At 68.3% G+C, this 53,114-nt stretch carries 57 protein-coding genes (2 of these 57 only partly in view); 26 read left to right on the forward strand and 31 right to left on the reverse strand.

The genetic code is table 11. From position 1 onward, the window contains the following. Window positions 1–629, forward strand: the end of a protein-coding gene (locus tag O5M90_RS22010; RefSeq protein ID WP_269838050.1) for a tetratricopeptide repeat protein. Its footprint begins 652 nt before the window's first position; 629 of the gene's 1,281 nt are visible here — the last part of the coding sequence; its start codon lies off the left edge, out of view; the stop codon is at window positions 627–629. A gap of 42 nt (window positions 630–671) precedes the next feature. Here the strand turns inward: O5M90_RS22010 and O5M90_RS22015 are convergent, their stop codons facing one another. From O5M90_RS22015 to O5M90_RS22025, 3 genes are read right to left on the reverse strand one after another with little or no spacing between them, the layout of a single operon-like run. Continuing rightward, window positions 672–1,298, reverse strand: coding sequence for a flavin reductase family protein (locus O5M90_RS22015; protein ID WP_269838049.1), 627 nt, complete (start codon window positions 1,296–1,298; stop codon window positions 672–674). A gap of 17 nt (window positions 1,299–1,315) precedes the next feature. Then, on the reverse strand, window positions 1,316–2,017 hold the full coding sequence (locus O5M90_RS22020; protein WP_269838048.1) for a GntR family transcriptional regulator: 702 nt from the start codon (window positions 2,015–2,017) through the stop codon (window positions 1,316–1,318). A 37-nt stretch (window positions 2,018–2,054) separates the two neighbouring features. After that, the gene (locus O5M90_RS22025; RefSeq protein ID WP_440402334.1) at window positions 2,055–2,954 is read right to left on the reverse strand and encodes a polysaccharide deacetylase family protein; all 900 of its coding nucleotides are present in this window, start codon (window positions 2,952–2,954) and stop codon (window positions 2,055–2,057) included. Window positions 2,955–3,129: 175 nt separating this feature from the next. On the opposite strand from O5M90_RS22025, the gene O5M90_RS22030 reads away from it, so the two are divergent. The 12 genes from O5M90_RS22030 to O5M90_RS22085 all read left to right on the forward strand — a co-directional run bounded on the left by O5M90_RS22030 (window position 3,130) and on the right by O5M90_RS22085 (window position 15,727). Continuing rightward, window positions 3,130–4,308 (forward strand): ABC transporter substrate-binding protein, encoded by a 1,179-nt coding sequence (locus O5M90_RS22030; protein WP_262971372.1) that lies wholly within the window; start codon window positions 3,130–3,132, stop codon window positions 4,306–4,308. 105 nt (window positions 4,309–4,413) lie between these two features. After that, window positions 4,414–5,292: a branched-chain amino acid ABC transporter permease gene (locus O5M90_RS22035; protein WP_269838047.1), complete on the forward strand. Its 879-nt coding sequence runs from the start codon at window positions 4,414–4,416 to the stop codon at window positions 5,290–5,292. Beyond that, on the forward strand, window positions 5,289–7,787 hold the full coding sequence (locus tag O5M90_RS22040) for a branched-chain amino acid ABC transporter ATP-binding protein/permease (RefSeq protein WP_269838046.1): 2,499 nt from the start codon (window positions 5,289–5,291) through the stop codon (window positions 7,785–7,787). The genes O5M90_RS22035 and O5M90_RS22040 overlap by 4 nt, the downstream gene beginning before the upstream one ends. A 72-nt stretch (window positions 7,788–7,859) precedes the next feature. Then, window positions 7,860–8,672 (forward strand): class I SAM-dependent methyltransferase, encoded by an 813-nt coding sequence (locus O5M90_RS22045; protein WP_137941413.1) that lies wholly within the window; start codon window positions 7,860–7,862, stop codon window positions 8,670–8,672. A 202-nt stretch (window positions 8,673–8,874) separates the two neighbouring features. Next, window positions 8,875–9,387, forward strand: coding sequence for a hypothetical protein (locus O5M90_RS22050; protein ID WP_269838045.1), 513 nt, complete (start codon window positions 8,875–8,877; stop codon window positions 9,385–9,387). Between the two features lie 67 nt (window positions 9,388–9,454). Continuing rightward, window positions 9,455–10,585, forward strand: coding sequence for a cytochrome c oxidase subunit II (locus O5M90_RS22055; RefSeq protein ID WP_137941415.1), 1,131 nt, complete (start codon window positions 9,455–9,457; stop codon window positions 10,583–10,585). Between the two features lie 11 nt (window positions 10,586–10,596). Next, on the forward strand, window positions 10,597–12,372 hold the full coding sequence (gene ctaD, locus O5M90_RS22060; protein WP_269838044.1) for a cytochrome c oxidase subunit I: 1,776 nt from the start codon (window positions 10,597–10,599) through the stop codon (window positions 12,370–12,372). Next, window positions 12,369–12,935 (forward strand): bb3-type cytochrome oxidase subunit III, encoded by a 567-nt coding sequence (locus O5M90_RS22065; RefSeq protein WP_137941417.1) that lies wholly within the window; start codon window positions 12,369–12,371, stop codon window positions 12,933–12,935. Before ctaD ends, O5M90_RS22065 begins: the two co-directional genes overlap by 4 nt. 16 nt (window positions 12,936–12,951) lie before the next feature. Next, the gene (locus tag O5M90_RS22070) at window positions 12,952–13,629 is read left to right on the forward strand and encodes a heme-copper oxidase subunit III family protein (RefSeq protein ID WP_137941418.1); all 678 of its coding nucleotides are present in this window, start codon (window positions 12,952–12,954) and stop codon (window positions 13,627–13,629) included. Window positions 13,630–13,642: 13 nt separating this feature from the next. Further along, window positions 13,643–13,948: a cytochrome C oxidase subunit IV family protein gene (locus O5M90_RS22075; protein WP_137941419.1), complete on the forward strand. Its 306-nt coding sequence runs from the start codon at window positions 13,643–13,645 to the stop codon at window positions 13,946–13,948. A 1-nt stretch (window position 13,949) separates the two neighbouring features. Next, window positions 13,950–14,858 carry a heme o synthase gene (gene cyoE / locus O5M90_RS22080; RefSeq protein WP_262971366.1) on the forward strand — a complete coding sequence of 303 codons (909 nt, stop codon included), beginning with the start codon at window positions 13,950–13,952 and terminating at the stop codon, window positions 14,856–14,858. 32 nt (window positions 14,859–14,890) lie between these two features. Continuing rightward, complete coding sequence (locus tag O5M90_RS22085; protein ID WP_269838043.1) at window positions 14,891–15,727, forward strand: DUF2520 domain-containing protein; 837 nt, start codon at window positions 14,891–14,893, stop codon at window positions 15,725–15,727. Window positions 15,728–15,739: 12 nt separating this feature from the next. Here O5M90_RS22085 and O5M90_RS22090 read toward each other — a convergent pair whose 3' ends face one another. The 3 genes from O5M90_RS22090 to O5M90_RS22100 all read right to left on the reverse strand — a co-directional run bounded on the left by O5M90_RS22090 (window position 15,740) and on the right by O5M90_RS22100 (window position 19,052). Beyond that, window positions 15,740–17,698 carry a C1 family peptidase gene (locus O5M90_RS22090; RefSeq protein WP_269838042.1) on the reverse strand — a complete coding sequence of 653 codons (1,959 nt, stop codon included), beginning with the start codon at window positions 17,696–17,698 and terminating at the stop codon, window positions 15,740–15,742. 65 nt (window positions 17,699–17,763) lie between these two features. Beyond that, the gene (locus O5M90_RS22095) at window positions 17,764–18,798 is read right to left on the reverse strand and encodes a patatin-like phospholipase family protein (RefSeq protein WP_269838041.1); all 1,035 of its coding nucleotides are present in this window, start codon (window positions 18,796–18,798) and stop codon (window positions 17,764–17,766) included. A 17-nt stretch (window positions 18,799–18,815) separates the two neighbouring features. Continuing rightward, on the reverse strand, window positions 18,816–19,052 hold the full coding sequence (locus tag O5M90_RS22100) for a hypothetical protein (protein ID WP_272644487.1): 237 nt from the start codon (window positions 19,050–19,052) through the stop codon (window positions 18,816–18,818). Between the two features lie 59 nt (window positions 19,053–19,111). Here O5M90_RS22100 and O5M90_RS22105 point away from each other — a divergent pair, with 59 nt between their 5' ends. Continuing rightward, on the forward strand, window positions 19,112–19,795 hold the full coding sequence (locus O5M90_RS22105; RefSeq protein WP_269838039.1) for a CBS domain-containing protein: 684 nt from the start codon (window positions 19,112–19,114) through the stop codon (window positions 19,793–19,795). Window positions 19,796–19,969: 174 nt separating this feature from the next. Beyond that, window positions 19,970–20,230: a translation initiation factor IF-1 gene (gene infA / locus O5M90_RS22110; protein ID WP_137941425.1), complete on the forward strand. Its 261-nt coding sequence runs from the start codon at window positions 19,970–19,972 to the stop codon at window positions 20,228–20,230. Window positions 20,231–20,285: 55 nt separating this feature from the next. Here the strand turns inward: infA and O5M90_RS22115 are convergent, their stop codons facing one another. Both O5M90_RS22115 and O5M90_RS22120 read right to left on the reverse strand, forming a co-directional pair. Beyond that, a complete protein-coding gene (locus O5M90_RS22115; protein WP_137941426.1) occupies window positions 20,286–20,843 on the reverse strand; it encodes a protein phosphatase CheZ in 558 nt (185 codons plus the stop codon). A 100-nt stretch (window positions 20,844–20,943) separates the two neighbouring features. Further along, window positions 20,944–21,795 (reverse strand): zinc-dependent peptidase, encoded by an 852-nt coding sequence (locus O5M90_RS22120; protein WP_262971359.1) that lies wholly within the window; start codon window positions 21,793–21,795, stop codon window positions 20,944–20,946. Between the two features lie 113 nt (window positions 21,796–21,908). On the opposite strand from O5M90_RS22120, the gene O5M90_RS22125 reads away from it, so the two are divergent. Then, complete coding sequence (locus tag O5M90_RS22125) at window positions 21,909–23,075, forward strand: YbfB/YjiJ family MFS transporter (RefSeq protein ID WP_269838038.1); 1,167 nt, start codon at window positions 21,909–21,911, stop codon at window positions 23,073–23,075. Window positions 23,076–23,084: 9 nt separating this feature from the next. On the opposite strand, the gene O5M90_RS22130 is transcribed toward O5M90_RS22125, so the two are convergent. After that, window positions 23,085–23,504 (reverse strand): hypothetical protein, encoded by a 420-nt coding sequence (locus O5M90_RS22130; protein WP_269838037.1) that lies wholly within the window; start codon window positions 23,502–23,504, stop codon window positions 23,085–23,087. Window positions 23,505–23,705: 201 nt separating this feature from the next. On the opposite strand from O5M90_RS22130, the gene O5M90_RS22135 reads away from it, so the two are divergent. Together O5M90_RS22135 and O5M90_RS22140 are read left to right on the forward strand one after the other, a co-directional pair. Further along, the gene (locus O5M90_RS22135; protein ID WP_269838036.1) at window positions 23,706–24,500 is read left to right on the forward strand and encodes a lectin; all 795 of its coding nucleotides are present in this window, start codon (window positions 23,706–23,708) and stop codon (window positions 24,498–24,500) included. A gap of 14 nt (window positions 24,501–24,514) precedes the next feature. Then, on the forward strand, window positions 24,515–24,889 hold the full coding sequence (locus tag O5M90_RS22140; RefSeq protein ID WP_269838035.1) for an EF-hand domain-containing protein: 375 nt from the start codon (window positions 24,515–24,517) through the stop codon (window positions 24,887–24,889). On the opposite strand, the gene O5M90_RS22145 is transcribed toward O5M90_RS22140, so the two are convergent. From O5M90_RS22145 to ylqF, 5 genes are all read right to left on the reverse strand, one after another. Next, the gene (locus O5M90_RS22145; protein WP_269838034.1) at window positions 24,886–27,030 is read right to left on the reverse strand and encodes a 3-hydroxyacyl-CoA dehydrogenase NAD-binding domain-containing protein; all 2,145 of its coding nucleotides are present in this window, start codon (window positions 27,028–27,030) and stop codon (window positions 24,886–24,888) included. The two genes, O5M90_RS22140 and O5M90_RS22145, sit on opposite strands and share 4 nt — an antisense overlap. A 1-nt stretch (window position 27,031) precedes the next feature. Next, a complete protein-coding gene (locus O5M90_RS22150; RefSeq protein WP_269838033.1) occupies window positions 27,032–28,237 on the reverse strand; it encodes an acetyl-CoA C-acetyltransferase in 1,206 nt (401 codons plus the stop codon). 10 nt (window positions 28,238–28,247) lie between these two features. Beyond that, on the reverse strand, window positions 28,248–29,429 hold the full coding sequence (locus tag O5M90_RS22155) for an acyl-CoA dehydrogenase family protein (protein ID WP_269838032.1): 1,182 nt from the start codon (window positions 29,427–29,429) through the stop codon (window positions 28,248–28,250). Between the two features lie 2 nt (window positions 29,430–29,431). Next, a complete protein-coding gene (locus tag O5M90_RS22160; RefSeq protein WP_137941434.1) occupies window positions 29,432–29,902 on the reverse strand; it encodes a MerR family transcriptional regulator in 471 nt (156 codons plus the stop codon). Between the two features lie 104 nt (window positions 29,903–30,006). Beyond that, window positions 30,007–30,939: a ribosome biogenesis GTPase YlqF gene (ylqF, locus tag O5M90_RS22165; protein ID WP_269838031.1), complete on the reverse strand. Its 933-nt coding sequence runs from the start codon at window positions 30,937–30,939 to the stop codon at window positions 30,007–30,009. Window positions 30,940–31,130: 191 nt separating this feature from the next. Here ylqF and O5M90_RS22170 point away from each other — a divergent pair, with 191 nt between their 5' ends. Further along, entirely contained in the window at window positions 31,131–31,433 is a 303-nt protein-coding gene (locus O5M90_RS22170; RefSeq protein WP_137941436.1) for a flagellar basal body rod protein, read from the forward strand. A 79-nt stretch (window positions 31,434–31,512) separates the two neighbouring features. Continuing rightward, on the forward strand, window positions 31,513–32,286 hold the full coding sequence (locus O5M90_RS22175) for a ferredoxin--NADP reductase (protein WP_269838030.1): 774 nt from the start codon (window positions 31,513–31,515) through the stop codon (window positions 32,284–32,286). A gap of 101 nt (window positions 32,287–32,387) precedes the next feature. Here the strand turns inward: O5M90_RS22175 and O5M90_RS22180 are convergent, their stop codons facing one another. The 9 genes from O5M90_RS22180 to O5M90_RS22220 all read right to left on the reverse strand — a co-directional run bounded on the left by O5M90_RS22180 (window position 32,388) and on the right by O5M90_RS22220 (window position 40,254). Continuing rightward, complete coding sequence (locus O5M90_RS22180; protein ID WP_269838029.1) at window positions 32,388–33,626, reverse strand: HD-GYP domain-containing protein; 1,239 nt, start codon at window positions 33,624–33,626, stop codon at window positions 32,388–32,390. A 93-nt stretch (window positions 33,627–33,719) separates the two neighbouring features. Beyond that, window positions 33,720–34,052 carry a copper-binding protein gene (locus O5M90_RS22185; protein WP_262971349.1) on the reverse strand — a complete coding sequence of 111 codons (333 nt, stop codon included), beginning with the start codon at window positions 34,050–34,052 and terminating at the stop codon, window positions 33,720–33,722. A gap of 14 nt (window positions 34,053–34,066) precedes the next feature. Next, entirely contained in the window at window positions 34,067–34,534 is a 468-nt protein-coding gene (locus tag O5M90_RS22190; protein ID WP_137941439.1) for a DUF411 domain-containing protein, read from the reverse strand. Then, window positions 34,531–35,040, reverse strand: a complete 510-nt coding sequence (locus O5M90_RS22195) for a cupredoxin domain-containing protein (RefSeq protein WP_269838028.1) — start codon at window positions 35,038–35,040, stop codon at window positions 34,531–34,533. The genes O5M90_RS22190 and O5M90_RS22195 overlap by 4 nt, the downstream gene beginning before the upstream one ends. 13 nt (window positions 35,041–35,053) lie before the next feature. Beyond that, window positions 35,054–36,433: a multicopper oxidase family protein gene (locus tag O5M90_RS22200; RefSeq protein WP_262971347.1), complete on the reverse strand. Its 1,380-nt coding sequence runs from the start codon at window positions 36,431–36,433 to the stop codon at window positions 35,054–35,056. Between the two features lie 13 nt (window positions 36,434–36,446). Beyond that, window positions 36,447–37,853: a TolC family protein gene (locus O5M90_RS22205; protein WP_440402339.1), complete on the reverse strand. Its 1,407-nt coding sequence runs from the start codon at window positions 37,851–37,853 to the stop codon at window positions 36,447–36,449. Window positions 37,854–37,863: 10 nt separating this feature from the next. After that, window positions 37,864–38,127 carry a hypothetical protein gene (locus O5M90_RS22210; protein ID WP_137941442.1) on the reverse strand — a complete coding sequence of 88 codons (264 nt, stop codon included), beginning with the start codon at window positions 38,125–38,127 and terminating at the stop codon, window positions 37,864–37,866. 70 nt (window positions 38,128–38,197) lie between these two features. After that, window positions 38,198–38,596 carry a hypothetical protein gene (locus O5M90_RS22215; RefSeq protein WP_269838026.1) on the reverse strand — a complete coding sequence of 133 codons (399 nt, stop codon included), beginning with the start codon at window positions 38,594–38,596 and terminating at the stop codon, window positions 38,198–38,200. Window positions 38,597–38,634: 38 nt separating this feature from the next. Further along, the gene (locus tag O5M90_RS22220; RefSeq protein WP_269838025.1) at window positions 38,635–40,254 is read right to left on the reverse strand and encodes a methyl-accepting chemotaxis protein; all 1,620 of its coding nucleotides are present in this window, start codon (window positions 40,252–40,254) and stop codon (window positions 38,635–38,637) included. 197 nt (window positions 40,255–40,451) lie between these two features. On the opposite strand from O5M90_RS22220, the gene O5M90_RS22225 reads away from it, so the two are divergent. Further along, the gene (locus O5M90_RS22225; RefSeq protein ID WP_269838024.1) at window positions 40,452–41,972 is read left to right on the forward strand and encodes a BCCT family transporter; all 1,521 of its coding nucleotides are present in this window, start codon (window positions 40,452–40,454) and stop codon (window positions 41,970–41,972) included. A gap of 30 nt (window positions 41,973–42,002) precedes the next feature. Here O5M90_RS22225 and O5M90_RS22230 read toward each other — a convergent pair whose 3' ends face one another. The 5 genes from O5M90_RS22230 to O5M90_RS22250 form a co-directional block, all read right to left on the reverse strand. After that, a complete protein-coding gene (locus O5M90_RS22230) occupies window positions 42,003–42,332 on the reverse strand; it encodes a TonB family protein (protein WP_137941446.1) in 330 nt (109 codons plus the stop codon). Between the two features lie 43 nt (window positions 42,333–42,375). Beyond that, window positions 42,376–43,932, reverse strand: a complete 1,557-nt coding sequence (locus O5M90_RS22235) for a methyl-accepting chemotaxis protein (RefSeq protein ID WP_137941447.1) — start codon at window positions 43,930–43,932, stop codon at window positions 42,376–42,378. Window positions 43,933–44,110: 178 nt separating this feature from the next. Continuing rightward, complete coding sequence (locus O5M90_RS22240; RefSeq protein WP_269838023.1) at window positions 44,111–45,370, reverse strand: cytochrome c; 1,260 nt, start codon at window positions 45,368–45,370, stop codon at window positions 44,111–44,113. Further along, on the reverse strand, window positions 45,367–46,059 hold the full coding sequence (locus tag O5M90_RS22245; RefSeq protein WP_440402341.1) for a c-type cytochrome: 693 nt from the start codon (window positions 46,057–46,059) through the stop codon (window positions 45,367–45,369). Before O5M90_RS22245 ends, O5M90_RS22240 begins: the two co-directional genes overlap by 4 nt. 63 nt (window positions 46,060–46,122) lie before the next feature. Continuing rightward, a complete protein-coding gene (locus tag O5M90_RS22250) occupies window positions 46,123–46,821 on the reverse strand; it encodes a YggS family pyridoxal phosphate-dependent enzyme (protein WP_269838022.1) in 699 nt (232 codons plus the stop codon). Between the two features lie 26 nt (window positions 46,822–46,847). Here O5M90_RS22250 and O5M90_RS22255 point away from each other — a divergent pair, with 26 nt between their 5' ends. From O5M90_RS22255 to O5M90_RS22265, 3 genes are read left to right on the forward strand one after another with little or no spacing between them, the layout of a single operon-like run. Beyond that, window positions 46,848–47,891, forward strand: coding sequence for a type IV pilus twitching motility protein PilT (locus O5M90_RS22255; RefSeq protein ID WP_137941451.1), 1,044 nt, complete (start codon window positions 46,848–46,850; stop codon window positions 47,889–47,891). 15 nt (window positions 47,892–47,906) lie between these two features. Then, window positions 47,907–49,043, forward strand: a complete 1,137-nt coding sequence (locus O5M90_RS22260) for a PilT/PilU family type 4a pilus ATPase (RefSeq protein ID WP_137941452.1) — start codon at window positions 47,907–47,909, stop codon at window positions 49,041–49,043. 22 nt (window positions 49,044–49,065) lie between these two features. Beyond that, window positions 49,066–49,965, forward strand: a complete 900-nt coding sequence (locus tag O5M90_RS22265; protein ID WP_269838021.1) for an NAD(P)-dependent oxidoreductase — start codon at window positions 49,066–49,068, stop codon at window positions 49,963–49,965. Window positions 49,966–49,979: 14 nt separating this feature from the next. Here the strand turns inward: O5M90_RS22265 and O5M90_RS22270 are convergent, their stop codons facing one another. From O5M90_RS22270 to O5M90_RS22280, 3 genes are read right to left on the reverse strand one after another with little or no spacing between them, the layout of a single operon-like run. Beyond that, window positions 49,980–50,627 carry a BON domain-containing protein gene (locus tag O5M90_RS22270; RefSeq protein ID WP_269838020.1) on the reverse strand — a complete coding sequence of 216 codons (648 nt, stop codon included), beginning with the start codon at window positions 50,625–50,627 and terminating at the stop codon, window positions 49,980–49,982. Between the two features lie 31 nt (window positions 50,628–50,658). Beyond that, window positions 50,659–51,231 carry an SIS domain-containing protein gene (locus O5M90_RS22275; RefSeq protein WP_137941454.1) on the reverse strand — a complete coding sequence of 191 codons (573 nt, stop codon included), beginning with the start codon at window positions 51,229–51,231 and terminating at the stop codon, window positions 50,659–50,661. Window positions 51,232–51,271: 40 nt separating this feature from the next. Beyond that, complete coding sequence (locus tag O5M90_RS22280; protein ID WP_137941455.1) at window positions 51,272–51,652, reverse strand: YraN family protein; 381 nt, start codon at window positions 51,650–51,652, stop codon at window positions 51,272–51,274. Between O5M90_RS22280 and rsmI the strand changes: the two genes are divergently transcribed. Beyond that, a complete protein-coding gene (gene rsmI, locus O5M90_RS22285) occupies window positions 51,642–52,562 on the forward strand; it encodes a 16S rRNA (cytidine(1402)-2'-O)-methyltransferase (RefSeq protein ID WP_269838019.1) in 921 nt (306 codons plus the stop codon). The genes O5M90_RS22280 and rsmI overlap by 11 nt on opposite strands. 21 nt (window positions 52,563–52,583) lie before the next feature. Further along, window positions 52,584–53,114 carry the 5' end (the start) of a TAXI family TRAP transporter solute-binding subunit gene (locus tag O5M90_RS22290; RefSeq protein ID WP_269838372.1) on the forward strand. The gene runs 837 nt beyond the window's last position, so 531 of the gene's 1,368 nt are visible here — the first part of the coding sequence; the start codon lies at window positions 52,584–52,586; its stop codon lies off the right edge, out of view.

Below are 53,114 nucleotides of genomic sequence, written 5' to 3' on the forward strand. Positions count from 1 at the left end.
ACGCCGGCTGGCAGCAGGGCAGCTTTCTGGGCGTGCACAACTGGTGGCATCTGGCCCTGTACCACCTGGCCGAGGGCGAGCATGAGGAGGTGCTGGCGCTGTACGACGGCCCGATCAACGGTCCGCACAGCACCATCGTGCTCGAGCTGGTCGATGCCAGCGCCTTGCTCTGGCGGCTGCAGCTGGCGGGAGTCGATGTCGGCGCGCGCTGGGCGACGCTGGCCGAGCGCTGGGCACCCCATGCGGCCAGCGCCAACTATGCGTTCAACGACATGCATGCGGCGATGGCATTCGCCTGCGCCGGCCGCGAGGATCTGGTGCGCGAGCTGCGCGCTGCGCAAGCCCTGGCCTTGCGCAGCGCGGACGACAACGCCGCTTTCCTGCGCGAGGTCGGCCAGCCCGCGACCGAGGCCGTGCTGGCTTTTACCGCCGGCCAGTACCGCCGCGCCGGCGAGCTGCTGCGGCCGCTGCGCAGCCATGCCCACCGTTTCGGTGGCAGCCATGCACAGCGCGATCTGCTGGACCAGACCCTGATCCGGGCGGCCGACGCGGGCGGAGACGCCGCGCTGGCCCGGGCGCTGCTGAGCGAACGCCGCGCGCTGGCCGAGCAACGCGCGGTCCAGCACTGAGCCGAGCTGCCCGCTGCCGCACCGGGATGCCAGGCCGCCAGCTCAGATCTCGTCGATCACGGTCTGCTTGGCCTGCCCGCTCTCCAGCGAGAAGCGGTCGCGCGTGCGCACATAGAAGCTGGCGCCGAAGCGGCCCACCGGGTGATAGTCCTGCAGGCGCACGCGCCAGGTCTCGGTATCGATCAGGCCCTCGCGGGCATGCAGCCAGCGCACCTGGCCGATGAAGATCTGGCGGCTGGCGGTTTCCAGCGTCTCCCACAGGGTGCATTCGAAGGCCACCGGCGCCTCGGCGATGCGCGCCGGCTTGACGAGCCGGCAGGGCGCCGCGTGCAGGCCCACATGGGCCAGCTCGCTGACATCCGGCGGCAGGCGCTCGCCGCAGCGGTGCATGGCCTCGGCCATGGCCTCGTCCGGCAGGTGCACGACGAACTCGCCGCTGCGCTGGATGTTGGCGGCGGTGTCCTTCAGCGCGCCGTCCTTGAGCCGGTTGACGCTGATCATCACGATCGGCGGCTCCTCGCCCAGCATATTGAACATGCTGAAGGGGGCGGCATTGACGACGCCGGCCTCGTTGACCGTCGTGACCAGCGCGATCGGCCGCGGCACGATCAGGCTGGCCATCAGCTTGTAGCGCTGGTACTCGGTGAGGGCGGCGAAGTCGATGTCCATGCGATGTCCGTGAGGTGCTAACTGAGGCCCAGCTTCTGGGCCAGGCTGGGTTCGGGTTGGGCGCTGTGCAGCACGATGCGCTGCTCCAGTTCGCGCAGATGCGCTTCCATCAGCTTCAGCGCGCCCTTGGCATTGCCGTTGGCGATGCAGTCGACGATGCGTTCGTGTTCCTCGTGCTCGCAGGCCGCATTGCCGGGCGGCTCGTACAGCGCGACGATCAGCGAGCAGCGCGAGATCAGCTCGGTCAGATAGCGCAGCAGCACCGGGTTGCGGCCCAGGGCCGCAACCTGCAGATGGAAGCTGCTGGCCAGCCGCGCCCAGGCCGGCTGGTCGAAGCGATGCATGGCCTCGTGCTCCTGGGCCAGCTGCTTGCGCAGCGCGGCGATGTCGGCCTTGCTGGCGTGCGCGACGGCCAGCTCCAGCAGCGCGCCCTCCAGCGCGCGGCGCGCCTCGAAGATCTGGCGCGTTTCCTCCGGCGTCGGCGCGGCGACCACGGCACCGCGGTTCAGGCGCAGCTCGACGATGTGGTCGTGGGCCAGGCGCTGCAACACCTTGCGCACCGTCGCGCGCTTGACGTCGAACAGCTCGCACAGCGCCGCCTCCGGCAGCTTGGTGCCGGGGGTCAGGCGTTGCTCCATCACGCCCTCGAACACCGAGCGGTAGATGCGCTCCTCGACGTCGACTGGGGCTTCGGGCTTGGCTATGCGGTGGGTGCTCATGGCTTTGTTGGTCAATGCAATGCCAGGATTGTCGCCATTAAATGTCGACAATCTGCAGCGCCTCCATGTGCGCGGCGACCTGCCCGGGCGTGCACAGCCAGATCTCGTCGCGCCGCTGAACGATGTGCGCCAGCGCCCGACGCAGATGGCGCAGCCGGTAGGGCTGGCCGACCAGATAGGGGTGCAGCGCGATCCCCATCACCAGGGCCTGGCCATGGCGTTCGGACTGCGCCAGCATCTCGTCGAAGTTGTCGGCGATCATCTGCGCGAAGTCCTTGGCATCCATCTGCCGCGCCACCAGCATCGGGATGTCGTTGAGCTCCTGCGGGTAGGGGATCGACCAGAGCGGGCGGCCGCTGCGGGTGCGCATCCGGGTCGGCTGGTCGTCGTGGCACCAGTTCAAGGTGTATCGGTAGCCGGTCTCGGCCAGCAGGTCGGGCGTCAGCCGGCTCTCCGAGATCCAGGGCGACAGCCAACCCCCGGGTAACTGGCCCGAGCGGGCCTGGATTTCGTCACGGCAGGCGGTCAGCAGTGCGGCCTCGCGGGCCTCATCCCAGCCGCCCTGGCGCTCGGCGTTCGTGTGGCCGTGGCCGATCAGCTCGTCGCCGCGCGCCAGCAGGGCCGCCACCAGCTCGGGGCAGTGCTGGTACAGCGCGGTGTTGATCAGCGCGCCGGTGGGCAGTTGCAGGTCGTCGAACAGCTCCAGGCAGCGCCAGGCGCCGACCCGGTTGCCGTACTCGCGCCAGCTGTGGTTCAGCACATCGGGCTCGGGACTGACGGGTCCCAGCGCCGCGCCCAGACCCTCGCCGAAGGCGAAGTGCTCGACATTGAAACCGAGGTAGACCGCCAGGCGCCGGCCCTCGGGCCAGGTCCAGCGCGGGCGCCGCGTGATGGGCCGGTAGTCGAAGCGGCCGTGCGTGGGCAGAGGGTTCAGCATGGTGCGGCGATGCACCGACTTGGCGCGAGGGGTTTGCGGGTTTGGGGCATCTGGGGTGATTATTTGATTGTCGACAATTTAATGATTTTATTGTTCGCAATAAACAGGCCATATGTTGACATGGCATGGAGTTTGCGAGTTGTCGCCGGTCATCCCTCAACCCCTGGAGCCTCCGATGTCCCTCAAGCTATCCCGCCGACCCTTGTTGATCTGCGCCGCTGCGCTTGCGGCCCTGGGCCTGAGCCCGGCGCAGGCCCAGGAGCCCATCAAGATCGGCCTGGTGACCGCCCTGTCCGGCCAGTCGGCGCGTGCCGGCGAGGCGATCACCCGCGGGCTGGTGGTTGCCATCGACGAGATCAATGCCAAGGGCGGCCTGCTGGGCGGCCGCAAGCTGGAACTGGTGCGGCGGGACGACGAGGGCGCGCCGGCCAAGGGTGTGGTGGCCGCGCGGGAGCTGATCTTCAAGGAGAAAGTTGCGGTGCTGTTCGGCGGCCTGGACACGCCGGTGTCGATGGCCCTGGTGCCGCTGGCCAATCAGGAGAAGGTGCCTTTCATGGGCCCCTGGGCGGCCGGCACGCCGATCACCAAGAACGGTGCCAACCCGAACTTCGCCTTCCGCGTCTCGGCCGTCGACGAGATCGTCAACAAGGCGATGCTGCAGTACGCGCAGGCCACCTTCAAGGCCAGCAAGCCCGGCATGATCCTGGTCAACAACCCCTGGGGCGAGAGCAACGAGAAGGGCCTGGTCGCAGCGCTGGCGGCCAAGGGCCTGAAGGCGGTGGGCGTCGAGAAGTTCGAGGCCAATGATGTGGACGTGGTGCCGCAGTTGAGCCGCCTGAAGGCCGCCGGCGCCGACAGCCTGTTCATGGTCGGCAACGTCGGCCCCTCGGCCCAGGTCGTCAAGTCGCTGGACCGCATGGGCTGGAAGGTGCCTATCGTCTCGCACTGGGGTCCCGCCGGCGGCCGTTTCACCGAGCTGGCCGGCCCGAACGCGAAGAGCGTGCATTTCGTGCAGACCTACAGCTTCTTCGGCAAGCAGACCCCGGTCGGCGAGAAGGTCATGAAGGCGCTGATGGCCAAGTATTCCGACATCAAGGGCCCGGACGACGTGACGCCGGCGGTCGGCGTGGCCAATGCCTATGACGCGATGCAACTGGCGGCGCTGGCCATCACGGCGGCCGGCTCCACTGACGGCGACGCAGTACGCCAGGGTTTCTACAAGATCGGCCGCTACGAAGGCCTGATCAAAACCTATGACAAGCCCTTCACGGCCCAGGTGCATGACGCCGTGACCGAGAACGACTATGTCTGGGCCCAGTTCATCGACAACCGCATCCTGCCGGTCGCGAACTGACCCACCCCCTACCGGCTTCGCCGGCCCCCTCAAGGGGGCGAGCCCGTACGCCCGGCAAAGCCGGATCGTCGGGCTCCACTGGGTAAATCCCGCAACGAGGACGAGATGCTTTATTTATCCGCGCTGATCAGCGGCCTGGGCCTGGGCAGCATGTATGGCTTGATGGCCCTGGGCTTTCACGTCACCCATGCGGTCTCGGGCACGGTCAACTTTGCCCAGGGCAGCTCGATGATGCTGGGGGCCGTGCTCTGCTATGCGCTGGCCCAGGGCGCCGGCTGGCCTCTGCCGCTGGCGGCGCTGCTGGCGCTGGCAGGCTGCGCGGCCTACGGCCTGCTGGTCGAACGGCTGGCGGTGCGGCCCTTCGCGAGCCGCGGTTCGAACGCCTGGCTGATGTCCACCGTGGCTTTGGGCATCGTGTTGGATAACCTAGTGATGTTCGCCTTCGGCAAGGAGCCGCGCAGCCTGCCCTCGCCGCTGGCGACGACGCTGATTGAGCTGGGCGCGGTAGGCCTGGGCGTCTATCCGCTGCAGCTGCTGATCCCGCTGGTGGGCCTGGCGCTGGCCGGCGCGCTGCATGGGGTGGCGCGGCACACGCGCTGGGGTGTCGCGATGCTGGCCGTGGTGCAGAACCCTGCCGCTGCGCGGTTGATGGGCATCCCGATCCAGCGCGTGATCGCGGTGGCCTTCGCGCTGTCGACGCTGTTCGCCGGCGTGGCTGGCGTGCTGATCGCGCCGCTGTTCAATGTGCATGCCGATATGGGCACGCTGTTCGGGCTGAAGGCCTTCGCGGTGGCGATGTTGGGCGGCATAGCCAGCGCCTGGGGCGTGATGGCGGCGGGCCTGCTGTTCGGTATCAGCGAGGCGCTGATCACCAGCACCCTGGGCTCCAGCTACACGCAGATCATCAGCTTTTCCCTCGTCATCCTGGTGCTGGCGTGCAAACCCAATGGCCTTTTCGGCCGCATGGAAGTGAAGAAGGTATGACGGGAGGCAAGACCTGGCCCTGGATTGCAGGCCTTGCGGTGCTGGGCGCCGGACTGGTGCTGGCGACAACACTGAACGGCTATTACGTCTTCGTGCTGGCCCAGGTGGCCCTGCTGGCCCTGGTGGGCATAGGCCTGAACGTGCTGATCGGCCTGTCCGGCCAGGTGTCCTTCGGGCATGTCGGCTTTTACGCGATCGGTGCCTATGCGGTGGCCATTCTGACCGGCGCGGCCGGCTGGAGCTTCTGGGCCGCCTGGCCGGTGGCCCTGCTGGTCGCGGCGGCCGCCGGCGCGCTGCTGGCTTTGCCGGCGCTGCGCGTCAAGGGGCCTTACCTGGCGATGATCACCATCGCCTTCGGCTTCATCGTCGAGCATGGGGCCGCCGAATGGCGCGGCCTGACAGGCGGGCAGAACGGGCTGATGGGCTATGGCGGCCCCAGCCTGGGCGGGCTGGCCTCGGGCGAGCGCGCGGTCGCGATGCTGGCGCTGATCGCGGCGGCCCTGGCCTTTGTCGGCTACTGCCTGCTGGCGCGCGGCCGCTGGGGCGCGGGCCTGCGCGCGGTGCGCGACAGCGAGACTGCGGCCGAGGCTATCGGCCTGAAGCCGCTGCCGATCAAGGTCGTGGCCTTCGCGGTTTCGGCCGGCCTGGCCGGCCTGGCCGGTGGCCTGTTCGCGCCGCTGGCGGGCATGGTGACGCCGGGCAGCTTTGCCTTCGTGCAGTCCATCCTCTTCGTGCTGGTGGTCGTGCTGGGCGGCGCCGGTTCGGCCATCGGCCCGCTGATCGGCGCGCTGATCGTGGGCCTGTTGCCCGAGGTCCTGAGCGGCATGGAGGAGTACCGGCTGCTGTTCTTCGGCGCCTTGCTGCTGGTCGTGCTGTGGGTGGCGCCGGATGGCGTGGCCGGTTTGCTGCAGCGCCTGTCTCAACACCTATGGCAACGACGGGAGACGCCGCTGATGGCCGGCGGCGTGAGCTTGCCGCTCGTCTCGCGGGTGCGCCAAGGCCTGAGCGCAGAAGGTCTGGGCCGGATGTTTGGCGGCGTGCGTGCGGTGCATGAGCTGAGCTTTGTGGCCCAGCCCGGCGCGGTGACGGCCTTGATCGGCCCGAACGGCGCCGGCAAGACCACGGCGCTGAATCTGCTGAGCGGCTTCTACACGCCCAGCAGCGGCGGCTTCGCCCTGGGCGACAAGGCGCTGGCGGGCCAGCCGGCCCATGCGGTGGCGCGCGCCGGCCTGGCGCGCAGCTACCAGACCTCCCAGCTGTTCGGCTCGCTGAGCGTGCTGGATAACGTCGCCTTGGCCTGTCTGCGGGGCCGGCTCGGCGGGCTGTTCGGCGCGGCCGGCCTGCGCTCGGCGGCGGTGCAGGCGCGCAGCCTGGCCTTGCTGGGCGCCTGCGGCTACGTCGGCGACGCGAACCTGCCGGCCGCCGATCTGCCCCATGTGGACCGGCGCGTCGTCGAGATCGCGCGCGCGCTGGCCACCGATCCCGACATGCTGCTGCTCGACGAGCCGGCCGCCGGCCTCTCGGCCGAGGACAAGCAGCGTCTGGCTGTGCTGCTGCGCCGCATCGCCGACGAGGCCGGTGTCGGCGTGCTGCTGGTCGAGCACGATATGGGCCTGGTGATGGGCGTGTCAGACCATATCGTTGTGCTGGATGCCGGCCAGCGCCTGGCGATGGGCACGCCGGCCGAGATCCAGGCCGATCCGCTGGTGCGTCGCGCCTATCTTGGCGATGACATGGACGAGGACAGCAGGCTGGAAGCGCCGGTCGCCGCGCATCAACGCCAGCTCGGCGCCGAGCTGCTGCATGTCGGCGCGCTGCACACCGGCTATGGTGCCGCGCCGGTGCTCAAGGGCATCGAGCTGCAGCTGCGCGAGGGCGAGCTGCTGGCCGTGCTGGGCGCCAACGGGGCCGGCAAGTCGACGCTGATGCGCGCGCTGGCCGGGCTGCAGCGGCCGGTGCAGGGCGGCATCCATCTGGCCGGCGAGGACCTGACCGATCTGGGCGCCGAGGCCATCGCTCGTCGCGGCCTGGTGCTCGTGCCCGAGGGCCGCCAGGTCTTCCCCGAGCTGAGCGTGCGGGACAATCTGCGCCTGGGCGGCTTCCTGCATCCCGAGGGGCTGGAGGCGCGCGCCGAAGCGATGCTGGAACGCTTCCCGCGCTTGAGAGAGCGCCTGCATCAGCGCGCCGGCCTGCTGTCGGGCGGCGAGCAGCAGATGCTGGCGGTGGCGCGCGGCCTGATGGCCAAGCCGCGCGTGCTGCTGCTGGACGAGCCCTCGCTGGGCCTGGCGCCCAAGGTCATCGCCGACCTGTTCGCGGTGCTGGCGCGCTTGCGCGAGGAAGGGCTGACCATCGTGCTGGTCGACCAGATGGCGGCGCTGGCGTTGTCACTGGCCGACCGGGCCTGCGTGATCGAGGACGGCCAGGTGGTGCTGGCCGGCACGGCGGCCGAGGTGGCGGCCGATCCGGCGCTGCGAAAAGCCTATCTGGGCGCCTGAGGTGTCTTCCGGCAGCTGGGGCTGGGCCGGTCATACTGGCCATCCGCTTGACTGTTGCACAGGACAATACCGATGAAGACTTGGATCTCGATAGGGCTTGCCGCCGCCGCGCTGATCAGCACCGTGCCGGCGCAGGCCGATGACGTGCTGAAGGCCGCCATTGCCGGTGCGCAGCGCACGCCGGCCTTTGTGGCGCGCGATGTCTGGCGCCACCCGTATGAAACGCTGAGCTTCTTCGGCCTGCGAGCGAGCGACACCGTGGTCGAGCTGAGCCCCGGCGGCGGCTGGTACACCGAAATCCTGGCCCCCTATCTGCGCGAGCGCGGCCGGCTGATCCTGGCCGGCGACGATCCGGCGTCGCCGCAGGCCTATTACCAGCGCAGCGCGGCGCGGCTGAAGCAGAAGTTGGAGGCGCAGCCGGCGGTCTATGACAAGGTGCAGCTGACCGTGTTCGACGCCGGTGCCGGCAAGCTGGCTTATGCGCCGGCGGGCGCGGCCGATCTGGTGCTGACCTTCCGCAATGTGCACAACTGGATGAGCCATGGCGAGGCCAGGACGCAGGCGGTGTTCCAGAGCGCGTTCGACAGCCTGAAGCCCGGCGGCGTGTTCGGCGTGGTCGAGCATCGCTTGCCGGCCGACCGGGTACAGGACGAGAAGGCCGCCAGCGGCTATGTGCAGCAGGCCTATGTCGTGCGGATGGCCGAGCGCGTCGGCTTCAAGCTGGCGGCCAGCAGCGAGATCAACGCCAACCCCAGGGACACGGCCGACCACGAGGGCGGGGTCTGGTCGCTGCCGCCGAGCTATGGGCTCAAGGACAAGGACCGGGCGCGCTACGAGGCGATCGGTGAGAGCGACCGCATGACGCTCAAGTTCGTCAAGCCCTGAGCCGCCGGCCGCCCTGGGGCCGGGTGTTGCCTGCGGGCTGGTTTGTCCCCGCTTGCGAGGCCGCACGCACAGGTATATAAACGAAAGCAATCCGGCATGGCGCCTACGCAGCAAACCCCGCAGTGATGCGGCTGTGATAGCAACACCTGGCCCCCAAAGATCTGAAGGCAATTCGTTTCTGTCACTCCTTGAGGAGGCGGTCATGGAACTTGAAGCGCAGTCGCATCGATGGGAGAGCCGCATGCCGGACTGGCCGGCGGCCGTGGTCGCGGGTCTGGTCGCGGGCGCGGTGGCGATGGTGATGGACCTGCTCTGGACCACGCTGATGCAGGGCGGCAATCCCTGGCACACCTCTCACCAGGTGGCCGCGATGCTGTTGGGCCCGGAGCTTCTGCAAGGCCCCACCCAGGCCTTCAGTCTTGGTGTGGTCGCGACGGCGATGGCGATCCACTACGGCCTTGGCATCGTGTTCGGCTGCATCGTCGCCTTCATCGTCACCGGCTTTCATTACGAAGGCAGCCTGCCGATGCTGGAGATCGTCGGCGGCCTGTTCGGCATCGCGCTGTACTTCATCAATTTCTACGGCATGGTGCGGCTCTTCCCCTGGGTCGCCGAGATGCGCAGCGGTGCCTATCTGGTCGAGCATCTGGTGTTCGGCATGGTGGCCGCCAGCGTCTACTGGAAGCTGTCGCGGCGCGGCTCGGCCGCAGACTGACCCGGCTGGCGGCGGCGCTTTCGGGCGCCGCTTCCACGTATGAAGACAAGAACAGGAGGAGGCTGGCATGCTCATCGCCATCACCCTGGCCGTCATCGTCCTGGCGTCGCTGCTGTTTCACTACATCAATCCCTGGCACCCGCCGGCGCTGGCTTCCAACTGGAAGCAGATGGACGACACGCTGACGATCACCTTCGTGATCACCGGCATCTTCTTCGTGATCCTGAATCTGTTCCTGGTCTATGTGATCTGGCGCTTCAGGCGGCGCGGCAGCAAGGCCACCGAGACCGTCGCCTATCAGCCGGTCAATCACAAGCTGGAGCGCTGGCTGACGGTGATCACGACGGTGGGCATCGTCGCGCTGCTGGCGCCCGGACTGAAGGTCTATGCCGACTATGTGACGCCGCCCAAGGATGCGCTGGAGGTCGAGGTGCTGGGCTCGCAATGGCAATGGCGCTACCGCTTTCCGGGCGCCGACGGCCAGCTCGGCGCCACCGATGCGCGCTTTGTCACGGCCAGCAATCCCTTCGGTCTTGACCCCGACGATGCCAAGGGTCAGGACGATGCGCTGGTCGACGCCAGCGAGTTGCATCTGCCGCTGAACCAGCCGGTCAAGATCCTGCTGCGCGCCCACGATGTGCTGCATGACTTCTATGTGCCGCCGTTTCGCGCGCGCATGAATATGGTGCCGGGTCTGGTCACGACCTTCTGGTTCACGCCGACCCAGGCTGGCCGCTTCGAGGCCATGTGCGCCCAGCTCTGCGGGGTCGGCCATGCCGCGATGCGCGGCCTGGTGGTGGTCGAGGAGGCGCCGGCCTTCCAGGCCTGGCTGGCGGGCAAGCCCAGCTTTGCCGCCGCCTCCAAGCCGGCCCCGGTCGCGACGGCCGATGGCGGTAGCAGCGATCCGCTGGCCATGGGCCTGGCCGTGGCGAAGGCCAAGGCCTGTGTGGCCTGCCATTCGGCGGATGGCAGTGCCGGTGTGGGGCCGAGCTGGAAGGGCCTGTATGGCAAGACCGAGGCCTTTGCCGACGGCTCCAAGGAGAAGATCGACGACGCGGTGCTGGCACGCGAGATCCGCGAGCCGGCGGCCAAGGTGGTGCAGGGCTTTGCGCCCATCATGCCCAAGTCGGAACTCAGCGAGGCGGAGGTGACGGCCCTGGTGGCTTACATCCGCTCGCTGGATCCGGTCAAGAACTGAGGGAGGCGCCCATGCACGACGAACAGCACGACGAGCACGAACAGCATCACGAGCCGCAGAGCTTCTTCACCAAATACGTCTGGAGCCAGGACCACAAGGTCATCGCGATCCAGTACGGCGGCACCGCCGTCATCGTCGGTCTGGTGGGCCTGCTGCTGTCGAACCTGATGCGCCTGCAGATCGGCTTCCCCGGCTACTTCGACTTCATCAATGCCGAGCGCTATTACCAGTTCGTCACGATGCACGGCATGATCATGGTGGTCTATCTGCTGACCGCGCTGTTCCTCGGCGGCTTCGGCAACTACCTGATCCCGCTGATGGTGGGCGCGCGGGACATGGTGTTCCCCTATCTGAACATGCTCAGCTTCTGGGTCTATCTGCTGTCGGTCATCGTGCTGATGGCCAGCTTCTTCGTGCCCGGCGGTCCGACCGGCGCCGGCTGGACCCTCTACCCGCCGCAGGCCATCCTGCCCGGCACGCCGGGCCATGACTGGGGCATCATCCTGATGCTGGTTTCGCTGGTGATCTTCATCGTCGCCGCGACCATGGGCGGTCTCAACTATGTGAGCACGGTGCTGCAGGCGCGCTGCCGTGGCATGACGCTCCTGCGCATGCCGTTGACCGTCTGGGGCATCTTCACCGCGACGATTCTGGCCCTGCTGGCTTTTCCGGCCCTGTTCGTCAGCGGCCTGATGATGCTGCTGGACAAGACCATAGGCACGAGCTTCTTCATGCCGGCCCTGGTCTCGCTGGGCCAGGTCAGCGACTACAAGGGCGGCACGCCGCTGCTGTTCCAGCATCTGTTCTGGTTCTTCGGCCACCCGGAGGTCTATATCGTCGCGCTGCCAGCCTTCGGCATCGTCTCCGACCTGATCAGCGTGCATGCGCGCAAATGCATCTTCGGCTACCGGACCATGGTCTGGGCCATCCTGGCGATCGCCGTGCTCAGCTTCATCGTCTGGGCCCACCATATGTTCGTCAGCGGCATGAATCCCTACTTCGGCTTCTTCTTCGCCACCAGCACGCTGATCATCGCGGTGCCCACCGCGATCAAGGTCTACAACTGGCTGCTGACGCTGTGGCGTGGCGATATACATCTGTCGGTGCCTATGCTGTTCGCGCTGGCCTTCATCTCGACCTTCATCGTCGGCGGGCTGACCGGCCTGTTCCTGGGCAATGTCTCGGTCGACATCCCGCTGTCGGGCAGCTACTTCGTCGTCGCTCACTTCCATATGGTGATGGGTGTGGCCCCGCTGCTGGTGGTGTTCGGCGCGATCTACCACTGGTATCCGAAGATCACCGGCCGCATGCTGGACGACCGCCTGGGCCACTTCCATTTCTGGGTCACCTTCATCGGCACCTATCTGATCTATTTCCCTATGCACTATCTGGGGCTGCTGGGCATGCCGCGGCGCTACTACGACTACAAGCCCTATGACTCCTTTCCCGAGTCGGCCCACCAGCTCAATGTCTTCATCACCGTGGTAGCCATCATCGTCGGCGTGGTGCAGCTGGTCTATGTCTGGAACCTGATCTGGAGCGCCTTCAAGGGCCGCAAGGCCGAGCCCAACCCCTGGCGTGCGGCCTCGCTGGAATGGCAAACCCCCGACACGCCGCCGCGCCACGGCAACTGGGGCCCGGCCCTGCCGGTCGTGCATCGCTGGGCTTATGCCTATAGCGTGCCCGGCGCCAAGCAGGACTTCATCGCGCAGAACGCGCCGCTGTCCGAGGGCGGTGTCGAGGAGGATGAGGGCAGGGCGCATGGCGCCAAGGGAGCACGGGCATGAGCGCAGTCTTTCCAGTCGAAGAGTTCGCCGTCGACCGGCCGCAGGCCGCCAGCATCGCGCTGTGGGTCTTCATCGGCGTGGCCTGCGCCTTGTTCGGCCTGTTCTTCGCCGCCTATGTGATGCGGCTGGAGAGCGCCGAAGGCTATCCGCTGGCGCTGCCCTGGCAGTTCTGGCTTAGCACGAGCCTGCTGCTGGCCGGCAGCGTCGCACTGGAGTTGGCCTTGCGTACCCGTGGCAGCCGGCCCTGGCTGCTGGCCGGTGGCCTGCTGGCGCTGGGCTTTGTGCTGGTGCAGCTGTGGGCCTGGTCGGCGTTGCTGGCCGAGCGGGTGGTTCCGGCCGGCAACCCGGCGGCGAGCTTTCTGTATCTGCTGACTGCGATGCACGGCCTGCATGTGCTGGGCGGTCTGGGCGGCTGGTGGCTGGCCTGGCGCGATCCGGGCGCACGCTGGCGCATCGCGCTGTGTGCGCGCTTCTGGCATTTCCTGCTGCTGCTCTGGGTGGGCCTGTTCGCGACCCTGGGCCTGATGACCCCGGACCTGGTGCGCGCCATCTGCGGCGGCTGACGAGAAGGAGGTTCCGATGAGCAATCACAGCGTTCCCGGCGGCCAGGCCCAGGGCTGGCGCGGCCTGGTGGCCGATTTCTCGGGCGACCGCGAAGCCTTTGCCGTCTCCTGGGGCAAGGCGATGATGTGGATCTTCCTGCTCAGCGACACCTTTGTGTTCGGCTGTTTCCTGACCGGCTATATGACGGTGCGGGCCTCCACCACCGTGCCCTGGCCCAATCCCAGCGAGGTCTTCGCCCTGCATGTCGGCGGCACGAACGTGCCCCTGCTGCTGATCGCCATCATGACTTTCGTGCTGATCACCAGCAGCGGCACGATGGCGATGGCGGTGATGCGAGGCTATGCGCGCGACCGCAAGAATGCCGCGCTGCTGATCTTCGCGACCGCGCTGCTGGGCGCCTGCTTCGTTGGCATGCAGGCGTTTGAATGGAGCAAGCTGATCGAGGAGGGCGTGCGGCCCTGGGGCAACCCGATGGGGGCGGCCCAGTTCGGCGCCACCTTCTTCATGATCACCGGCTTCCACGGCCTGCATGTGTCGATCGGCGTGATCTATCTGATCATCGTCGGCATCAAGGTGCGACGCGGCGACTACGAGAAAAGCGGCAACTACCAGATCGTCGAGATCGCCGGCCTGTACTGGCACTTCGTTGATCTGGTCTGGGTCTTCATCTTTGCCTTTTTCTACCTCTGGTGAGCGAGGTGACGCGATGAGTACGCAACAACACCCGATAGGCCTGTACCTGAAGATCTGGCTGCTGCTTTTTGTGCTCAGCGCCATGTCTTACGCGGTGGACTATATGCATCTGCAAGGGCTGCTGCGCTGGAGCCTGATCCTGCTTTTCATGACGCTGAAGGCCGGGCTCATCATCGCCGTCTTCATGCACATGGCCTGGGAGCGCCTGGCGCTGATCTACGCCATCCTCTTGCCGCCCCTGCTGCTGCTGGTGCTGGTCGGGCTGATGTATGCCGAGGCCCAGTACACCTGGCTGACCCGGCTGCTGTTCTTCCGCTGATATGTCGGTACCTTCACAAGACATCGCGCTGCTGGCGGCCGGGCCGAGCAGCCGGCCCCTGTGGCGCGAGTACCTGGTGCTGACCAAGCCGCGCGTCGTCGCGCTGATGCTGTTCACCGTGCTGGTGGGCATGCTGCTGGCCGCGCGCACGCCGCTGCCCTGGACCTTGTGGCTGGGCGCACCGCTGGGCATCGCCCTGGTGGCCGGCGCAGCGGCCGCGATCAACCATCTGGTGGACCGCCGCATCGACGCGCTGATGGCCCGCACCCGCGCCCGCCCGCTGCCGCGCGGCAAGCTCAGCGGCGGCCAGGTCCTGCTGTTCGCCTTGGCCCTGGGCATGGCCGGCATGGCCTTGCTGCTGTTGACCACCAACCTGCTGTGCGCGCTGCTGACCCTGGCCTCGCTGCTGGGCTATGCGGTGGTCTACAGCCTCTATCTGAAGCATGCGACGCCGCAGAACATCGTCATCGGCGGCGCGGCCGGCGCGGCCCCGCCGTTGCTGGGCTGGGTCGCCGTCAGCGGGGCGCTCGATCCCGGCGCGCTGACCCTGTTTCTGATCATCTTCATCTGGACCCCGCCGCACTTCTGGGCCCTGGCCATCCATCGCCGCGAGGACTATGCGCGCGCCGCCGTGCCCATGCTGCCGGTGCTGCATGGCGTGGCCTACACGACGCGGCGTATCTGGGCCTACACCCTGGCCCTGCTGGCGGTCAGCCTGCTGCCGGTGGCGATAGGCATGAGCGGCGCACTCTATCTGCTCGGTGCCTTGCTGCTGGGCGCGCGCTATGCCGAGCTGTCCTGGCGGCTGCGGCGTGACGAGCGCCTGGCCATGCCCAGCTTCCGCTATTCCATCGTCTATCTGTTCGGCCTGTTCGGACTGCTGCTGGCCGATCACTTCCTGCTGCGCTGAATCCAGCACCGGGCTCGGGCCATACTTGGCCGATGCAAGACGACAAGACCGCTACTCCCACCATCGCCTTTATCGGCGCCGGCCGTCTCGGCCGCTGCCTGGCCCAGGCCTTGGCAGCCGCCGGCGAGACCGTGCTGGCGCCGCTGGGCCGCAGGGATGACACGGCCGCCGCGCTGGCTGCCGATCTGGTGTTTCTGACCGTGCCCGATGACGCGATCGCAGCGCTGGCGTGCAGCCTGCCGTGGCGACATGGCCAGGCGGTCGTGCATTGCAGCGGCGCCACCGAGCTGGCCGCACTGGAAGCCGCTGCGGCGGCGGGCGCCGTGGTCGGCGGCTTCCATCCGCTGCAGATCTTCACGGCCGACACGCAGCAATCCGCCGCCCTGCTGGCCGGCTCCTGCGTCGCGATCGAGGCTGCGTCGCCGCTGCTGGGCGAGCTGCAGCGCCTGGCGAGCCTGCTGCGGATGCGGCCGCTGAGCTTGCCGCCCGGCAGCCGCGCCGCCTATCACGGCGCTGCCAGCTTCGCGGCCAGCTTTTTGTTGTCGATGCTGGACGAGGCCGCCCAGGTCTGGGCTGCCGCCGGTCTGCCGCAAGACCTGACCCTGCCGGCCCTGCTGCCGCTGGCGCGCGGCACCCTGGCGGCGGCCGAGGCGCGCGGCCTGGCCGGCGCGCTGGCCGGGCCGATTTCGCGTGCTGACACGGGGGTGCTCGCCGCCCACCTGCGTGCCTTCGACGCGCTGGGCGGCGAGCACGGCGAGTTCTACCGCCAGCTGTCGCGCCGCCAGCTGGCGCTGGCACGCGCGGCCGGGCGACTCGACGAGCAGCAGCTGCAGCGTCTCGCTCAACTGATAGCCGCGCCGCCGTCCTGACGCTGGACGCGCTCAGCGCGCCTTGTCCTCCAGCCGCAGTCGCAGATCGCGCAAGGTCGAGGCCGAGCGGCCGAATTCGATGGGCGCCAGCTTGTCGGTGCTCCTGCCGCCGGAGCGCAGGATGCGGCCGAAGGTCGATTGCACGGTGGCCGGATCGTCATCGAAATCGCCATGGTGCTGGGCGCGGCTGCGCGGGTTTGCACCGGCCTTGTCGGGTGAGAGCACCAGCTCGGCCTTGGCCGAGGCGAACAGCTTGCCGAGCTCGGGGTCGGCTTCGATGCAGCGCTGCAGGCCCAGGATAGGCGTGCCGTCCTGCACCATGGGCACGCGCTGGCGCGCCTCGAAGGCATTGGAGACCAGATAGAGCAGGGACTTGTTGTAGAGCTTGGCGCAGTTGTCGTCCTTCTCGGTCTTGTCGTCCAAGGCATAGAGCGCGAAGTCCTGGATGCGGCCGCTCTTGATGGCCGGCAGATAGTCGCTCTTGAACAGCGCGGTCGTGCAGGCCGGTGCCCACAAGGTGCAGCTGACGATCTTGGCCTTGGCCGTCAGCAGGCCGACCAGTGGCGCCAGCAGGATGGCCCCGGCACTGTGGGCGACCAGATGGATCTCCAGCCCCGGCTCGTCCTTCATCAGGGCCAGCAGATGCTCGGCCACCTTGTGGGCCGCGCCGCCCTTGTGGCTGGCGGCCAGCGCGTTCTCCTTCATCTCGTCCCAGGCCGCCTTGCCGGTCAGATTGCGCGCCACCGGCTCCAGCAAATCGTCCAGGCGGTCGAGCAGGAAGTCCTTGGCGGCATCGAAGGCGCCCTCGGGACGACGCCGGCGCACGGCGTCCTGCAGGATGTTGCTGACGGTGCTCCAGTAGTCGCTGCGCCAGATGAAGGCCAGCGGGTAGACGCCGGCCTCCAGCAGCGCCGGTCGGTACTCAGCCAGCCGCTGCAGCGCGGCCTGCTCGCTGACCAGGCCGCCGTGGGCGTACAGCAGCAGGCGCTTCTTGGGCCAGGGCGCCAAGGCCTGGCGCACATCGGTGGCGAAGAGCTGGGCCAGCTCGTCCTCGTTCATGCCGTACTCGCCGCCGGGCCGCAGCCGGCCCTCGTTGCCGACGCTGACCACATGGGGACGCAAGGCCATATGGCTGACCTTGGTCGCGCCCGAGGGGCCGCTGAGCTGGGCGGCCGGCTCGCCGGCCGGCGTCGCCAGCCGGATCGGCGCGCCCAGGCGGGCGACCCAGACATCGGTCGCGTTGCGCAGCCAGTCGTCATAGAAGATGCGCGCAAAGCCCTGGCGGCCCCAGTCAGGGCCCCAGGAGTTCTGCAGCCAGAAACCCTGCTCGTCATAGGCGACGATGGCGAAGGCATGGCCACCGAGCTCCTGGTCGGAGGGCGTGATGATGCCGTCGGCACCGACCGCGTCCCAGCCCGCGTGCACCGAGGCGGTGGCGAACAGGATGCCGACCTCGGCGAGCGCCGCATGCATCGCGACCAGGTCCTTGTGGTTGACGCGGAAGTAAGCGCCCAGTGGCCGGCCCTGCGCGTTCTCGACCCGGCTCTGCGACAGGCCTTTCTCGCCGCCGCGCTTGGGGCGGTAAGGCCAGACGCTCTCGGCGCAGACGCCGTGCTTGTGCCAGCCCTTCATCGCGCCGCGCGCGCTCGAGCCCGAGTAGCTCTCGCCGGGCCATTCGTCGTAGCGCCGCGCCATGTCGTAGAGCATGCGTGGGCTGACCGGCGTCGGGTCGGGCACCACCTTGCGACGGCGCAGCAGGAAGTTCGCGACGGTGGCCAGGCCGAAGCCGGTGCAGGCACCTTCCTGGCCCTGGTCGAGGATGGGCACCTCCAGGGCCTGGTAGTCTTCCAGCGCGATGCGCGACGGCACTTCGACCAGGGTCGAGACATACATGCGGTCGCGGAAATCCAGCGTGTCGCGGCGCGCGTCCAGCGTGCGTTTGGTGGCGGGGGCCTTCTTCTTGGTGGCCATCAAGGTCTCCTCAGGATGTCGAGGGCCGCAGGCTGCCACGCGGCGCGGCGCCTGCCCATCCCCAGCTAATAGAACAGGGTGCCGAGGTCCAGCGTGGAGCGCCGGCCGAGCTGCTCGCGATGCTGGTCCAGCCATTGCCGGGCGCGTTCGCGGCCCAGCTTCTTGAGCATGTCGAAGAACTTCAGATTGGCCGCCAGCTTGCTGTCGGCATGCAGCTCGCCCAGCACATCGGCCGCCTCGATCAGATGAAAGCGCAGTTGCTGGGCGCGCCGCTCCAGGCTGCCGACCTGCAGGTTCAGCCAGCGCCTGGGCAGGTGCTCGCGCAGATGGGCGAACATGCGCATCTCGCGCAAAAAAGTGGCGTTGAAGGCGATCTCCAGCGCGCGGCTGTGGATGTCGGCGGCGCTGACTGGGGTTGACTTGTGCTTCAGCGGGGTCAGCAGTACCAGCAGCACATCGCTGGATCGGCATTCGAAGAACAGCGGGAACACCGCCGGATTGGCCGCATAGCCGCCGTCCCAGTAGGGCTCACCGTCGATCTCGATGGCGCGGTGAACGGTGGGCAGGCAGGCCGAGGCCAGCAGCACCTCGGCGCTCAGTTCGGGGTTGCGGAACAGGCGCAGCTTGCCGCTATTGGCCTGGGTGGTGGCGATGAAGAGCTTGACCGGGCTGTGCCGACGCAGACGCTCGAAGTCGACCTGCCCGCTGATGATGTCGCGCAGCGGATTCAGGTCGAAGGGGTTGAGCTGCTCGGGCGCCATGTAATAGGTCCACCGCAGCATCAGCTTGAACATGGGCGCCAGGCTGATGTTCTGGCCATCGGCCGAGCTCTGCGTGAAATGCTCGGGCACGGTGGCCGCCACCGCGGTCCAGAAGGCCTGCAGCGCGGCGCGCGCGCCGTCGGCGCCGCCGCTCATCAGGCCCTGGGCCATCACGACCGCGTTCATCGCGCCGGCACTGGTGCCGCTGACGCCCTCAAAGCGCAGCCGGCCGTCCTCCAGCAAGGCGTCCAGCACGCCCCAGGTGAACGCGCCATGGGCGCCGCCACCCTGCAGGGCGAGATTGAGGGTCGGGTTCTGGGGTTTGCCGAGAAATCGCATCGCGGCTCCCGGGGCGGCTACTCGGTGGTGACCGCGTCGGTCTTGTCGTCGGGACCCACGGCGTCGATGGTCTTCTCGATCACCTTGCCGCCGACCTTGACCCCGGTGCTGACCACCGCACCGGCCACCGAGATGGTCGCGCCGGCCACGGCCCCGGCCACGCTGACGACAGCACAGCCGCTCAGCATCAGCAGCGGCATGGCGGCGAGCAGCAGGCGCAATCGGAAGGAGGGCTTGAGAGGCTTCATGGGCATGGGCGCTAGGGACTGGGCCGCATTGTGCCCAAAGCGCCGACTGTGCCATGCTTGCGTGCATGTTTGCCGTCTATGGATTGCAGGGGCGTATGTTCAGCGGGCCGCTGGACCGGGTGCGCGAGCTCGGCCCGGTGCAGGCGGTGGCCCGGCTGCGGGCGCTGGCCGGGGTCGAGCGCGAGGAACAGGCGCCGCCCGCTGCGGTGATCGCCGGCCGCCTGGCCGAGGAGGGTGGTTTCGGTGGGCTGGCTGCCGAAACCCTGCCGCGCCAGGCACTCAATGCCTATGCGCAGACCGCCGCGCCGCCGCGCCAGCCGCTGAGCCTGGTGCAGCAGCTGATGAGCCGCCGGATGATCACCGTGCCGTTGGCGGCCACCGTGCGCGAGGCCTGGGGGTTGCTGGCGCGGGCCGGCGTCGGTCAGGCGCCGGTGCTCAATGCCAAGGGGCAACTGGTGGGTCTGATCATGCGTGCCGACCTGCTGCGACCCGACACCTTGCCGCTGGATCCGGCCGATGCCCAGGCCTGGACCGAGCGCCTGGCCCAGCCGGTGTCCAGTGCGATGTGGACCCCGGTGCCGACCGCCCAGCCCGACAGCCCGGTGCGCGAGGTGGCCCAGCTGCTGCTGGACCTGCACCTGCCGGGCCTGCCGGTGCTGGACGAGCAAGGTGCGTTGCAGGGTTTTCTGTCGCGCAGCGATCTTTTGCGTGCGCTGACCCGCGAGCCGCCCTTGGATCTGTGGAGTTAGCTGGGGCCTCTAAACCACGGCTTGCCAAAGTCATCTGTCTCGTTTATGCTACGGCTTCGCCGCTGCAGTGCTTGCGCTGTGGCGGTTTTGTTTTGCCCCGCGACAATGCAGATCTTCTGCACATCGCCTCGGGTCGGCGTATGCTGGCCCTTACTGAATTGGAGAAACGCCCACATGGCCAAGGAAGAACTGATCGAAATGCAAGGCCAGGTGGACGAAGTCTTGCCGGATACCCGTTTTCGCGTGACGCTTGAGAATGGCCACCAGCTGGTCGCCTACACCTCGGGCAAGATGCGCAAGAACCATATCCGCATCCTGGCCGGCGACAAGGTTTCGTTGGAACTGTCGCCCTACGATCTGTCCAAGGGCCGCATCACCTTCCGTCACATCGAGCGCCGCGGCCCGATGCCGACGACGCCGCAGCGTCGTTACTGATAGATCGCCGCAGCGTCGCTACTGACCTGCCGATCAAGAAGCCGGGACGGCTTCTTCAGAAACCCAACGAGGCCAGCAGGTCGTCCACATCGTCCTGCTTGAGCGCCTTGTCGGGTGTCTGAACACCCTCCAGCGCCGCCTGCTCGGGCGCCGCTGTCGCCACCACCGCATTACCGGACAGCATCTGCTCCAGCGGCCGCTCGGCGCGCTCCAGCATGCGCATCACCTTGTTGATGACCTGGCCCGACAGATCCTGGAAGTCCTGCGCCATCATGATTTCGGTGTGCAGCGCCTTCTCGCGCCCGGCAAAGCTGGCGGCCGTGGCCGCATAGGCGGCGCACAGCTTCATCATCGCGCGGGCACGCTCCACCGTCAGCTCGGGCGCGGTGGCCATGCGCACCAGGGTCTCGGACAGATCGCTGCCCTGGCGTCTCACCTGCTCGGCATCGTCCTGGGCCGCATCCACCAGATTCAGCACCTTGTTGGCGGCCTGCTCGGTCATCTGCCGCACATAGGCCAGGCGCTCGCAGGCGTCGGGCAGCTCATGGGCGAATTGCGTCAGGGCCTGGGCCGCCTGAGGGTCAAGGGCGTGATCGTCGGTGGTGGCTGGCATGGCGTGGGTTCCCCTGTCTGGTGCCTCGATGCGCGCAAGCGCGGACACGTCGGGGAATCTTAGCGGCGCCCCCCGCCGGTGCAGGGCCGGGCAGCCCGCGCTAAGCGGCGCTCGACGAGGAATAGTTCTCGTTCGGGGCGCCGGCGGGATGGAAGCGGTAATAGCCGGCCAGTTCGCGGTACAGCGCCGGATGGGCCTGGGCCAGCAGCAGCGGCTGCTCGAAGAACACCTCGCTGGCGACCGCAAAGAACTCGGCCGGATCGGTGGCGCCGTAATCGCTCATCAGGCTGGGCTCGCCGCGTGCGGCGCGTGCGCACAGCGCGTCGTACTCGGCCTGCATCACGGCCGACCAGCGTGCATAGGCGGCCCGGTCGCGCAGCGGTGGCGCGCCATTGGCATGGCCTTTGGCCTGGTCCAGCTGGTGGGCGAACTCATGGATCACGACATTGCGGCCATCCGCCGGGTTGGCCGCGCCCTCGACCACATCCTGCCAGGACAGGATCACCTGGCCCTGGCTCCAGGACTCGCCGGCCAGCGCGCGCCGCTGCTCCATCTGCACGCCGGCCGGTCCGCCGGCGACACGGTCGACGACGAAGGCGCCCGGATAGACCAGGATCTGGCGCAGCTGCGGGTAGAAGCCACGCGCCGCGCCCAGCAAGGGCAGGCAGGCCTGGGCGGCGATGGTGATGCGGATCTCGTCGCTGATGCGCAGGCCGGCACAGCCGATGAAGCTCTTCTCGGCGACGAAGACCTGGATCAGTTTCTTCAGCCGCAGCTGCTGGTCGGCGGGCAGCTGTGCGATCTGCGGCACGCGTCGACGCAGGATGCGGCGCCAGGCCTGCGGGAAGGGCTGGCGCTGCAGGCGATCACGCCGCCAGGCCTGCAGCAGGGGATGGGCGGCCAGCCAGGCGATCAGCGCCAAGGCCAGACCACAGACGATGAGCAGGGCCATGGCGCGCGTCTCGGAGTTTGCTTGACTCGAAGATGGGCCACGCGGGCGCGATTTCAAGTCTGGCGCGCCAAAGCGACAGCCGAGCGGCGGCGCTGCGGCTAGGCTTGCCGGCCATGAACAATCATCGCGGCCTGCAGGCCTGGCAAGTGATCGTCGGCGGTATTGCCGGCCTGGTGCTGACCATAGGCATCGCCCGCTTCGCCTATACGCCGCTGCTGCCCTTGATGCAGGCCCAGGCCGGGCTCAGCGACGCGGCTGCCGGCTGGCTGGCCGCGATCAACTACCTGGGCTATATGAGTGGGGCGCTGCTGGCCGCGACCCTGGAGGACGCGCGCTGGCGCCAGCGGCTCTACAGCTGGGGCCTGCCGCTGTCCCTGCTCAGCGCCGTGCTGATGGGCCTGGCCGGCAATGTCTGGCTGTGGGCGCTGTCGCGCTATCTGGGCGGGCTGTGCGGCGCGGCCGGCATGCTCCTGGGCTCGGGTCTGGTGCTGAACTGGCTGATGCGCGCCGGCCGGCGCCCCGAGTTGGGCCTGCACTTCACCGGCCTGGGCCTGGGCATCGTGGTGTCGGCGCTGGGCGCGATGGCGATGTCGGCGCTGGCGCTGGACTGGGCCGCGCAGTGGCAGGGCTTTGCGCTGATCGGCCTGGTGTTTTTGCTGCCGGCCTGGGTCTGGCGGCCACCGGTGCCGCCCGCCGCCACTGCCGCCCAGGCGACCGGCAGCGGCCCGGGGCGACGCTGGATGGGCTGGATGGTGGCGGCCTATTTCTGCGCCGGCTGGGGCTTTGTGATCAGCGCGACCTTCACGGTCGCCATCGTCGAGCGCCAGCCGCTGCTGGCCGGGCAGGGGCCCTGGGCCTGGCTGTTGGTCGGCCTGGCCTCAACCCCGGCGGTGTTTCTATGGGATAGGGTGGCACGGCGCCTGGGCGAGCTGCCGGCCCTGCTGCTGGCCTTCGGCCTGCAGGTGATCTCGGTGCTGCTGCCGGCCTTGTCGGACGGCCTGCCGGCGGCGCTGGCCGGTGCCCTGCTGTATGGCGCGACCTTTATCGGCATCGTCAGCCTGACCCTGGCCCTGGTGGGGCGGCGCTCGCCAGGCAACCCCGGCAAGGCGATGGCGCGGCTGACGCTCAGCTACGGCGTGGCCCAGGTCAGCGCGCCGGCGCTTGCCGGCGCCATGGCCCAGGCCAGCGGCAGCTACCGGGGCGCGCTGTGGCTGACCGCAGCGGTGCTGCTGCTGGGCATGGGGATACTCGCGCAGCTGCGGCGCGCGGGCGTCGAGTAGCGGCCCGGGCTACTTGTTCTTCTCTTCGAGCTCGATGCTCTGCAAGGTGCGCCAGTCGGTGCAGCTGAAGTAGGCGTCGGCCAGGATCAGGTCGCGCAGCGAGCCATCGCCACGCACCATGCGGCCGTCCTGGCAGACCAGCACGCCGCGCTGGGCCTTGGCCTCGGCCAGGTGTTTGCCGACCGTGACACTGTCGCTCATCATCTGCACGCCCATCAGCAGCAGCGCCAGCCCGCCCAGCAGCAGGGCGGCGGCGCCGACGATCTGCAGAAACTCCCCGAAGGCCGAGGTCGGTGCGGCGGCCGCCGGCCGTGGCAGCGCGGCCGGCGCGAGGGTCTCGGCCACGGGCTTGGGCGCGGCGCGTGGCGGCGCGCTTCTGAGATTGGCGCGGTTGATGCCGGATCGGGGGCTGTTATTGCTGGCGGGCATGGTGATGAAGGGAGGCGACCGCCGCAGACAGGAACTTAAGCGCCAGGCCCTGGTCGCGTGAAAAATTCACGCCGTGGGTCGGACTGCGGGGTCTGGTTTTGCATCGCGCGTCCTGGCGATTGGGGGCAAGGCGCTATGGGCGAGGCCGCCGATCGCGGCTAGAGTCGGTGCCCAGCAAGAAGGCAAGAAGGGAGATCGACGATGACGCATATGAAGACCCATCAGCGCTTGATGGTGACGGCGCTGAGCGCGGCGCTGCTGGCCACGCCGGCGACACCCGCCTGGGCCGCCGAGCAAAGCCTGGAGCTGCGCTCCGACGGCGGCTACACCTCCCAACGCCTGCCGGCCGGCACCCGCGATGTGGACCTGGATCGGCAGTTGTCCGGCAATTGCCGCTTCAGCCGCTCCTGGGGCTATGACCTCAGCAATATGGAAATCTGGGTCGACAAGGGCTGCAGTGCACGCTTCACCCTCAGCGGCGACTTCTCCGACAACGAGCACCGCTCGTCCAACACGGGCGCCGCGATCGCGGCCGTCGCGGCAATTGCCGGGCTGGCCTTGCTGGCCAGCCATCACAAGAACCGTGATCGCGACGATGACAGGCCCGACAACAACGATGGCGGCTATGGTCGCCAGATCAACTCGAGCGGCGGTCTGTGCCTGGACATCAGTGGCCGTGCCGTCGAGGGCGCGCCGGCCATCGTCTTTGGCTGCCACAACGGCAGCAACCAGCGCTTTGACTGGGGTCGCGGCGGCGAGCTGAGGGTCTCCGGCCTGTGCCTGGATGTGGCCAAAGGCAGCGACCGCAACGGTGCCGAGGTGATCGCCTACCGCTGCACCGGCGGCGACAACCAGCGCTGGCAGGCGCGCGGCAACCAGATCCGCAGCCGCATGAGCGGCAAATGCCTGGATGTGCGCGACGGTCGCCTGCGTCCCGGTCAGGCGGTCCAGCTGTGGGACTGCAACGGTGGTGACAATCAACGCTGGTGGTGGTGAGGGGGGATGAAGCGATGAAGCGAATTCTTTTGGCGCTGCTGCTGGCCGCTGCCGGCCTGGCCCAGGCGACGGACAGCAATGGCGACGGCTACATCAGCCTCGACGAATTTCACAAGGATGTGACGCGCTCCTGGCATGCGCTGGACCTGGACGGCGATGGTCATATCACCGAGGCCGAGCTCAAGCGCATGCCGCGCGGCGCGCGCGGCATGCTGGGTTCCTTGAGACGGGCCGATGCCGACAAGGACAAGCGCCTGTCCTTCAAGGAGGTGGTCGAGGTCCGCATGGCCGCCTTCGACAAGGCCGACACGGACCAAGATGATCGCCTCTCGAAAGAGGAGATCGAGGCCTACCAGGCCGCGCGCAAGAAGAAGCGCGGCGGCGGCTAGCAGCCGGCCTCGAAGCGCTCGCCGCGCTCGGCCATGCGCAGCAGCAGCGCGGCCGGCGCGAAGCGCTCGCCATGGGCCGCCGCCAGCTCACGGGCGCGCGCCACGAAGGCCGGCAGGCCGCGGGCATTGATGAACTGCAGCGCCCCGCCTTCGAAGGGCGCGAAGCCCCAGCCGAAGATCGAGCCGATATTGGCATCGGCCACCGAGCGCAGCACACCTTCCTCCAGGCAGCGCGCCGCCTCATTGGCCTGGATGAACATCAGGCGGTCGATGATCTCCTGCTGCGCGGGCTGCTCGACCGCCACCGGGTAGTGGCGGCTCAGTTCGGGCCACAGCGTCTTGTCGCCGTCCGCCCAATCGTAGAAGCCTTTTCCCGCCTTCTTGCCGACGCGGCCGATCTCGCAGAGCTGGCGCAACACCGCCTCGCCCGGGTGTTCTCGGTAGGTCTTGCCCTCGGCCGCGAGGTCTTTGCGCGTCTGGTCCGCCACATGCACGCCCAGGCTCAGGCTGACCTCATCCTGCAGCGCCAGCGGCGGCATCGGCATGCCGGCCTGCAGACCTGCGGCCTCGATGGCGCGCGGGTGCACGCCTTCCTTGAGCATCGCGATGCCTTCCATCACATAGGTCGCGAACACGCGGCTGGTGTAGAAGCCGCGCGAGTCATTGACGACGATGGGCGTCTTGCCGATCTGCTGCACATAGTCGAAGCCCAGCGCCAGGGTCTCGGGCGAGGTGGCCTTGCCGACGATGATCTCCACCAGCGGCATCTTCTCCACCGGCGAGAAGAAATGCAGGCCGATGAAATGGGCCGGCCGCTCGCTGGCCTCGGCCAGGCCGGTGATCGGCAGCGTGGAGGTATTGGAGGCGAACACGGCCCTGGCGGCCAGCTGGGTCTCGGCGCGCTTGGTCACCTCGGCCTTGACGGCGCGGTCCTCGAACACCGCCTCGATCATCAGTTCGCAACCGGCCAAGGCTGCGTAATCGGTCGTCGGGTGGATACGCGCCAGCACGGCCTCGCGCTGCTCAGGCGTGCTGCGGCCCTTCTTGACCGCCTTGTCCAGCAGGTCCTGCGAATGGCGCTTGCCACGCTCGGCCGCTTCTTGGGAAACGTCCAGCAGCACCACCTGCATGCCAGCCTGGGCCGAGACGTGGGCGATGCCGGCGCCCATCATGCCGGCGCCCAGGATGCCCAGGCGCTGCACCTGGGAGCGCGGCAGGCCGGCGGGCCGCGAGGCGCCCTTCTTGATCGCGTTGAGCTGGTACCACAGCGTACCGATCAGGTGGCGCGAGGCCGGGCTGACGACGCAGGCCGCGAAGTAGCGCGATTCGATCTCCAGCGCCCGGTCGATGTCGGTGAGCCCGCCCTCGAAGACGCTGGACATGATGTGGGTCAGGGCCGGGTAGTTGCCGAAGCTCTTGGCCGCGGCCATCGAGGGCGCGACCGAGAACATCTGCGCGATGGCCGGTGCGCGCGAATCGCCGCCGGGGTAACGGAACCTGGGCGCATCCCAGGGCTGGACCGGCTTTGAGTTGGCGACGATCCAGGCGCGCGCCTTCGTCAGCGCCTCGTCGACATCGGGGGCCAGTTCGTTGACCAGGCCGCTGGCGAGCGCCTGCGCGGCCTTGATGTCCGAGCCCTCACCCATCCATTGCAACGCCTGCTGCATGCCCACCAGTCGCGGCAGGCGCTGGGTGCCGCCGCCGCCGGGCAATAGGCCCAGCTTGACCTCGGGCAGGCCCAGGCGCGCGCGACCATCGTCCACGACGATGCGCCAGTGGCAGCCCATCGCGATCTCCAGGCCGCCGCCCTTGCACTGGCCGTTCAGGATCGCGACCACCGGCTTGCCGCATTGCTCGAAGCGGCGGATGAAGCGCTTCAGCGCCATCGAGGCCTCGAAGGCTTCTTGTGCCGTGTTCAGCGCGCGCAGGCGGTCGATGTCGGCGCCAGCCAAGAAATCCTTCTTGCCGGAGCGCAGGATCAGGCCGGTGACACCGGCTTGCGGGTCTTCCAGCAGATCGGCCAGTCCGCGCAGCGGCGCGGCGAGTTGCTCGTTGAGGATGTTCATCGATTGGCCGGGCAAGTCCATCGTCGCGACGACGATGCCATCCTCGCCCCTCTCGAGATGCAGCGCGGTGCTCATATCAGACCCTTTCGATGATCGTCGCAATGCCCATGCCGCCGCCGACGCACAAGGTGGCGCAGCCGGTGCTGAGATCGCGGCGCTCCAGCTCGTCGAGCAGGGTGCCCAGGATGATGGCGCCGGTGGCACCCAGCGGGTGGCCCAGCGCGATCGCGCCGCCGTTGACGTTGACCTTGTCCAGACTCAGGCCCAGATCGCGCGCCGTCTTCATCGGTACCACGGCAAAGGCCTCGTTGATCTCCCACAGATCGATGTCGGAAGCGGCCATGCCGGCCTGCTTCAACGCTTTCTGGCAGGCCGGGGTCGGGCCGGTCAGCATGATGGTGGGCTCGGAGCCGATCACCGCGGCAGCGCGGATGCGGGCGCGCGGCCTGAGGCCGGCCGCCGCGCCGCCGGCTTTGGAGCCGACCAGCAGCAGCGCCGCACCGTCGACGATGCCCGAGGAGTTGCCGGCATGGTGGACATGGTCGATACGCTCCAGCGTCGTGTACTTGCGCAGCGCCGTGGCATCAAAACCCATGCCGCCCATCATGGCGAACGAAGGCTCCAGCCTGGCCAGCGTTTCGGGCGTGGTGGCGGGGCGGATGGTCTCGTCCTGGGCCAGCAGCAACAGCCCGGCGATGTCGTGCACCGGCACCACGGAGCGCGTGAACAAGCCCGCCTCGCGCGCCGCCGCCGCGCGGCGGTGTGACTCGCTGGCATAGGCATCGACATCGGCGCGACTGAAGCCTTCCAGCGTCGCGATCAGGTCGGCGCTGATGCCTTGCGGGATGAAACCCAGGGCCTGGTTGACGCGCGGATCCATGAACCAGGCACCGCCGTCGCTGCCCATGGGCCAGCGGCTCATAGCTTCCACGCCGCCGGCCACCACCAGTTGTTCAAAGCCACTGGCCACCTTGGCCGCAGCCAGGTTGACCGACTCCAAGCCCGAGGCGCAAAAGCGCGACTGCGTGAGGCCGGCCACGGTCTGGGCCCAGCCGGCGTCGAGCACCGCCGTGCGGGCGATGTCGGCGCCTTGCTCGCCCAGCGGGGTCACGCAGCCCAGCACCACATCGTCGACCCGACCGGTGTCCAGCCGCAGGCGCTGCTGCAACGACTGCAGCAGCGTGCGCAACAGCCAGACCGGGCTGGCCTGGTGCAGGCCGCCGTCCTTCTTGCCCTTGCCGCGCGGCGTGCGGACATGGTCGTAGAGATAGGCATCGAACATGGGCTGTCTCCTACATGAACCGGCTGGCCAGCTCTTTCATGATCTCGTTGGTGCCGCCATAGATGCGCGCCACGCGGGCGTCGGCATAGAGCTCGGCGATCGGGTACTCCATCATGTAGCCGTAGCCGCCGAAGAGCTGCAGGCACTCGTCCATCACTGTGCTTGCCAGATCGGTGGTCCAGGCCTTGGCCAGCGCGGCGCGGGCGGCGTCCAGCTCACCCTTCAGATGGGCCTCCAAGCAGGCGTCGACCAAGGCGCGTGCGGCCAGCAGCTGGCTCTGCACCTCGGCCAGCTTGAAGCGGGTGTTCTGGAACTCCCAAACCGGCTGGCCGAAGGCCTTGCGCTGCTTGGTATAGGCCAGGGTCTCGGCGAGTGCCCTCTCGATCGCGCCGACCGCGCTGACGGCGATGATCAGCCGCTCCTGCGGCAGCTCCTGCATCAGCTGCACAAAGCCCTGGCCCTCGATGCCCTGCTCGCCGCCCAGCAGGTTGTCCAATGGCACGCGCACTTCGTCGAAGAACAGCTCGGAAGTGTCCTGCGCCTTCATGCCGATCTTGTCCAGATTGCGGCCGCGCCGATAGCCCTCGACCAGGCTGCCGTCGGCGTTCTCGACCTCGACCACCAGCAGCGAGATGCCCTTGGCACCCTTGTCCTCGCTGCGGGTCCTGCAGACCACGATGACGAGATTGGCGTTCTGGCCGTTGGTGATGAAGACCTTCTGACCGGACAGCAGGTAGTGATCGCCGTCGCGCCTGGCGCTGGTGCGCACGCTTTGCAGATCGCTGCCGGTGCCGGGCTCGGTCATCGCGATCGCGCCGATCAGCTCGCCGGTGGCCATGCGCGGCAGCCAGCGGGCTTTCTGCGCTTCGCTGCCGTGATGCAGGATGTAGGGCGCGACGATGGCCGAATGCAGGCCGCCGCCGAAGCCGCTCAGGTTGGCCTTGGCCTGCTCCAGCAGCAGCACCGCCTCATGGCCGAAGTCGCCGCCGCCGCCGCCATAGGCCTCGGGCATCGCGGTGCACAGCAGGCCGTTGGCGCCGGCCTCGGCCCAGGTGTCGCGGCCCATCATGCCGGCCTCGCGCCACTCGGCCGCGCGCGGCACCCAGCGCTGTCTGAAGAAACGCGCCACCGAGTCCTGCAGCATGCGGTGCTCGTCCGTCATCCAGGCGGAGGGGAACAGGGGCAGGGACATCGCTAGTCCTCCTGGGCCGCCAGTTGCTGGCGCACCGCTTCGTTGATCAGGCGCAGCTCGGTCAGCGTCACGTCGATATGAGCGCGCTTTTGTTCCAGCTCGACGATGGCCGCATCGGTGCGCTCCAGCGTCCATTGCAGCTGCCTGGCGCGGCCTTCGCCGTGGTGGCCATAGAGATCGAGGAACTGCTTGATGTCGACCAGCTTGGAGCCGATGGCCTTGGCGCGCAGGATCAGCTTGAGCCGCGCTCGTTCGCGCTGGCCATAGATCCGTGCGCCATTGACACGGCGCGGCGCCAGCAGGCCCTTGTCCTCATAAAAGCGGATCGCGCGCTGCGAGATGCCGAACTCGGCGCACAGCTCGGTGATGCCGTAGATCTGCTCGCTGGGCGCGCTGGCGCTGTGCGCCAGCAATTCCTGCGCATCGCTGTGTTGCTGGTCCAGCACGGCTGTGCTGCTGGCTTGCGTTGTCATGAGGGCTCCGGGCTGGCGATGGCCTGGATGCTAAGCCCCTCACCGAGCTTGCCGGTGATGGTATCTACCGATATGGCAGATGGCTGACGTTAAGGGAAGGTGTCTCAGTCAGGCTCGGCGTCGGGCTCGGCCGGGCCTTTGCGCTTCTTCTTGTCTTTGCGCTGGGCCTCGATGGCCGCGCCGGCGGCCTGCCAGCGGGCGAATTCCTCGGGGGTTTCCAGCGTGATGCGGCCCAGCAGCGACTGGCGGTATTCATAGACCACGATCTCGGCCGCCTTCTGCAGATTGACGCGGCCGCCACCCAGCATGGCGCCGCGCTTGCGGCCTATGGCCTCCAGCAGCTCCTCGTCGCCGAGCCCGGCCACATCGTCGAGCTTGTAGCGCGCCTCGACCTGGCCGGCGTAGTGCTGGCGCAGATAGTCCAGCAGCTCCAGCGCCACTTCTTCCTCGTTGAAGGCGTTGCGGCCGATGGCGCCGCTGGCGGCCAGCTTGTAGCCGCTCTCGGGCACGGTGATGCGCGGCCACAGCATGCCGGGCGTGTCGAACAGGTAGAAGTCGTTCTCCAGCACCAGCTTCTGCTCGACCTTGGTGATGCCCGGCTCATCGCCGGTCTTGGTGGCGCGCTTGCCCATCAAGGTGTTGATCAGCGTCGATTTGCCGACATTCGGGATGCCGCAGATCAGCACCCGCAGCGGCTTGGCCATGCCGCCGCGCAGCGGCGCCAGCTCGCGGCAGGCGCTCATCAGCGCGCGCGCCGGGGCCGGCACGCTGGCGTCCAGGCCGATCGCGCGGGTCTCGGGCAGGGCGTTGTAGTGCGCCAGCCATTGCGCGGTGCGGGCCGGGTCGGCCAGATCCTGCTTGTTCAGCAGTTTCAGATTGGGCTTGCCCTCGGTCAGCTGGGCCAGCAGGGGGTTGGCGCTGGAGCCGGGCAGGCGTGCGTCGAGCAGCTCGATGACCACATCGAGCCCCGCCCTCATGCGCTCCCGGATCGCGTTCCGGGTCGAATTCATATGACCCGGGAACCATTGAATCGCCATCTTTACCTCGGTATTGGCGCGCCACCGGAGCGTGGCGCAAGGGCGGGATTGTCCTCGCAGCGGGCCGCGCCACCGCACAGGGTGTGAGGAAATGACGGGGAAATTCCCTTTTGTTCTCAAGTTTGGCGGCGCGCTGCCGATGAAGAGACAAGAATCCCGGCATCACGCCTGTTGTCCTTGGAGTGCTCGCCATGTCGTCCGTCAGCCTGTCCACCGCCTTGTCCGGCATCTCGGCCGCGAACGAGCGCCTGCGCGCGTCGGCCCACAACACCGCCAATCTGCAGACCCCGGGCTTCCGGCCCGAGCGGGTGGTGCAGACCAGCCTGCCCGAGGGCGGCGTGGTGGCCGGTGCCGAGCGCAGCCAGCAGATCCAGGTCTCGGCCGAGCGCGAGCTGGTCGAGCAGCGCAGCGCCACCTACAGCTTTGTAGCCAATCTGCGGGTGCTGCAAACCCAGCTGCGCGCCGAGGGCGCTTTGCTGGACATCAAGGCTTAAGGTTATAAGCAAGCGGTATTTGCTGCGGCGCATCAGCGCTCGTTAGAATTCCGGGTTATTACCAGAGCCCGCGTCATTCATGAGTGCTTTTAACGAAGAACAGGTGCTGAGCGTCCATCACTGGACCGACCGGCTTTTCAGCTTCACCACCACCCGCGATACCGCGTTCCGCTTCCAGAACGGGCACTTCACGATGCTGGGCCTGCGGGTCGAGGGCAAGCCGCTGCTGCGGGCCTATAGCGTCGCCAGCGCGAATCATGAAGAGCATCTGGAGTTCTTCAGCATCAAGGTGCCGGACGGTCCGCTGACCTCGCGCCTGCAGCATCTGAAGCCGGGCGACAAGCTGCTGATCGGCCGCAAGCCCACCGGCACCCTGCTGACCGACTATCTGCACCCCGGCAAGAACCTCTACCTGCTCTCCACCGGCACGGGGCTGGCGCCCTTCCTCAGCGTGATCCGCGATCCGGCCACCTACGAGCGCTTCGAGAAGGTCATCCTGGTGCACGGCTGCCGCCATGTGAACGAGCTGGCCTACCAGGACCTGATCACCAAGGAGCTGCACCAGCACGAGTTCCTCGGCGAGTTCGCCAGCGAGCAGCTGTTGTACTACCCGACCGTGACGCGCGAGCCCTTCCGCAACCAGGGCCGTATCACCGACCTGCTGGCCACCGGCAAGATCGAGGCCGATCTGGGCCTGCCCAAGCTGGACGTCGAGAACGACCGCGTGATGATCTGCGGCAGCCCCGGCATGCTGAAGGATCTGAAGGCGATGCTGGAAGCGCGCAACTTCGAAGAAGGCTCGACCAGCAAGCTGGGCCACTTCGTGATCGAGCGCGCCTTCGCCGAGCAGTAATTTAGCGCGCCGTATTCGCCCAGCGAAGCCCGAGGATCCGGCTCTGCCGGTCCTGCGGGCTTGCCCCCTTGAGGGGGTGGCGCGCAGCGCCTCGGGGGTGGTCAGTTGTCCAGCCAGAGCTGCTCGAGGTCCTGGAACCGCCAGGACGCGGGCGGCTCGACGCCGACAATCTTGTCGGCCGCTGCCGGGTCGGCCAGGTCCAGCTCGAAGGCCGGGCTCAGCCGGTGCTGTTCCTGGGCCGTGTAGAAGACCTTGACCCTGGGTTTGAGCAGCGAGTCCTTGCCCTGGGCGACGATGACTGCCAGCCGGTCCGACTGCAGCCGCACCAGCGAGCCCACCGGGTAGATGCCCACGGCCTTGACGAAGTGCTGGAAGATCTGTGCATCGAACTGGCCCTTGGCCTGGGCCATATGGCGCATCGCCTCGCCCGGGTCCCAGGGCGCCCGGTAGGGTCGGCGTGAGGTCACGGCGTCATAGACATCGCAGATCGCCGCCATGCGGGCCAGCGGCGCGATCTTGTCGCCGGCCAGGCCATCGGGGTAGCCGCTGCCGTCGCTGCGCTCATGGTGGTGCAAGACCGCATCCAGCACCGCCGCGCTGAAGCCGCCTTCCTTGCCCAGCATCTCGTGGCCTTTGCGCGCATGGGTCTTCAGCAGTGCCAGCTCCTCGTCGCTCAGACGGCCGGGCTTGCCCAGCAGCTCCGCCGGCATCGCCGCCTTGCCGGTGTCCAGCAGCAGGCCGGCCAGACCGGCCTCGCGCACCAGGTGGTCGGCCAGCCCCATCTGCCGCGCCAGCCCCACCATCAGTGCGCAGACGGCCACCGCATGCATATAGGTGTAGTCGTCCACCGTCTTCAGCCGGCTGATGCTGATCAACGCGCTGGGGCTGTCGCTGACCGAGCTCATCACGTCCTCGACCACTGGCAGACAGGTCTGGGCATCCAGCGCCTGGCCCATGCGGGCCTGGGCGAACAGGTCGACGACGGCGCCCAGCGACTTGCGGCTCAGGTTCAGCGCCTCGGTATAGCTGGGCCCGGCATCGGCCACGGCGGGATGCGCCGGCGGCAGTGCAGTGACCTCGGGTTCGGGCGACGCCGACGGCGCTGCGGCGGGCTCCGGGCTGGGGGCTTCGGGCTCGGGCGCGACATCGAGGCCCTGATCGGTGTCGATCACGACCTCGGCGATGCCGGCCTCCAGCAGCTTGTGGATATCGCGCGCGTCGCGCAGCAGGAAGCGCGAGCGCCAGAACGGGTGGCTCATCCACGAGCCGCTCAGCTGGTGGAGAAACATGCCCAGGCGCAGCTGTGATGTCGGAATGGTTTTCAGCACGGGCAGCAGCATGCCAGCAAAAGCGTGCGGTTTTTGGCGGACCGACCCCGAGGCCGGTCCTGCCGTGCATTTTGTTGCATCTGCCACCGCCTGTTCACAGCCGCCTCAGCGCTGCAAGGCCACCAGCAGGGTCTTGCCGTCCACCATCCGGGCCTGGAAGCGCAGCTTGTCGCCGGGCTTGAGCCCGGCCAGTTGCTCGGCCGGCAGCTCGCCGTCCTGCCAGCTGAACACCATGGTCATCGGCGGCATGTCCAGGTTCCTGATCTCGCCATGCTTGAGCGTGATCTTCTTGTTGGCCAGATCGATGCGGCGCACCTCGCCGTCGGCCCAGGCGGGCGCAGCGGCGGTCGTGTCGTGAGTGGGGGCCGTCTGGGCCTGGCAGAGCTGCAGGCTGGCCGCGGCCAGCAGGGCGATGAGGATTTTGTGCTTCAGTTTCATGATGGGCTTGGGGTTCAAACGTGGCGGGAGAAGGTCCGGGTCTTGCCGTTGCGCTGTACCAGCAGCACCTCGTAGGCATCGCGCCGGCCACCGTACTCGGGGCCGTCCATGCCCGGCGAGCCGATCGGCATCCCGGGCACGGCCAGACCCAGCGCGACGGGACGCTGGCGCAGCAGCCGCTGGATATCGCCGGCCGGTACATGGCCCTCGATCACATAGCCGGACACCAGGGCCGTATGGCAGCTGCCCAGGGCCTGAGGCATGCCCAGCCGGGCGCGGGCCTCGCTGTTGCCGATGTCGTGCAGCTCGACGACGAAGCCATGCGCTTCGAGATGCTTGACCCAGACCTGGCAGCAGCCGCAGGCGGCATCCTTCCAGACCGTGATGGCCTGGCCGCGCGCCGGGCCCTGGGCCTGTGTGAGCCCGGTCGCGGCCAGGCCCAGCGCCAGCAGCAGGCGGCGGCGTGTCGGTGCTGTCTTCATCGCTTGCCCTCCTTGGAGCCGGCCGGCCTGACGATGATCTTGCCGCGCATGCCGGCCTGGTAGTGGCCGTTGATCAGGCAGGCGAAGTCGAACTCGCCGGCACGGTTGAAGCGCCAGACGATCTCGCCGCGCTGGCCCGGGTCGACATGGGCCATATGGGCCTCGTCATGTTCCATGCCGGGGAATTTCTGCATCAGCGCGGCATGCTCGTCGAGCTGCTTGGGCGTGCCTATCACCAGCTCGTGCAGCAGCTGGCCCTTGTTGTGGATGCGCAGGCGCAGCGTCTCGCCCTCGCGCACCTCGATGCGATCGGGGCTGAAGCGCATATCGTCGCCCATCGTGATGGCTATCGTGCGGGCGACCTTGGCGGCGTCGCCGGCGATGCCGAAGGCTTGCTGTTCCTTCTTGACTGCGCCGCCATGGTGCGGCTGCGGGCCGTGGGCATGGGCCAGGCTGGCGCTGAGCATCAGGGCGGACAGCAGAAAACGGATCCGGATGTTTTTCATCTGCAGGACTTTTTCAATGAGAGTGATGATGGCCGGGCTTGCGCACCTTGACCTCGGTGGCGGGCTTGGCTGATGCCGCGGGCGCGCGCGGCGGCTCGGTCACGGCGGCGGGCACTTCGTGCGCCACCGTGCCCGGCGCGGCGTGCTTGGCGTACCAGCCGGGATCGCTGTAGTCGCCGGCCTTCTGGTCGCGGCGCACCTTCAGCACGCTGAACATGCCGCCCATCTCCAGCCCGCCATAGGGGCCATGGCCGGCCATCATCGGCGCGGTGTTGTCGGGCAGCGGCATGGTCATCTCGCCCATATCGGCCATGCCGCGCTCGCCCATCACCATGTAGTCGGGGATCAGCTGGGTGATCTTGCCGGCCAGGCCGCTGTGGTCGACACCGATCAGCGTGTCGACGTCATGGCCCATCGCATTCATCGTGTGATGGCTCTTGTGGCAATGAAAAGCCCAGTCGCCCGGCTCGTCGGCCAGGAACTCGATCTGCCGCATCTGGCCGACCGCGACATCGGTGGTCACCTCGGGCCAGCGCGCGCTCCTGGGCACCGGACCGCCGTCGGTGCCGGTGACCTCGAACTCGTGGCCGTGCAGATGGATGGGGTGATTGGTCATCGTCAGATTGCCGACGCGCACGCGCACCCGGTCGCCCAGGCGCACATTCAGCGTGTCGATGCCGGGGAAGATGCGGCTGTTCCAGCTCCACAGATTGAAGTCCGTCATCGTCATGATCTTGGGCGTGTAGCTGCCGGGATCGATGTCGTAGCTGGACAGCAGGAAGCAGAAGTCGCGCTGCACCTCGGCGATCTGCGGATGCCTGGCCTTCGGGTGCGTGACCCAGAAGCCCATCATGCCCATCGCCATCTGCGTCATCTCGTCGGCATGGGGGTGGTACATAAAGGTGCCGGGCCGGCGTGCGACGAACTCGTAGACAAAGGTCTGTCCCGGCTTGATCGAGGGCTGTGTCAGGCCCGAGACTCCGTCCATGCCATTGGGCAGGCGCTGGCCGTGCCAGTGCACGCTGGTGTGCTCGGGCAGGCGGTTGCTCACGTAGATGCGCACCCGGTCCCCTTCGACGACCTCGATGGTGGGGCCGGGCGACTGGCCGTTATAGCCCCACAGATGGGCTTTGAAGCCCTCGCACATTTCGCGCACCACCGGCTCGGCGACCAGGTGGAACTCCTTGACACCGTCGCGCATGCGCCATGGGCAAGTCCAGCCGTTCAAGGTGACGACGGGGTTGTAGGGCCGACCGTTGGCGGGCACGAGGGGCGGGGCGGTGGCGGCGCTGGTCTGCTGCACCGCCTCGGGAATGGCAGCCAGGGCCACGCGCGAGACAGCGCTCGCAGCGACCGCGCCAGCGCCGAGGAAGAGATTGCGTCGGGAAACCATGATGGTCTTGCTTTCAATGGCCGCCGGCGCTGGCTTCAGCGGGGGCGGCGGAAGAGGAGGAGACGGCGCTGGCGCCCACCGGCCCGATCAGGGCCTGGTCGAGCTCGGCCTCGGCGAGGAAGAAATCGCGCTGGGCCTCGATCGCCGCCGACACCGCGACGATCTGCGCGCGCGCGTCGGCCAGCAGCTCGAACACGCCGATCAGCATGCCGTTGTAGCGCAGCAGGTTCTCGTCGGCGATGCGCTGCCGGGTCGGCACGATCTCGGTGGCGTAGTGGCGCGCGATATCGAAGGCCGAGCGGTAGCGCCCGTAGGCTTCGCGGGCCTCCGAGCGGGCCTGGATCGCGGTGTGGGCGGTGCGTTCGAGCGCCTGCATATAGAGGCTCTCGGCGCGCGCGACCCGGGCCTGGCCCCAGTCGAACAAGGGCAGCTCCAGGCTCAGCTCGAAGCCGCGCTGGGTCGGCTCCTCCTTGCTGCTGTTGCGGACGATGCCCAGCTCCAGCACGTTGATGAAACGGGTGCGCTGGCTCAGGCCCAGTTCGCTGGCGCGCAGCTCGGCAGCGCGCTTGGCGGCCTGCACATCGAGGCGCTGGGGGATCGCCTGGCGCTCGACCTCGGGCAGCTCGCGCGCTGCGCCGGGCAGCTCGGGCAGACGCTCGGGCAGGCGGAATTGCGTTTGCTCGCCCCACAGGCCCAGCGCCCGTATCAGCGTCTCGCGCTGGCTGCGCGCCTGGGTCTCGGCACGCGCCACGGACAAGGCGGCCTCGGCATAGAAACCATGCTCGCGGGCCTGGCGCAGCTTGTTGACATTGCCGGCCGCGGCCATGCGCCGCGCCAGCTCCGCACCGGCCTCGGCGGCCTCCATCACCTGACGGCTGTACTGCCGCAGCTGCTCGGCGGCCAGCGCCTGGTAGTAGGCCTTGCGGGCCTGGGCGGCAATCGCCAGCACTTGCAGGGCCAGGTCTTGCTGAGTCTGCCGCAGGCGCAGCGTGCCAACGCGCCGGCTTCGGTCCAGACTCAACCAGCTGCCCAGATTCAGGTGCAGGCCGCGCTCGATCTCGGTCTCGCTGCCCTGGCGCATGCGGCCCAGGCTCAGCCCGGGGTTCAGCGGCCGGCTCAGCTGCACCAGATCCGCGTCGGCCACACCCAGCTGATGCAGCTCGGCGCGCAGGCCGCGGTGGTTCAGGAGCGCGATCTGCACCGCGCTGTCGGCCGTCAGCGGCAGGGCCAGCAGCTCGGCGACACGGGTGGCCAGGGCTTCAGTTTGCTCGGCATCGCGCGGCCACTGCAGATCCTGTTTCAGCAGGGCCTGGGTTTGCGCCTGCAGCGGCGCGAAACGTTCTTGCGGCTGCAGGCTGGCGCAGCCTGCCAGGGCCAGGCCGGCGCACACGAGCGCCGGTCTCATCAACAGAGGGTTCATGTGGCGGCCCTCAGTGCTTGTGGACCGGCGCCGAGGCGGCGGCTTCCCGCGCGTAGGCGCGCCAGCCGCCGGCTTGCTGGACGCGGCGATTCGCGGCGCGCCAGTCGGCCAGCTCGGCCTCGCTGAGGGGCTTGTAGTGTTGCAGCGCGGAGGGGGGGCGTGCCGGAGGCACCTCGGCCTTGGGGTCCGTCGGGTCGGGCCTGGCTTGCGCCAGCGCGCTCAGGGCGGCGCCGGCGAGCAGGCAGGCCGCCAGATAGGGCAGTGCAGATGTCATTGCATCCTCGCGTGAGGAAAAGTCGGAAGAGAAGGGGCGAGCCGGCATCAAGCCGAGCGCGCCGGACTGCTTACGCGAGGACGGGTCTGGGTGGGCGTTCGAGCCCGGCCATGGTGATGCTCAGGCGGGCTGCTTCGGGCCGGGCGATGTGCATGCCATGGCCAGCCGGACTGGGCAGGACAGGCATGGCGCTGGGCAGCGCGGCGCCGACGCAGCAGGCCGCGCAGGCGCTGCACTGGTGGCCGGCCGGCATGTCCTCGGTGTGATGGACATGCTCGAGGTCGGCACCGTGCTCATGCGGCTGGGTGGGCTGATGTGCGGAGCCATGTGTGGAGCCATGTGTGGACTGACGCCCACCGTGATCGCCGCAACCCAGCATCAAGGTTGCCGCCATGGCCTGCAGGGGCAGAGCCAGGGCCAGGGCCCAGATCAGGGCCCTGAGCCAGTGGAGGGGCAGCAGGCGGCGCATGGGCGCCAGTGTAGTGCAGCCCGCGACGCCGCCGCCGCTCAGGCCTTTGCGGCCTTGGCCGCCTTGCGCAGCGCCACCGCATCCGGCAAGGCCTGCCCCGCCTGGCCTTGCAGGCGGAACACGCTGACGGAGTTCGCGACTTCCTGGGCCTTGTCATTCAGGCCCAGGGCCGAGGCCGAGACCTGCTCGACCAGCGCAGCGTTCTGCTGGGTCAGGCTGTCGAGCTGGGCCACGGCCGCATTGATCTGGTCCATGCCCTGACGCTGCTCGTTCATGCCCTGGCTGATGCGGGTGATCAGACCGTGCACTTCCTCGACCGATTGCTGCACCTCGCCCATCGCGCGGCCGGCGTTCAGCACCTGGGTGCCGCCCTCGGCGACCCGCTCGCTGGAGGCCTGGATCAGACCGCGCACTTCCTTGGCGGCCTCGGTGGTGCGTTGCGACAAGGTGCGCACCTCGGCGGCGACCACCGCGAAGCCGCGCCCCTGCTCGCCGGCACGGGCCGCTTCGACCGCGGCATTGAGCGCCAGGATATTGGTCTGGAAGGCGATGCTGTCGACCACCTGGATGATGTCGGCGATGCGGGCCGACGACTGGGCGATGCTGTCCATCGTCGTCGAGACCGCCTGCACCGCCGCCGCGCTGCGCTGGCTAACCTGGCGGGCCGCGTCGGCGCGGGTCGCGGCGGTGGCCGCCATCTCGGTGCTGGCATGGACGGTGGCGGTGATCTGCTCCATCGACGAGGCGGTCTGCTGCAGATTGCTGGCCTGCGACTCGGTGCGGCCCGACAGGTCCTGATTGCCGGCCGAGATCGCCTGCGTGCTCTGGCGCATCTGCATCACGCCGACGCGGGCGTCGCGCACGATGGACATCAGGTTGACGTTGAGCTGGGCCAGCGCGGCGGTGACGCGGCCGATCTCGTCGCGTCGGCCGCTCTTGATCTGCTGGGTCAGGTCGCCGGCGGCGATGCGGTTGGCGAAGCCGACCAGGGCCTCGATAGGCGCCAGCGCCGCGCCGCGCAGATACCAGCCGCCCAGCAGGGCCAGCACCGCGATGGCCAGCGCGCCGGCCCAGGCCATGCCGGAGCCGCTGAGCCACAGGCCCAGGCCCAGGCCCGCCAGCCCGACCAGCAGCACCGTCAGGCTCATGCGGGTGCCCAGGCTCAGGCGCAGCGCCTCGCGCAGCCGCCCGCCCAGCGAGAGATTGAACAACTGGCCCTGGCGCAGACGCAAAGGCCCGTTCTCGCCCTGTTCGCGCATGCGGGCATACAGCGCCTCGGCGGCCTCGATGGCCTGGCGATCCGGCTCGGTGCGCACCGACATGAAGCCGCTGGGCTGGCCGCGCTCGTCCATGATGGGGGTGACATTGGCCTGCACCCAGTAGTGGTCGCCGTCCTTGCGCCGGTTCTTCACCATGGCCGACCAGGGCTGGCCGCTCTGTATGGTCTCCCACAGATCCCGGAAGGCCTCGGGCGGCATGTCCGGATGGCGGATCATATTGTGCGGCTGGCCCAGGATCTCCTGGTGCTCATAGCCGCTGACCGTCACAAAGGCGGCGTTGCAGTAGACGATGCGCCCCTGCAAGTCCGTCGTGGAAACCAGCGTCTCACCGCGTGGGAACGGATACTCGCGCTGGGTCACAGGCCCGTTGTTTCGCATGACACCCCCTGATGGCTCGCGCCACTCGGAAGTGGCGATGGCTTGATGGCGGCCCGCCGCAGCTCTGAAGTCCGCTAGGTCGGGCGGGTCGAGCATAGCGGCTGTCGGCGCGAATTGGCAAACTCATTTCAGGCGACCTTGCGGCATGGCCCGGCCTGCTATGGTGCTGCGCCTGCGCCAAAGAATGGGAGGGCAAGATGCAGTTGATTGTCTCGGCCGGGGTCATCCTGGTCATCGTGGTCTGGGGCCTGCTGGCACCGGGGCAACTGGGCGCGGTGTTCGAGCAAGTCCTGACCCTGATCACCCGCAACTTCGGCTGGCTCTATCTGTGGGTGGTGCTGGGTCTGGTGCTGCTGGCGGGGCTGCTGGCTTTCAGCCGCTATGGCAGCCTCAAGCTGGGTGCCGAAGATGAGGAGCCCGAGTTCTCGCTGGGGGCCTGGTTTGCGATGCTCTTCGCTGCCGGCATGGGCATCGGCCTGGTGTTCTGGGGCGTGGCCGAGCCGATCTCGCATTTCGGCGCGCCGCCGCCGGGTATCGCCGCCGGCACGCCGGAGGCCGCCAATGCGGCGATGCGCTACAGCTTCTTCCACTGGGGTCTGCACCCCTGGGCTGTCTACAGCATCGTGGCGCTGGCGATCGCCTTCTTCCAGTTCCGCCGGGGCGGCGCGGCCTTGATCAGCACCTCGCTGCAGGCCCTGCCGTGGCGGCCGGTGCAGCGTCTGGCCGGCGTCTTCAACGTGCTGGCGGTGATCGCCACCGCCTTTGGCGTCGCGGCCTCGCTGGGCATAGGCGCGCTGCAGATCAATAGCGGACTGCAGGCGGTGTTCGGTCTGCCGATCGGCACAGCCTCGCAGGTGGGCATCATCGTCGTGACCACCGCGCTCTTCATAGCCTCGGCGGTGACCGGCGTCGCGCGCGGCATCAAATGGCTGTCCTCGCTGAACCTGATCGTCGCCGCCCTGCTGGCCCTGGCCATCTTCGTGCTGGGTCCGACCGTCACCATCATCGACACCTTCACCAACACGCTGGGCAGTTATCTCAGCGAGTTCGTGCGCATGAGTCTGCGCATGACGCCGTTCCGCGCCAGCGAATGGGTCGGCGGCTGGACCATCTTCTACTGGGCCTGGTGGATCTCCTGGTCGCCCTTTGTCGGCCTTTTCATCGCGAGGGTTTCCAAGGGCCGCACGGTGCGCGAGTTCATCGTCGGCACCGTGCTGGCGCCGAGCCTGGCCGCCTTTATCTGGTTCTCGGTCTTCGGTGGCACGGCGCTGCATCTGGAGGTCTGGCAGGGCATACCGCTGTCGGAGGCGGTCAAGGCCGACGTGTCGACCGCCTTGTTCGCGATGTTCGATGCGCTGCCGCTGGGCGGGCTGATGTCGGGCGTGGCGACCCTGCTGGTGCTGGTGTTCTTCGTCACCTCGGGCGACTCGGCGGTGCTGGTGCTGGGCATCATGAGCAGCGGCGGCAATGCCAACCCGAGCCGGCGCGTCAAGGTGATCTGGGGCCTGCTGGTGTCGAGCATCGCGATCAGTCTGCTGCTGGCCGGTGGCGTCAAGGCGGTGCAGACGGCCACCATCGTGTTTGCCCTGCCCTTCACCATTGTCATCGTGTTGATGGCGGCCTCGCTGTGGCGCGGTCTGCGCGAGGACTGGCTGGACGAGCAAAGGCGCGAGCGCGCCTTGCGCAAGAAGATGCGCGAGCTGGCCGGCGAGCGCTGAGGGCCAGGGCCCGTCAGCGCCCGGTCTTCCTCACTCTTCGTTGCGGAACACCAGCTTGACCTCGTGGGTCTGCTTTTCGCCGCTGGCCTCGAAGCGCCAGTCCATCAGTGCGCGGGTCACGGCGCGATCAAACACGCGGCGCGGCTCGGCCTCGACGATGGCCACCTCGGTGACCTTGCCCTCACCGTCGATCGACATCTTGGCCTTGATCACGCCGCTGGTGATCGATTGCTGGGCCGCTTCGCGCGGGAACTCGGGCGGCACCTTCTTGATGATCTTCGGCGCGGCGGCCTGGGCGGCGATGCCGATCAGCAGGGCGCTGGCGGCGAGGACTTGGGCGAGGGTGGAGAGTTTGCTCATGGGAACCTCTTGAAACAAAGGGGAGAGGAAAGGGGGAAAGAAATCAGGCGGCGACCGGCTCGGCGCGGAAGAAGCCGACCGCGTCGAGCAGCCGGGTCGAGCTCTGTTTGAGTTCGTCGGTGGAGCGGCTGAGCTCGTCGACCAGGGTGGTGTTCTGCTGCGTCGTGCGATCCAGCTCGCTCATCGCGTTGTTGACGACACCGACGCCGGCGGCCTGCTCCTGGGCCGAGTGCGAGATCTCCTCGATCAGCTGGCCCATATTGTTGACCTCGTCGACCACCGAGCGGATCGTCACGCCGGCGTTGTCGACCAGCTTGGTGCCGTTCTCGACCTTGACGGACGACTCCTGGATCAGCACCTTGATCTCCTTGGCGGCGGTGGCGCTGCGCTGGGCCAGCGAGCGCACCTCGCTGGCCACCACCGCGAAGCCGCGGCCGTGCTCGCCGGCGCGGGCCGCTTCGACGGCCGCGTTCAGCGCCAGAATATTGGTCTGGAAGGCGATGCCGTCGATCACGCCGATGATGTCGCCGATCTTCTTCGAGCTGGCGCTGATCTCTTCCATCGTCGACACCACCTTGGCCACCACGCTGCCGCCGGCCGAGGCCGACTGGCGCGCCTTGGCGGCGATGCCGGAGGCCTTGCGGGTCAGCTCGCTGGCACCGTTCAGGTTGGACGCGATCTGCTCGACCGAGGCGGCGGTGTTCTGCAGGCTGGCGGCCGAGCGCGCGGTGCGGTCGGACAGGTCGATATTGCTGCCGGCGATCACGCCCGAGCTGTGCGCCACCTCGCCGGCGGCCGAACTGACGCTCTGCACCACGCCCGACAAGGCCGACTGCATCTCGCGCATCGCCAGCAGCATCTCGCCGAGCTCGTCCTTGCTGTCGACCACAATGGTCTGCGTCAGGTCGCCGGCGCTGATCGCCTGGGCGGCCTGCTGGGCCTTGCGGGCCGGCAGCACGATGGAGCGGGCGATCGCCCAGCCGCCACCCAGGCCGATCGCGGCCGCCACCGCGACCAGCAGCGCGGTGATCAGGATCGACGAACGTGCCAGTTCGCCGCCGGACACGGCCAGGTTGCGGGCGTTCTCGAACTGCAGATCGATCAGGCTCTTGAGCCCGTCCTGGTAGGCCTGCTGGGTCGGGCGCACATCGGTGATCAGGCTCTCGCGCGATTCATCCGGATTGCCGGCTTCGGCCACCTTGCGGAACTTGGCCACCGAGGCCATGAACTTGGCCTCGCGCTCGCGCACCTGGGCGATCAGCTCCTTCTCCTTGGCATCGTCGCCTTGGCCCAGGCTGCCGAGCTGCTTCTCGGTGTCGAGCACGGCGGCGTCGATGGCCGCGTTCTGGCGCTTGATCTGGCGCGCCTCGTCCAGCAGGATCAGGTCGCGGGCGGCGCGGGCAATGATGTTGACATTGCTCTCCAGCGCGTTGGCGCTGGCGATCTTGACCAGGCTGGTGTTGGCCGTGCTGTCCAGGTCCTGGGCCAGGCGGTTGGCGTTGCCGGCGCCGAAGCTGCCGATGGCGATCATGAGCAGCACCAGCAGGGCATAGCTCACCGCCAGGCGCTGGCTGATGCGCAGCTGTGACAGAAACTTCATCGGAAGATCCCTCGATTAGGTCATTGGTTTGGACGCCGCGCGGTACGTGGCGTGGCCGGACTATCGGTGCCAATGACCCTCAATTGAGGGGGTGTCTTGTCAGCTCCGTGCAAGGTCGTGACAAAGGCCGCAGTTACACCTCGAAACCAAGGGTTTTCATGGGGTCAGGTCTTGTGGCTCATTTGACGCGCAGCACGTCCAGCGGGGTCACATCGCCGGCCTGATGGCCCCAGCTGCTGCGCAGATGACTGGCGATGGCCGCCAGTTCGCGATCACTCAGCACGCCGGCAAAGGGCGGCATGCCGAAGGGGCGCGGGTTGCCGGCGGTGGCCGGCGCATAGCCGCCGCGCAGCATCACGCGCAGCAGGTTGTCGCTAGTCCCCATCGTCACCGTGCGGTTGCCCGCCAGGGCCGGATAGATGCCGGCCACGCCGCGGCCCTGCTCGCCATGGCAGCTGGCGCAGTGCTGTTCGTAGAGCTTGGCGCCCAGCTCACGCAGGGCCGGATCGGGCTTCGGAGGCCGGGGTCGGGTCTTGCCCTGGGGCGGCAGGGCTTGCAGATAAGCGCCCATCGCGCGCAGATCGGCCTCATCCAGATGCTGGGTGCTGCCCAGTATCACCTCGCTCATCGGGCCCAGCGCGCTGGCACGCTCGTTGCGGCCGTGCTTGAGCCAGTCGCGCAGCTCGGCGCTGTTCCAGCCGGCCACCCCGGCCTCGGCCGGGTCCTGCAGCGAGGGCGCGTACCAGCCCAGCTCGCGCAGCGCCCCGCCGCTCATGTCCCGGGCGTCGGTGAGTGCACCCAGGCTGTTGCGCGGCGCGTGGCAGGCATTGCAGTGGCCCAGACCCTCGACCAGATAGGCGCCGCGGTTCCACTCGGCGCTGCGCGTGGGCTCGGGCGTGAACACGGCCGGGCGGAAGTACAGCGCGCGCCAGACCGCCAGCGCCGCCTGGGTGTTGTAGGGAAAGCGCAGCTCGTGAGCCCGAGGGGGCTGAGCGACCGGGCTCAGGCTTTGCAGATAGGCGTAGAGCGCGTCGCTGTCGGCGCGGGTCACCAGCGCGTAGTTGGTGTAGGGGAAGGCCGGTGTCAGCAGGCGACCATCGCGGCCGCGGCCGTTATGGAGCGCGGCCCAGAACTGCTCGGCGCTCCAGGAGCCGAGGCCGGTGGCGGCATCGGGGGTCAGGTTCGATGAGAAGACCGCGCCGAACGGGGTCGGTATCGCGCGGCCGCCGGCATAGGGCTGGCCGCCACGCGCGGTATGGCAGCCCATGCAGTTGCCGGCACGGGCCAGATAGGCGCCGCGTTCGACCAGGGCCGGCGTGATCGCGGGCGGCCCGGCGGCGGGTCCGCCCTCGTCCAGATGGTTCAGCCCGTAGACCAGGGCTGCCGCGAGCAGCAGCAGCGTGGTCAGTGCTCCGGCCGCAATGTGGCGGCGCCTCATTGCAGGCCTCCGCAGGCCATCGGCAGCGGCGCGGGCAGGGCAGCGGCGGGCTTGCTGCCGGGCGGCATGGGCTGGGCCGCCAGCCATTGCGAGACGGCATTGATCTCCTCGACCTGGAGCTGCTTGGCGATATGGCCCATGCAGTCGGGTGCGACCGCGCGGCGCTGGCCGCTGCGCCAGGCGCCCAGCTGGCCGTTCAGGTAGTCGCGCGGCAGGCCCAGCAGGCCGGGGATGAAGGGCTGGACGCCGCTCAGCTTCTCGCCATGGCATTGCACGCAGGCCGGCAGCTTGCGCAGCGGATCGCCCTGCAGCACCAGCGCACGGCCGCGTGCCAGCGTGGCCGCGTCCACGCTTGGGGCCTGCGGCGCCGGATAGGGCAGTTCGAGCTGGGCGAAATGGCCGGCCAGCTCCAGCAGATAGGCGTCCGACAGCGGGGCGATCAGATCGCTCATCAGGCCGTAGTCGCGCCGACCATCGCGGAAATTGAGCAGCTGCTTGTAGAGATAGCCCTGTGGCTTGCCGGCCAGGCGCGGGTGGTAGCCGTCGGCGGCGGCGCGGCCCTGCTTGCCGTGGCACAGGGTGCAGGCCTGGGCGCGCTGGGCGATGCTGTCTTCGACGGCCGGCGCCGCGACAGCCGCGCCGGCGACCAGCATCAGGGTCAGGAGGAGTCTTGAGGGCAGGGCAAACATGGGCCTGATGCTGCCGGCTGGCGGCCGCCTTGAGAAGGATCAGATGCGGGACAAACCACCCGATCAGATGGCGGCGGTGCGGCCGCCGAAGATGGCCGTGCCCACGCGCACGATGCTGGCGCCCTCGGCAATCGCGGCCTCCAGGTCGGCGCTCATGCCCATCGACAAGGTGTCCAGGGCCAGGCCTTGCCGGTTGAGCGCGGCCAGCAGGCCCGCCAGCGCGCGGTGCGGCGCGCGCTGGGCCTGCTGGTCGGAGGCGGGCTCGGGAATGGCCATCAGGCCGCGCAGGCGCAAGCGTGGCAGCGCCGCCACGGCATGAGCCAGGGTCGGCAACTCGTCCGGCGCCACGCCGCTCTTGCTGGCCTCGCCGCTGATATTGACCTGCAGGCAGATCTGCAGCGGCGCCATCTCGGCGGGGCGCTGGTCCGACAGGCGCTGCGCGGTCTTGAGCCGGTCGACGCTGTGCACCCAGTCGAAGGCCTCGGCCACCGGCCGGGTCTTGTTGCTTTGCAAGGGGCCGATCAGATGCCACTCGATCTGCGCACGGAGATCGCTCAGCTCGGCGATCTTGTCCAGCCCCTCCTGCACATAGTTCTCGCCGAAGCGGCGCGCGCCGGCCGCGAAGGCCTCGCGCACCGCGTCGCCAGAAAACGTCTTGCTGACCGTCAGCAGCGTGACACTTTGCACGGGCCGACCGGCGGCCTCACAGGCCGTTTCAATGCGCTCTTGCAGCTGTTGTAAGTTCTCGGAGATCGTCGCCATAATGGCCCACGCTAATTCGCTCGTTTATGGACATCACCCAACTGCTGGCATTCTCGGTCAAGAACAAGGCCTCCGACTTGCATCTCTCGGCCGGTTTGCCGCCGATGATCCGGGTCCACGGCGATGTGCGCCGCATCAATGTCGAGGCACTCGAGCACCGCCAGGTGCACGACATGGTGTACGACATCATGAACGACTCGCAGCGCAAGGCCTACGAGGAGACGCTGGAGGTCGACTTCTCCTTCGAGATCCAGGGTCTGGCGCGCTTTCGCGTCAATGCCTTCAACCAGAACCGCGGCGCCGGCGCCGTGTTCCGGACCATTCCGTCCAAGATCCTGTCGCTGGAGCAGCTTAACGCGCCCAAGGTCTTTGCCGAGCTGGCGCTGAAGCCGCGCGGCCTGGTGCTGGTGACAGGCCCGACCGGCTCGGGCAAGTCGACCACCCTGGCCGCCATGGTCAACCACCTGAACGAAAACGAGTACGGCCACATCCTGACCATCGAGGACCCGATCGAGTTTGTCCACGAGTCGAAGAAGAGCCTGGTCAACCAGCGCGAGGTCGGCCCGCACACACTGAGCTTCGCGAACGCGCTGCGCTCGGCGCTGCGCGAGGATCCGGACTGCGTGCTGGTCGGCGAAATGCGCGATCTGGAGACCATCAGGCTGGCGCTGACCGCGGCCGAGACGGGCCACCTGGTGTTCGGCACGCTGCACACCTCGTCGGCGGCCAAGACCGTCGACCGTATCGTCGACGTGTTCCCGGCGGCCGAGAAGGAGATGGTGCGGGCCATGGTGTCGGAATCGCTGGTCGCGGTGATCTCGCAAAGCCTGTGCAAGCTCAAGGACGGCACCGGTCGCGTCGCCGCGCACGAGATCATGCTGGGCACCTCGGCGATCCGCAATCTGATCCGCGAGAACAAGGTCGCGCAGATGTACTCGGCGATCCAGACCGGCAACCAGCAGGGCATGCAGACCCTGGACCAGAACCTGACCGATCTGGTCCGGCGCAACATCATCTCGCCGATGGAAGCCCGATCAAAGGCCAAGTTCCCCGAAAATTTCCCTGGTTGATCAAGGATCCCCTTCATGGAACGCGACCAGGCCTCGAAATTCATCAACGACCTCTTGCGCCTGATGATCTCGCGCAAGGGTTCCGATCTGTTCCTGACCGCAGACTTCCCGCCGGCCATCAAGGTCGACGGCAAGGTCACCAAGGTCTCGCCGCAGCCGCTGACCGGCCAGCACACCTTGCAGCTGGCCCGTTCCATCATGAACGACAAGCAGGCGGCCGAGTTCGAGCGCAACAAGGAATGCAATTTCGCGATCTCGCCGGCGGGCGTTGGCCGCTTCCGCGCCAACGCCTTTTTGCAGCAGGGCCATGTGGGCCTGGTCCTGCGGACGATTCCGGCCACGCTGCCGACGATTGCCTCGCTGGAGCTGCCCGCCATCCTCAATGATGTGGTGCTGGCCAAGCGCGGCCTGGTCATCGTGGTCGGCGCCACCGGCTCGGGCAAGAGCACCTCGCTGGCGGCCATGGTCGACCACCGCAACGAGAGCACCTTCGGCCACATCATCACGATCGAGGATCCGGTCGAGTTCGTCCACCCGCACAAGAACTGCATCGTGACCCAGCGCGAGGTCGGCATCGACACCGACAGCTGGGAATCGGCGCTGAAGAACTCGCTGCGCCAGGCGCCCGATGTGATCCTGATGGGCGAGCTGCGCGACCGCGAGACCATGGAACACGCGGTGGCCTTCGCCGAGACCGGCCATCTGTGCATGGCCACCCTGCATGCCAACAGCGCCAACCAGGCGCTGGACCGCATCATCAACTTCTTCCCCGAGGAGCGGCGCAGCCAGCTGCTGATGGATCTGTCGCTGAATCTGCGCGCGCTGGTCTCGCAGCGCCTGCTGCCGCGCCAGGAGGGTAAGGGCCGGATCGCGGCGGTCGAGATCCTCTTGAATACGCCGCTGGTGTCGGACCTGATCTTCAAGGGCGAGGTCGGCGAGATCAAGGAAATCATGAAACGCTCGCGCGAACAGGGCATGCAGACCTTCGACCAGGCGCTGTTCGATCTCTACGAGGCCAACAAGGTCACCTACGAAGACGCGCTGCGCAATGCCGACTCGGTCAACGATCTGCGCCTGCAGATCAAGCTCAATAGCGAGCGGGCCCGCTCCGGCGATCTGTCGTCCGGCACCGAGCATCTGACCATCGTCTGAGCCATCGTTTAGAGTTGGGTGCATGAACGCACCCACCCGAACCTACGAACCCATCCCGCCGCGCCAAGTGGCGTTTCTCGGCCTTGGCGTCATGGGCTATCCCATGGCCGGCCATCTGGCCCGCGCCGGCCATGCCGTGACGGTCTACAACCGCACGGCCGCCAAGGCCCAGGCCTGGGCCCAGGAATACGGCGGCAAGGCCGCTGCAACCCCGGCAGCGGCGGCGGCCGGTGCCGACATCGTGTTCGCCTGCGTCGGCAATGATGATGACTTGCGCTCGGTCGTGCTGGGCGAGGCTGGCGCATTGGCGGGCATGAAGCCTGGTGCAATCTTTGTCGACCACACGACGGCCTCGGCCGAGGTGGCGCGCGAGCTCTTTGCCGCGGCGCTGGCCGCCGGCCTGCAGTTCGTCGACGCGCCGGTTTCGGGCGGTCAGGCGGGCGCCGTCAACGGCGCGCTGACGGTGATGTGCGGCGGCGATGCCGCGCCGTTCGCGAGCATCCAGCCTGTGGCCCTGGCTTTTGCGAAGGCCGTGACCCTGGTCGGCGCCTCGGGTGCCGGTCAGCTGGCCAAGATGGTCAACCAGATCTGCATCGCCGGCCTGGTGCAGGGCCTGTCGGAAGCGATTGCCTTCGGCCAGAAGGCCGGCCTGGACATGAAGCAGGTGCTGGACGTGATCGGCAAGGGCGCGGCCCAGAGCTGGCAGATGGACAACCGCGGCAAGACCATGGTGGACGACAAGTTCGACTTCGGTTTTGCGGTCGACTGGATGCGCAAGGACCTGGGCCTGGTGCTCGACGAGGCCCGCCGCAATGGCGCCAAGCTGCCGGTGACGGCCTTGGTGGACCAGTTCTATGCCGATGTCCAAACCCTGGGCGGGAATCGCTGGGACACCTCCAGCCTGATCAAGCGGCTGAAGTAAGGCAGGCTCGGCGCCTACTTCGTCGGCGCCGGCTTGGGCGTGATGCGTGCGAGTTCCTCTTCGCTGATCAGCTCGACCGCGCGCACCACCTTCTGCACGCCGCTGACGCCCCGTGCGATCTCGGCGGCGCGGGTGGCTTCGCGCTCGGTGACACGGCCCATGATGTAGACGGTGCCGCGCTCGACCACGACGTAGAAGGCGTTGGAGATCAGGTCGCGGGCATCGACCAGGCTGGCCTTGACCTTGCTCGCGATCAGCACATCGTTGGAACGGCTGGTCAACGAGCTCTTGCCGGCGACGCCGATCTCATTGAGCACCCGGCTGACGTTCTCGACCTGGGCCACCAGGCGCTCGGCCGCCTCGCGGTCGGCCTCGGTCGGCGCCTCGCCGGTCAGCAGCGCGATGCGGTTGTAGCTGTTGACATTGATGTGCGCGCGCTCGCCGAACTGCTCGCGCAGCCGGGCGCCGGCCTTCAGCTCGATGCCCTGGTCTTCGATCTGCGTGCCCGAGGTGCGGCGGTCGGTGCTCATCATCACGCCGCCCACCATCGCGCCGCCCAGTATCAGCGGCGCGCAGGCGCTGCTCAGCAGGGCCGCGCCCAGGGTGCTGAGCAGGACGGCGCGGCGCGCCAGCGATAGAGATTTCGGCAAGAACGGCATCATGGCTTTCCAGTGGCTAGGGTTCGGGCGCGGCTCACTCGCCGGCACCCAGCAATTGCAGGTCCACCGCATCGCACAGGCAATGCGACAGCAGACGATGCGCCTCGGCGACGCGCGCGGCGCGGCTGTGCGGCACGCGGATCTGCACATCGGTATCGAGCAGGGCACCGCGCAGGTCTTCGTCCAGATTGCTGGTCAGCGCGATCACGCTCATCTCCTGCGCATGGGCGGCGTCCAGCAAGGCGCCATGGGTGGCGCGGGTGGCGCTCTGCGCCTCGAACATCAGCAGCAGGTCACCGGGGTGGCCCAGGGCCTGGATCTGGCGGGTCAGTGCGGCCGTGGCATCGACCTGGCGGCTCAGCGCGTCCAGGCTCCAGGCCGCGAGGCCGGGGCGCTCCTGCTCGAAGCGACCGACCAGCAGCGCGGCCATATAGCGGGCGTCCAGATCCGAGAGCCCGAGCCCGCAGCACAGCACCCGGCCGCCGGCGGTGATGCCGTCCACCAGCATCTGCGCTGCGGCGGCCAGCGGCCGCGACAGGCTCTCGGCCACCTGATACTGCAGGTCGGCGCTCTCGAAGAATTGTTGTTGGATCCGTTGTTCAAGCATTGGCGCGGATCATAAGCCAGGGAAAACGCTAGGCCCGAAGCTAGCCCGCATCGAAGGCGGCCTGCAGCCATTCGATGGCCTCGCCGTCCAGCGCGACCACATCGAAGCGGCAGGGCGGCGGCGAGGCATAGCGCATCAGATAGCGGCGCGCCGCATAGATCAGGCGGCGCTGCTTGGTGGGGGTGACGCTGGCGGCCGCGCCGCCATGCGAGAAGCCGGCCCGGGCACGCACCTCGACAAAGACCAGGGTGCCGTCGCGATCACGCAGAATCAGGTCCACCTCGCCGGCCCGGGCGCTGGGTCCGCCGGCGACCCGATAATTGCGTTCCAGCAGCCGCAGGCCCTGCTGCTGCAGATGCTGCAGCGCCCGGTCTTCGGCAGCGTCCCCGCTTTTCTTGGGAGAGCCCTTTTTGTCGAACATCGATGCCTCCCTGCTGCTGCAGGCGGCCGCCGCAGCGGCCGGTGGCCAGCAGTATCCCGCAGCCACGCTCTATGTGGTGGCCACGCCGATCGGCAATCTGGCGGACCTGACATTCCGCGCCGCCCATGTGCTGAGCCTGGTCGACGCGGTGGCCTGCGAGGATACGCGGGTCAGCGCCGGCCTCTTGCGCCATCTGGGCCTGCACAAGCCGCTGATCGCACTGCACCAGCACAACGAGCATCAGGGCAGCGCGGCGCTGATCGCCCGGCTGCAGGCCGGCGAGCGCATCGCCTACATCTCCGACGCCGGCACGCCGGCCATCTCCGACCCCGGCGCGGTGCTGGTCGCGGCCGTAGCCGCTGCGGGGCTGCGCGTCTTTCCGGTGCCCGGTGCCAGCAGCACCGTGACGGCGCTGAGCGTGGCCGGTGATGCGGCGGCGCAGGGCTTCGAGTTCGCCGGCTTCCTGCCGACCAAGGCGATGGAGCGCCGCACGGCGCTGCAGGCGCTGACCGGCAGCCCACGCAGCCAGGTGCTGTTCGAGGCGCCGCATCGCATCAAGGCGCTGATCGAGCTGTTGGCCGAACTCTGCCCCGAGCAGCAGGTCACCGTCTGCCGCGAGCTGACCAAGCAGTTCGAGACCGTGCACACCGACGCCGCCGCCGCGCTGCCGGCCTGGCTGGCGGCCGACGCGCAGCGCGAGCGCGGCGAGTTCGTGCTGGTGCTGCACGCGCTGCCGGCCAAGGCCGCGGCCGAGGGCGACATCCCTGCGGAAGCCCTGCGTGCGCTGAGCCTGCTGCTGGCCGAGCTGCCCTTGAAGCAGGCGGTGGCGCTGGCCTCGGACCTGAGCGGCGCCTCGCGCAACCGGCTCTATGAGGCGGCGCTGGCGATCAAGAAGGCCCGCGAGGACTGAGTGAAGACGCCGGTTCGCCAGATGCCTCAGGCGCTGCGCGGTGCGCTGCTGTCGCTGCGCGTGCTGCTGCTGTCGGCCGGGCCCTTCGCCCTCCTCGCCGTGGCCCTGCTGGTGCTGGCCTATGGGTGGCTGAATCCCAACCCGCCCAAGCGCGTCACCTTGGCCACCGGCCCGGCACAGAGCGCTTACGAGGAGTTCGGCAAGCGCTATGCCAAGGCGCTGGCGGCCGATGGCATCACGGTCGTGCTGCTGCCCAGCGAGGGCTCGGCGGCCAATCTGCAGCTGCTGCGCGAGGGCCGGGCCGATCTGGGCTTTGTGCAGGGCGGCACGGCCGAGCCGGGCGTGATGCAGCAGCAGGGCGAGGAACTGCTCTCGCTGGGCAGCCTGTTCGTCGAGCCGGTCTGGCTGTTCTACCGCGCTGACACCGCCCGCAAGGTGGCGGCCGGCGCGGGCGGCGGCAAGGCGGCGAAGGCCGCCATCGCCAGCGAGGCGCGGCTCAGCAGCCTGGCGCAGCTGCAGGGCCTGCGCGTCAATGTCGGCACCGAGGGCAGC

It is taken from the genome of Paucibacter sp. M5-1 (assembly GCF_027498415.2).
GTDB lineage: Bacteria > Pseudomonadota > Gammaproteobacteria > Burkholderiales > Burkholderiaceae_C > Roseateles_E.

Excerpts from the sequence above, each read along its gene's own strand:
- O5M90_RS22015 (WP_269838049.1), bottom strand. The coding sequence starts at position 1,298 with ATGGACATCGACTTCGCCGCCCTCACCGAGTACCAGCGCTACAAGCTG.
- O5M90_RS22020 (WP_269838048.1), bottom strand. The coding sequence starts at position 2,017 with ATGAGCACCCACCGCATAGCCAAGCCCGAAGCCCCAGTCGACGTCGAG.
- O5M90_RS22025 (WP_440402334.1), bottom strand. The coding sequence starts at position 2,954 with ATGCTGAACCCTCTGCCCACGCACGGCCGCTTCGACTACCGGCCCATC.
- O5M90_RS22030 (WP_262971372.1), top strand. The coding sequence starts at position 3,130 with ATGTCCCTCAAGCTATCCCGCCGACCCTTGTTGATCTGCGCCGCTGCG.
- O5M90_RS22035 (WP_269838047.1), top strand. The coding sequence starts at position 4,414 with ATGCTTTATTTATCCGCGCTGATCAGCGGCCTGGGCCTGGGCAGCATG.
- O5M90_RS22040 (WP_269838046.1), top strand. The coding sequence starts at position 5,289 with ATGACGGGAGGCAAGACCTGGCCCTGGATTGCAGGCCTTGCGGTGCTG.
- O5M90_RS22045 (WP_137941413.1), top strand. The coding sequence starts at position 7,860 with ATGAAGACTTGGATCTCGATAGGGCTTGCCGCCGCCGCGCTGATCAGC.
- O5M90_RS22050 (WP_269838045.1), top strand. The coding sequence starts at position 8,875 with ATGGAACTTGAAGCGCAGTCGCATCGATGGGAGAGCCGCATGCCGGAC.
- O5M90_RS22055 (WP_137941415.1), top strand. The coding sequence starts at position 9,455 with ATGCTCATCGCCATCACCCTGGCCGTCATCGTCCTGGCGTCGCTGCTG.
- ctaD (WP_269838044.1), top strand. The coding sequence starts at position 10,597 with ATGCACGACGAACAGCACGACGAGCACGAACAGCATCACGAGCCGCAG.
- O5M90_RS22065 (WP_137941417.1), top strand. The coding sequence starts at position 12,369 with ATGAGCGCAGTCTTTCCAGTCGAAGAGTTCGCCGTCGACCGGCCGCAG.
- O5M90_RS22070 (WP_137941418.1), top strand. The coding sequence starts at position 12,952 with ATGAGCAATCACAGCGTTCCCGGCGGCCAGGCCCAGGGCTGGCGCGGC.
- O5M90_RS22075 (WP_137941419.1), top strand. The coding sequence starts at position 13,643 with ATGAGTACGCAACAACACCCGATAGGCCTGTACCTGAAGATCTGGCTG.
- cyoE (WP_262971366.1), top strand. The coding sequence starts at position 13,950 with ATGTCGGTACCTTCACAAGACATCGCGCTGCTGGCGGCCGGGCCGAGC.
- O5M90_RS22085 (WP_269838043.1), top strand. The coding sequence starts at position 14,891 with ATGCAAGACGACAAGACCGCTACTCCCACCATCGCCTTTATCGGCGCC.
- O5M90_RS22090 (WP_269838042.1), bottom strand. The coding sequence starts at position 17,698 with ATGGCCACCAAGAAGAAGGCCCCCGCCACCAAACGCACGCTGGACGCG.
- O5M90_RS22095 (WP_269838041.1), bottom strand. The coding sequence starts at position 18,798 with ATGCGATTTCTCGGCAAACCCCAGAACCCGACCCTCAATCTCGCCCTG.
- O5M90_RS22100 (WP_272644487.1), bottom strand. The coding sequence starts at position 19,052 with ATGCCCATGAAGCCTCTCAAGCCCTCCTTCCGATTGCGCCTGCTGCTC.
- O5M90_RS22105 (WP_269838039.1), top strand. The coding sequence starts at position 19,112 with ATGTTTGCCGTCTATGGATTGCAGGGGCGTATGTTCAGCGGGCCGCTG.
- infA (WP_137941425.1), top strand. The coding sequence starts at position 19,970 with ATGGCCAAGGAAGAACTGATCGAAATGCAAGGCCAGGTGGACGAAGTC.
- O5M90_RS22115 (WP_137941426.1), bottom strand. The coding sequence starts at position 20,843 with ATGCCAGCCACCACCGACGATCACGCCCTTGACCCTCAGGCGGCCCAG.
- O5M90_RS22120 (WP_262971359.1), bottom strand. The coding sequence starts at position 21,795 with ATGGCCCTGCTCATCGTCTGTGGTCTGGCCTTGGCGCTGATCGCCTGG.
- O5M90_RS22125 (WP_269838038.1), top strand. The coding sequence starts at position 21,909 with ATGAACAATCATCGCGGCCTGCAGGCCTGGCAAGTGATCGTCGGCGGT.
- O5M90_RS22130 (WP_269838037.1), bottom strand. The coding sequence starts at position 23,504 with ATGCCCGCCAGCAATAACAGCCCCCGATCCGGCATCAACCGCGCCAAT.
- O5M90_RS22135 (WP_269838036.1), top strand. The coding sequence starts at position 23,706 with ATGACGCATATGAAGACCCATCAGCGCTTGATGGTGACGGCGCTGAGC.
- O5M90_RS22140 (WP_269838035.1), top strand. The coding sequence starts at position 24,515 with ATGAAGCGAATTCTTTTGGCGCTGCTGCTGGCCGCTGCCGGCCTGGCC.
- O5M90_RS22145 (WP_269838034.1), bottom strand. The coding sequence starts at position 27,030 with ATGAGCACCGCGCTGCATCTCGAGAGGGGCGAGGATGGCATCGTCGTC.
- O5M90_RS22150 (WP_269838033.1), bottom strand. The coding sequence starts at position 28,237 with ATGTTCGATGCCTATCTCTACGACCATGTCCGCACGCCGCGCGGCAAG.
- O5M90_RS22155 (WP_269838032.1), bottom strand. The coding sequence starts at position 29,429 with ATGTCCCTGCCCCTGTTCCCCTCCGCCTGGATGACGGACGAGCACCGC.
- O5M90_RS22160 (WP_137941434.1), bottom strand. The coding sequence starts at position 29,902 with ATGACAACGCAAGCCAGCAGCACAGCCGTGCTGGACCAGCAACACAGC.
- ylqF (WP_269838031.1), bottom strand. The coding sequence starts at position 30,939 with ATGGCGATTCAATGGTTCCCGGGTCATATGAATTCGACCCGGAACGCG.
- O5M90_RS22170 (WP_137941436.1), top strand. The coding sequence starts at position 31,131 with ATGTCGTCCGTCAGCCTGTCCACCGCCTTGTCCGGCATCTCGGCCGCG.
- O5M90_RS22175 (WP_269838030.1), top strand. The coding sequence starts at position 31,513 with ATGAGTGCTTTTAACGAAGAACAGGTGCTGAGCGTCCATCACTGGACC.
- O5M90_RS22180 (WP_269838029.1), bottom strand. The coding sequence starts at position 33,626 with ATGCTGCTGCCCGTGCTGAAAACCATTCCGACATCACAGCTGCGCCTG.
- O5M90_RS22185 (WP_262971349.1), bottom strand. The coding sequence starts at position 34,052 with ATGAAACTGAAGCACAAAATCCTCATCGCCCTGCTGGCCGCGGCCAGC.
- O5M90_RS22190 (WP_137941439.1), bottom strand. The coding sequence starts at position 34,534 with ATGAAGACAGCACCGACACGCCGCCGCCTGCTGCTGGCGCTGGGCCTG.
- O5M90_RS22195 (WP_269838028.1), bottom strand. The coding sequence starts at position 35,040 with ATGAAAAACATCCGGATCCGTTTTCTGCTGTCCGCCCTGATGCTCAGC.
- O5M90_RS22200 (WP_262971347.1), bottom strand. The coding sequence starts at position 36,433 with ATGGTTTCCCGACGCAATCTCTTCCTCGGCGCTGGCGCGGTCGCTGCG.
- O5M90_RS22205 (WP_440402339.1), bottom strand. The coding sequence starts at position 37,853 with ATGAACCCTCTGTTGATGAGACCGGCGCTCGTGTGCGCCGGCCTGGCC.
- O5M90_RS22210 (WP_137941442.1), bottom strand. The coding sequence starts at position 38,127 with ATGACATCTGCACTGCCCTATCTGGCGGCCTGCCTGCTCGCCGGCGCC.
- O5M90_RS22215 (WP_269838026.1), bottom strand. The coding sequence starts at position 38,596 with ATGCGCCGCCTGCTGCCCCTCCACTGGCTCAGGGCCCTGATCTGGGCC.
- O5M90_RS22220 (WP_269838025.1), bottom strand. The coding sequence starts at position 40,254 with ATGCGAAACAACGGGCCTGTGACCCAGCGCGAGTATCCGTTCCCACGC.
- O5M90_RS22225 (WP_269838024.1), top strand. The coding sequence starts at position 40,452 with ATGCAGTTGATTGTCTCGGCCGGGGTCATCCTGGTCATCGTGGTCTGG.
- O5M90_RS22230 (WP_137941446.1), bottom strand. The coding sequence starts at position 42,332 with ATGAGCAAACTCTCCACCCTCGCCCAAGTCCTCGCCGCCAGCGCCCTG.
- O5M90_RS22235 (WP_137941447.1), bottom strand. The coding sequence starts at position 43,932 with ATGAAGTTTCTGTCACAGCTGCGCATCAGCCAGCGCCTGGCGGTGAGC.
- O5M90_RS22240 (WP_269838023.1), bottom strand. The coding sequence starts at position 45,370 with ATGAGGCGCCGCCACATTGCGGCCGGAGCACTGACCACGCTGCTGCTG.
- O5M90_RS22245 (WP_440402341.1), bottom strand. The coding sequence starts at position 46,059 with ATGTTTGCCCTGCCCTCAAGACTCCTCCTGACCCTGATGCTGGTCGCC.
- O5M90_RS22250 (WP_269838022.1), bottom strand. The coding sequence starts at position 46,821 with ATGGCGACGATCTCCGAGAACTTACAACAGCTGCAAGAGCGCATTGAA.
- O5M90_RS22255 (WP_137941451.1), top strand. The coding sequence starts at position 46,848 with ATGGACATCACCCAACTGCTGGCATTCTCGGTCAAGAACAAGGCCTCC.
- O5M90_RS22260 (WP_137941452.1), top strand. The coding sequence starts at position 47,907 with ATGGAACGCGACCAGGCCTCGAAATTCATCAACGACCTCTTGCGCCTG.
- O5M90_RS22265 (WP_269838021.1), top strand. The coding sequence starts at position 49,066 with ATGAACGCACCCACCCGAACCTACGAACCCATCCCGCCGCGCCAAGTG.
- O5M90_RS22270 (WP_269838020.1), bottom strand. The coding sequence starts at position 50,627 with ATGATGCCGTTCTTGCCGAAATCTCTATCGCTGGCGCGCCGCGCCGTC.
- O5M90_RS22275 (WP_137941454.1), bottom strand. The coding sequence starts at position 51,231 with ATGCTTGAACAACGGATCCAACAACAATTCTTCGAGAGCGCCGACCTG.
- O5M90_RS22280 (WP_137941455.1), bottom strand. The coding sequence starts at position 51,652 with ATGTTCGACAAAAAGGGCTCTCCCAAGAAAAGCGGGGACGCTGCCGAA.